The following is a 56820-nucleotide window of genomic DNA, read 5'->3' as shown; positions in this document are numbered from 1 at the left end:
CTGACGGACGAGGAGTTCACGGCCGCGAAGCAGAAGCTGCTGAGCTGAGCGTCGCGACGATCGGGACGAGGCGGCGATGAGCGAGATCGAGGACCTGCGGGCACGGCTGCGTGCGCTGGAGCAGGAGAACGAGGCGCTCCGACGCCCTCGACGCCGGATCTCCGCCCGCAGCATCATCGCCGGGATCGTGCTCGTGGTCGCTGTGCTCCTCGCGCCGATCGCGGCGATGGGGACATGGGCGCGGCTGCAGCTCGTCGACGCGGACCGGTTCGTCGCGACCTTCGCCCCGCTGGCCGAGGATCCGGACGTGCAGGACTTCGTCGCCGATCAGGTGACGGCCGCCATCGACGAGCAGGTCGACCTGGATGCGGTGGTCGGCGAGCTCTTCGACGGCCTGCGTGCCCTCGACCTCCCGCCGCGCGCCACCGCCGCCCTCGGCCTGTTGGAAGCGCCGGCCGCCTCCGGCCTGTCGTCCCTGATCGACGGCTTCGTGCAAGAGGTGGTGTCGTCGCAGCAGTTCGCCGACATCTGGGCGGAGACGCTGCGCTTCACTCATGAGCGCGCCGTCGCCATCCTGCAGGACGAGCCCGGCACCGCGCTGGACCTCAGCGACGACGGGGTCCTCTCGGTGGACGTGGGGGCCGTCGTCGAACGCGTCAAGGAGGCTCTGGCCGAGCGTGGGGCCGGGGTCGCCGACCTCATCCCGGTGATCGATCGCACCATCCCGGTGGTGCAGGCCGACGCCCTGGTGCTGGTCCGCACGGTCTACCAGATCGCGGTGACGGCGGGCTTCTGGCTGCCGTGGGTCGTGCTCGGTCTCGTCGTCCTCGGTGTGCTGCTCGCGGTGAACCGGCCGCGGGCGCTGCTCTGGACGAGTGCCGGGTTCGCCGTCGTCTTCCTCCTCCTCGCCGCCGGAATGGGGATCGGGCGCGGGTTCTTCGTCAGCGCCGTCAGCCCGTCGATCATGACGGCGTCGGCGGCCGAATCCCTCTTCGATCAGCTCACCGCGCTCCTCGGCTCCACCATCGTCGCGCTTGCTCTGGTCGGGGTGCTCATCGCGCTCTGGGCGTGGCTCGCCGGGTCGAGCCGCAGCGCCCGCACGGTGCGCGGCGTCACCGAGAGCGGGTTCGGGGCGCTTCGCGAGGCAGCTGAGGCACGGGGGATCTCCACCGGGCGGTTCGGGCGGGCGGTCGACCGCTATCGCGGTGCGATCCTCATCGCCGGGATGGCGATCGGGGTGCTCATCCTCCTGGCGACGCGTCCTGTGACCTTCGGCGCCGTCCTCGGCGTGGCGATCGGCGTGCTCGTGCTGACGATCCTCGTGGAGCTGCTGCGACGGCCGGTCCCCGCCACGGCGCCGGAGGAGCAGGACGCCGCCGTCGGCGCGGACGCGAGCGACGCGGAGATCACCCGGCGCGGGTGAGGACCCCTGTCGGCACGCGCGCGGGGTCGGAAGACTCAGGCCGAAGAGAGCGCGGACGCGCCAGGAACGAAGGAGAGACGATGTCGGAATTCAACGCAGACTTCTCGGGCGAGATCACGCTGGACGTCCGCGACTCCCGTCCCGACTGGTCGCCGTATGAGCTGCGGAAGGCACCGGACGGAGCGCCGAACGTCCTCGTGGTGCTGTACGACGATACCGGCCTCGCCTCCTGGTCGCCGTATGGCGGCCGCATCGCGATGCCGACGATGGACCGTCTGGCCGCCGGGGGTCTCACCTACACGCAGTGGCACACCACGGCGCTGTGCTCTCCCACGCGGTCCACCATGCTCACGGGCCGTAACCACCACGTCAATCGCGCGGGCGTCATCATGGAGGGCACGAACGGCTTCCCCGGCTTCGCGGGGCGGCTCCCCGCCGAGTGCGCGACCATCGGACAGGTTCTGCAGGAGAACGGGTACAGCACGTTCTGGCTCGGCAAGAACCACAACGTCCCGGAAGAGGACATCGCGCCGGGGGGCAGCCGCTCGATGTGGCCGCTGCAGCTCGGCTTCGACCGCTTCTACGGCTTCCTCGGCGGGGAGACCAACAACTGGTACCCCGACCTGGTCGAGGACAACCACTTCATCGAGCAGCCGTACCGCCCGGAGGACGGCTACCACCTGTCGAAGGACCTCGCCGACCAGGCGCTCGCGATGATCCGGAACCAGCAGGCCTCGAATCCCTCGAAGCCCTGGTACATGTGGTTCTGCCCGGGCGCGAACCACGCGCCGCACCACGCGCCGCAGGAGTACATCGACAAGTACAAGGGGGCGTTCGACGACGGCTACGACGCCTACCGCGAGTGGGTGCTCGCCCGCATGATCGAGAAGGGCGTGCTGCCGGAGGGCACGCAGATGACGCCGTTCAACCCGCTGCCGGAGGAGGCGGCGAACCCGGCCGATCACGTGCGCCCGTGGGCGGAGCTGAACGACGACGAGCGGAGGCTGTTCGCGCGGATGGCGGAGGTCTTCGCGGGCTTCTCCGAGTACACGGATGCCCAGGTCGGCCGGATCGTGGACTACCTGGAGGAGACGGGGCAGCTGGACAACACGATCATCTTCTACTGCGCCGACAACGGCGCCTCGGGGGAGGGATCGCCGGACGGCTCCGTGAACGAGAACAAGTTCTTCAACGGCTACCCGGACGACCTCGCCGAGAACCTCGCGATGATCGACACGCTCGGGTCCGCCGACACCTACAACCACTACCCGACAGGATGGGCGGCGGCGTTCTCCACGCCCTTCCAGATGTTCAAGCGGTACTCCCAGTACTCCGGCGGCACCTGCGACCCGATGGTCGTGCACTGGCCGAAGGGGATCGCGGCGAAGGGGGAGCTGCGCCACCAGTACCACCACTCGGTGGACGTCGTGGCGACGGTGCTCGACGTGATCGGCATCGCGATGCCGGAGTCCTACCGCGGAGTGCCGCAGCGACCGCTCGACGGCGTCTCGATGAAGTACTCCTTCGACGCCGCGCCGGACGGGCCGACGCGGAAGAGCGTGCAGTACTACTCGATGCTCGGCACCCGGGGCATCTGGAAGGACGGCTGGAAGGCGGCGGCCGTGCACGCGCCGCTGAGCGGCAAGGGCCACTTCGACGACGACGTGTGGGAGCTGTACCACGTGGCGGAGGACCGCTCCGAGTCGAACGACCTCGCCGCGACGCACCCGGAGAAGCTGCAGGAGCTCATCGCCGCGTGGTTCGCAGAGGCGGAGGCGAACTTCGCCCTTCCGCTCGACGACCGCTCGGCCCGTGACCTGCTGAACGTGGAGCGTCCGCAGGCGGAGCCGCCGCGGGGACGGTATGTGTACTTCCCCGGCACCGCGGCGGTGCCGGAGAGCGTTGCGGTGAACGTCCGAGGGCGCTCCTACAAGATCATCGCCGATGCCGTCCTCGACGAGGGCGCCGAGGGTGTGATCTTCGCGCACGGTTCCCGCTTCGGCGGGCATTCGCTGTTCCTCAAGGACAACAGACTGGTCTACGTGTACAACTTCCTCGGCATCCCACCGGAGCAGTCGTTCACCTCGGAGGAGCTCACCCCCGGCCCGCACACTCTTGGTGTGGAGTTCGTGCGCGAAGGAGCGGGGGAGCACGGCGAGTCCGTCGGCACGACCACGCTGTACGTCGATGATCGTGCCGTGGCGTCCGGTCCGATGCGGGCGCAGGTCGGGAAGTTCACGCTCTGCGGCGACGGTCTCTGCGTCGGGTGGGACAGCGCCGACCCGGTGAGTGCGCAGTACCGCAACCCGTTCCCGTTCACCGGCGGAAAGCTCCTGGGCGTGGCGGTGGACGTGAGCACAGAGCAGTATCTCGATATGGAACTCGAGGCGGCGGCGATGCTGTCGCGTGAGTGATCGAACGGAGGGGGCCGCGGCCTAGCATGAGGTCATGACGGTGATGATCGAGATCCCCGGCGGAACGCTTCTCATGGGCTCGGACGAGTTCTACCCGGAGGAAGGGCCTGTCCACGAGCGGCGCGTGGAGGCGTTCACGCTGGATCAGCATCCCGTGACGAACCGCCAGTACGCCGCGTTCGTCGAGGACACCGGGTACGTCACGATCGCCGAGCGGCCGATGGACCCCTCCGACTATCCCGGCGTGCATCCGGACGACCTCGTCCCCGGCGCCATGGTGTTCACACCGACCACCGGCCCCGTGGACCTGCGCGACTGGCGGCAGTGGTGGCGGTGGGAGCCGGGGGCGTCCTGGCGCCACCCGTTCGGACCGGGGTCGTCGATCCACGACCGCCTCGACCATCCGGTCGTGCAGGTCGCGTATCCCGATGCCGTCGCCTACGCCGCGTGGGCAGGCAAGCGCCTTGCCACGGAGGCGGAGTGGGAATGGGCGGCGCGCGGCGGCCTCGTCGGCGCCCGCTTCGCCTGGGGTCAGGAGACGAAGCCGGACGGCACCCTCATGGCCGACACCTGGCAGGGCGCCTTCCCGTACCGGAACGACGGTGCCGACGGGTGGATCGGCACCGCTCCGGTCGCCTCGTTCCCCGCGAACGGGTACGGCCTGCACGACATGATCGGCAACGTGTGGGAGTGGACGGTGGACTACTGGACGCACCGGCACGTGCCGCCAGGTGCGGTCGGTGTCGACGCCGGTCAACGCGCGAGCCTGCTGTCCTCCGAGCCCGGGTCGCCCATCCCTCGCCGCGTGCTCAAGGGGGGATCGCATCTGTGCGCTCCGGAGTACTGCCTCCGCTACCGCCCCGCGGCGCGATCGGCGCAGGCGGAGGACACCGCCATGACCCACATCGGGTTCCGCTGCGCCCTCTGACCGGTGATCCCCGACTCAGACGGGGTCGGGGAACAGGGACGCCCAGTCGTCGCGGACGCTCACCACGGTGTACCCGCGGTCGGCGGCTGCGTGGAGGGCCTGCTCCGCTCCCGTGTCGTAGGGCGTGTCGTCGCGGTCGGCGTCGTCGTGATGGATCAGCAGCGCGAGTCCGGGCCGAGGGCCGCCGTGCGCGAAGTCGAGCATCGGCATGTCGCCGTTCGAGTTGCCGGCCGCCAGCAGCGGGCGCCGCCCGATCCGACTCCAGATCCGCACCGGTTTCTCCGGTCCGTCGTCGAAGAACGCCAGGGCCGAGGAGTAGCGGACGCTGGCGTCCTTCTCGTCGTAGGCGAGTCCGAGCGCCGAGCCGATCACGCGCTCGGGAGGGATGCCGTAGTTCGCCTGGGTCATCGGCCGCATGAAGTCGCGCTCGCCGCCCGACACGATGTAGCACGTGAAGCCGTGGCCCTCGAGGTACCGCAGCAGCTCGACCATCGGGCGGTACACCGATTCGGCGTAGGGGCGGCCGAGGAGCGGGTGCTGGGCCGTGCGGTAGAACTCCGCCACGGAGCGGGCGTAGTCCTCCACGCTCACGCCATCGGTCAGTCCCAGGAGCGCCTGGATGATGACGCCGAGGTCGGAGTCGTCGCCGGCGTAGTGCTTGTCGATCGCGGTGCCGAGCCAGCCCAGGTCACCGGTGACCGCGGCGCGGTAGGGCTGCCGGTCGGCCAGGGAGGGGTCGCGGGTCGCCTCCTCGCGCCAGCGCTCGACGACGTAGTGCAGCTGGGTGGGCATGGGCTTCTCCGACCAGAGAGTGCCGTCGTTGTCGAACACCGCGATGCGTTCGTCGACGGGGACGGCGTCAGGACCCTCCGTCACGGCGGCGACGAACGCCTCGATGGTGCGCCGTGTGCCGGTGTCCCGCCAGGAAGACAGAGGTGAGGAGTCCATGACCGCGATCCTCCCAGGCGCGGCGTCGGATGCCGAGCGTCCCTCACCCGGAGCGGACGAGTCCCGCTGCGGCCGGGCGTGCGGGAATACCCTCGGAGGGTATAAGGTTGTGCCGAAGGAGTACCCCAGGGGGGTATCCCGAGGAAAGGAAGCATGATGAGCACGAGCGAGTACCAGGTCACCGGAATGACGTGCGGCCACTGCGAGATGGCGATCCGCGACGAGGTGTCGCGCATCCCCGGTGTCGAGGGTATCGATGTCAGCGCGCAGAGCGGGAGACTCGTGGTGCGCAGCTCCGCCCCCGTCGACGACACGGCCGTGCTGGCCGCCGTGGACGAGGCGGGCTACCAGGCGGTCCGGTCCTGATGGACACCCCGTCCGCGACCAGCGTGGAGCTGGAGATCGGCGGCATGACCTGCGCGTCGTGCGCGATGCGGATCGAGAAGAAGCTCAATCGTCTCGACGGCGTCACCGCCACCGTGAACTACGCGACCGAGAAGGCGAGCGTCACGGTGCCGGCGGGCGTCGACACCGCCGTGCTCATCGCCGAGGTCGAGAAGACCGGATACACCGCCGTCGTCCCCGCGCCTCCCGCGCCGGAGGGAGCGCAGCCCGACGGAGAGCAGCCGGATCCGGAGCTGACGGCGCTGCGGCAGCGGCTGATCGCCTCCGTCGTGCTCACCGTCCCGGTCATCGCGATGGCGATGATCCCGGCGCTCCAGTTCACGTACTGGCAGTGGCTGTCGCTCGCGCTCGCGGGTCCCGTGATCGTGTGGGCGGCCTGGCCGTTCCACAAGGCGGCGTGGATCAACCTCCGGCACGGTGCGGCCACGATGGACACGCTCATCTCGATGGGCACGATCGCCGCGCTGCTGTGGTCGCTGTACGCGCTCTTCTTCGGCACCGCCGGGATGCCCGGCATGACGCACCCGTTCGAGTTCACCGTCGCGCCCAGCGACGGTGCCGGGAACATCTACCTCGAGGTCGGAGCCGGGGTGACCACGTTCATCCTCGCCGGACGCTACTTCGAGAAGCGCTCCAAGCGTCAGGCCGGTGCGGCGCTCCGCGCGCTGCTGGAGCTCGGCGCGAAGGAGGTCGCCGTGCTCCGCGACGGCGTCGAGACGCGCATCCCGACGAGCGCGCTGCGGGTCGGGGACGAGTTCGTCGTGCGCCCGGGGGAGAAGATCGCCACCGACGGGGTGGTGGTCGGCGGCACGTCCGCCGTCGATGCCTCGATGCTGACCGGCGAGTCGGTGCCCGTCGAGGTCGGGGAGGGCGACGTCGTCACCGGCGCCACCGTGAATGCCGGGGGACGCCTCGTCGTCCGCGCGACCCGCATCGGCGCCGACACCCAGCTCGCGCAGATGGCGCGGCTCGTGGAGGAGGCGCAGACCGGGAAGGCCGAGGTGCAGCGCCTCGCGGACCGTGTCTCCGGGATCTTCGTGCCGATCGTGATCGTGATCGCCCTCGGCACGCTCGTGGCCTGGCTCGCGGCCGGGTTCCCGGCTGCCGCCGCCTTCACCGCCGCGGTCGCGGTGCTCATCATCGCCTGCCCCTGCGCTCTGGGTCTGGCCACGCCGACCGCTCTCCTCGTCGGCACGGGTCGCGGCGCCCAGATGGGCATCCTCATCAAGGGCCCCGAGGTGCTCGAGTCGACCCGGAAGGTCGATACGGTCGTGCTCGACAAGACGGGCACCGTCACCTCCGGTCGCATGACGCTGACGGCGGTGCACACCGACGACGGCGTGCAGCGCGAGGAGCTGCTGCGGCTCGCCGGGGCCCTCGAGGACGCCTCCGAGCACCCCATCGCGCAGGCCGTGGCGGCCGCGGCCACCCGGGAGCTCGGCACCCTGCCGAGCGTCGAGGAGTTCGCGAGCGTCGAGGGCAGGGGCGTCCAGGGCATCGTGGACGGCCACGCCGTCGTCGTGGGACGCGCCTCGTTGCTCGCCGACTGGTCGCAGCACCTGTCCGCGGGGCTGGCTGCGGTCAAGGCCGAGGCGGAGGCCCAGGGCAAGACCGCGATCGCGGTGGGCTGGGACGGTCGTGCCCGCGGGGTGCTCGTCGTCGCCGACACGGTCAAGGCCACGAGCGCGGAGGCGGTGGCGCAGCTCCGGGCGCTGGGACTGACGCCCGTCCTGCTCACGGGAGACAACCGTGCGGTGGCCGAGCAGATCGCCCGCGAGGTGGGGATCACCGAGGTGATCGCCGAGGTGCTGCCCCAGGACAAGGTCGAGGTGGTGCGCCGGCTCCAGGGCGAAGGAAAGGTCGTCGCGATGGTGGGAGACGGTGTGAACGACGCCGCGGCCCTCGCCCAGGCGGAGCTCGGGCTGGCGATGGGGACCGGGACCGACGCGGCCATCGAGGCGAGCGACATCACGCTCGTCCGCGGCGACCTCCGCAGCGCGGCCGACGCGATCCGCCTGTCCCGCCGCACGCTCGTCACGATCAAGGGCAACCTGTTCTGGGCGTTCGCCTACAACGTCGCAGCCATCCCGCTGGCGGCGCTCGGCCTGCTCAACCCCATGCTCGCCGGTGCGGCGATGGCGTTCTCCAGCGTCTTCGTCGTCGGCAACAGCCTCCGCCTGCGGTCCTTCCGCAGCAGGGCGGTGGACACCCCGTGAACGAGAGACAGAGGAGTACCGACATGTCCGATTCCCCCGCAGGATCCTGCTGCAGCGTCCCGCGCCAGAGCGGCGTGTCCGCCGAAGGGCGCACCGACCTGCTCGCCGTGCCGGCCGAGGGCATGGCCGAATGCCCGGTGATGGCCGGAACGCCCGTCGTGATCGCGACCGCCGAGGCCGCGGGGTTGTACCGCGACCACGAGGGCACCCGCTACTACTTCTGCTGCGCGGGCTGCGGGCCGGCATTCGACGCCGATCCCGCGAAGTACACCAGGGCGGCCTGAGCCCCCACCCGTGCGGGGCCGCGACAGATCCGGCCCCGCACGGCATCATCGACGTTGGAGGGAAGACATGAGCACCTCGCATCACGACCATTCCGCGCACGGTCACCCCGCGGGAGCGGGGACCGGGACGCCCGCGGACCACACCGGGCACGCGGAGCACGCCGCGCCCGGAGACCACACGGACCACGCGGGACACAGTGCGCCCGCCGGGCACGGCGGACACGCGGGACACGGCGGTCACGGCGACCACGTCGCCCAGTTCCGGCGGCTGTTCTGGATCATGCTCGTCCTCGCCGTGCCGACCGTGCTGCTCTCGGGCATGTTCGCGATGATCGTGGGCTACCCGCTTCCCGACATCCCGGGTCTGGTCTGGGTGTCGCCGGTCCTCGGGACGGTCATGTACGTATGGGGAGGGAAGCCGTTCCTCACCGGCGCCGTCAGCGAGATCCGTGCCCGGCGGCCCGGCATGATGCTGCTCATCGGGCTCGCGATCACGGTGGCGTTCGTCGCGTCCTGGGGAGCGAGCCTCGGCCTGCTGCATCATGAGCTCGACTTCTGGTGGGAGCTCGCTCTCCTCATCGTGATCATGCTGCTCGGGCACTGGATCGAGATGCGCTCGCTGGCGCAGACCACCTCCGCCCTCGACTCGCTGGCCGCGCTGCTGCCGGACGAGGCGGAGCGTGTGGAGGGCGATCAGGTCGTGCGGGTCTCCCCGTCGGACCTCCGCGTGGGCGATGTCGTGGTGGTGCGCCCCGGCGGGAGCATCCCCGCCGACGGGCGGATCGTCGACGGCCGCGCCTCGATGGACGAATCCATGGTGACGGGGGAGTCCCGCACCGTCACCCGGGCGACCGGCGACCCTGTGACCGCGGGGACCGTCGCCACCGACTCGGGGCTGCGCGTGGAGATCACGGCGACCGGAGACGACACGACGCTCGCGGGGATCCAGCGGCTCGTGACGGAGGCGCAGAACTCCACGTCCCGCGCACAGCGTCTCGCCGACACGGCAGCCGGCTGGCTGTTCTGGTTCGCGCTCGGTGCTGCCGCGATCACCGCGGTGGTGTGGAGCGCAGTCGGCCTGCCGGACGACGCCGTCATCCGCACGATCACCGTCCTCGTGATCGCCTGCCCGCACGCGTTGGGCCTGGCCATCCCGCTCGTCGTCTCGATCGCGACCGAGCGCGCGGCCCGTGGCGGGGTGCTCGTGAAGGATCGGCTGGCCCTGGAGAGCATGCGCACCGTCGACACCGTGCTGTTCGACAAGACCGGCACGCTGACCAAGGGTGAGCCCGTCGTCTCCGCGGTGTCGGTGGCCGGTGCGGAGACCGCGGAGGAGGTGCTGGCGCTCGCCGCGGCCGCCGAGGCCGACAGCGAGCATCCGCTGGCGAAGGCCATCGTCCGCGCCGCGCGCGACAAGGAACTCCGCGTGCCGGCGAGCCGCGACTTCTCGTCCTCGCCGGCGGTGGGGGTGACCGCGACGGTGGACGGTGCGGTGATCCGCGTCGGCGGCCCGCACCTGCTCACGGAGGAGGATGCCCACGAGCTCCCCGCTGCGGAGGGCTGGCGTGCGGACGGCGCGATCATCCTGCATGTGCTGCGGGATGGACACGTCATCGGGGCGCTCAAGCTCGCGGACGAGGTGCGCCCGGAGTCGCGGGACGCGGTCGACGCCCTGCACGCGCTCGGTGTCCAGGTCGTGATGATCACCGGCGACGCGGAGGCCGTCGCGCACACCGTCGCGGCCGACCTCGGCATCGACCGCGTGTTCGCGGGCGTCCGGCCGGAGGACAAGGCCGCGAAGGTGCAGGAGCTGCAGCACGAGGGCCGCAGGGTCGCGATGGTGGGCGACGGCGTGAACGACGCGCCCGCGCTCGCTCAGGCCGACGTCGGCCTGGCGATCGGCGCCGGCACCGACGTGGCGATCGCCTCCGCCGGGGTCATCCTCGCCGGAGACGACCCGCGTGCGGTGCTGTCGGTGATCGAGCTCTCCCGCGCCTCGTACCGGAAGATGAGGCAGAACCTCTGGTGGGCGGCCGGGTACAACCTGCTCTCCGTCCCGCTCGCGGCGGGTGTGCTCGCTCCGATCGGCTTCGTGCTGCCGATGTCGGTCGGCGCGGTGCTCATGTCGCTGTCGACGATCGTGGTGGCGCTCAATGCGCAGTTGCTGCGGCGGCTCGATCTCCGTCCGGAGGTCGTCACCGCGGGCATCCTGCAGCGCTGAGCGCCACCACGCCGCCGTCTCGGTCCCGGCTCAGCGCCGACGGCCGAGGCGGCGGAGAGCGCGGACGCCCAGGACCGCCGTCAGCACCCAGGGCCCCACGACGATGATCGGGTCGAGCCAGGTGTGCCGGAGATCGATGCGGCCGCGTCCGAACCGCGACGCGAGCGGACGATGCTGCGGTTCCGCGAGGACGCCGGTCTGCGTGATGGGGTCGTCCGGCCGCCGGATGATAAGGGAGCGGGCGTGCGCGGTCACGGCATCGACGCGGTCGCCCAGCACGAGCAGCAGCCAGCGGCTGTTCTTCGTCTCGCTGAACCGGTCGTAGGCGACGCGCCTGATGGCACCCGACACGCCGTGCAGCGGTTGCGCGGTGCCCCAGACGGGAGGCAGCATGCCGTGCTCGATCGAGCGCTCGCGGCCGCGGTCGGGGCCCTGACGCTCGGGGAGGTCCCAGTGCGCGCCGGTGTCGCCGACATCCTCCAGCTGCTGCCAGGTGCGGCGGTGCTCGGGGGCGAGGTCGGCGCCCCAGCCCGGGATCCGTGCACGCAGCTCATCGGGGGTCGGTGCGGGGATGGGTCGAGATCCTTCGTACGGCATGGTCATTCCTCTCCGACGACGATGAGCGGCTTGATGCAGTCGTCGAGCTTGGACGAGAACACGTGGTAGGCCTCCGCGATGTGCTCCAGCGGGAAGCGATGCGTCAGCAGCTCGGAGGGACGGATGTGCCCTGCCTGGATGTGTTCGAGCAGCCGCGGCCACTGCCTCTTCACGGGAGCCTGGTTGCCGCGCACCGTGAGCCCCTTGTTCATGATGTCGCCGAGGCGCACCGAGGTCACCAGAGGACCGTACGCGCCGAGGATGGACACGGTGCCGCCCTTGCGCGCGCTGTCGATGGCCCAGTTCACCGCGACGGGGGAGCCGCCCTGCAGCTTGAGCTTCGCGGCGGTCACGTGCTGGACGACGCTGCCGTCCGCCTCCGCGCCGACCGCGTCGATCACCACGTCCGCGCCGAGGTAGCCGGTCGCCTTCTTCAGGGCGAGCACGATGTCACCGGCTTCGTGGAGGTGCATCGTCTCGGCGAAAGCGAAGTCCCGTGCCTTCTCGAGCCGGTAGTCGAGGTGGTCGACGACGATGACCCGTCCGGCGCCGAGGAACCAGGCCGAGCGGGCGGCGGCCAGGCCGACGGGCCCGGCGCCGAACACGACCACCGTGTCCCCTTCGGCGATGTCCGCCTGCTGCGCGCCGAAGTAGCCGGTGGAGAACGCGTCCGTGAGCAGCAGCGCGTCTTCGGAGGTGAGCCACTCCGGGATCACCGACGGGCCGACATCGGCGAACGGCACGCGCACGCGCTCCGCCTGCCCGCCGTCGTACCCGCCCGTCGTGTGCGAGTAGCCGTAGATCCCCCCGACCGCTGTCGCGTTGGGGTTCACGTTGTGGCAGTTCGAGAAGAGGCCTCGGCGGCAGAAGTAGCACGAGCCGCAGTAGATGTTGAACGGCACCATCACCCGGTCGCCCGGGCGCAGGCTCTCCACCGAGGGGCCGACCTCCTCCACCACCCCGACGATCTCGTGACCGAAGGTGTGCCCGATGCGGGTGTCGGGCATCATGCCGTGGAAGAGGTGGAGATCCGACCCGCACACGGCCGCTCTCGTGACCCGGACGATCGCGTCGTTGGGATGGTGGATCGTCGGGTCGGGTTTCTCCTCGACGCGGATCTTGTACGGTCCGCGGTAGGTCATCGCCTTCATCGGATGCTCCTTCGCTACGTGGAGTGACCGACGCTAGGCGCCGCCTCGAGGATGACTCAGGGCATTGACGGATGAGACGGGGAGGCGTACGAACGATGCGAACTCGAGGACCGCGCGCTCCTGCACATCCAGCTCGTCATCACCGCGAAGCTGCGTCGAGGGGAGCCGTTCGCGTTCAGCTGGCGGGAGGATGCCAGCGTCGGCGGCGGGAAGAACACCGTCTGGATCCACGCCTACAGCAGCATCGTCTTCCAGTACTTCGGCAGCAGGAGACCCGAGGTGAATCGCGCGTGGGTCGACGCGCTCGCCTACACGGCCAACAGCCCCACCGGGCTCTACCTGGTACCGGAACCGCCGGGCAGCGCGACGGCCGGAAACCTCGAGATCGCCTGAGGCCGGCCGTCGCGCCGGGGCATCAGCCGGCCGAGGCGGCCCCGCGCGCGCGCCGGCTTCGTGCTGCGAGCACGAGTCCGCCGAGGACCGCGGCGAGGAGGGAGCCGACGAGCACGCCGATCTTCACGTGATCGTCCGCGACGCTGCTGCTGCCGTACGCGAGCTCGCCCACCAGCAGCGAGACCGTGAACCCGATGCCCGCGAGCAGGGACATGCCCGCGAGGTCCGGCCAGCGCAGCGACTCATCGAGGCGCAGAGCCGGTACGCGACTCAACAGGAAGGTCGTGAGCAGGATGCCGACGGGCTTACCGAGCACGAGCCCCACGATGATACCGATCGTGATGGGGTCGGTCAGCGCCGAGACGAGGCCGTCCACGCCGCCGATCTCGACGCCGGCCGCGAAGAAGGCGAACACCGGCACGGCGACGAGGGTCGCCACGATGCCCCAGCGATCCGCGAAGTGCGCGGCGAGACCGTCGTAGACCGGAGCGCCGTCGGCGTCCGTCCCGGTCCGCACCCGCGCGCGCTCCGTCGGACGCACCGGCACCATGAAGCCGAGCAGCACCCCCGCGACCGTCGCGTGCACCCCGGACGCATGCACGAACGCCCAGACGGCCAGGGCGAGGGGAAGCAGGATCCACCAGGATCGGATGCCGTTCTGCACAGCGAGTGCGAAGCCCGCGAGGGGGAGGAGCGCCAGGATCAGCCAGGGGAAGCTGATGGTCTCGGTGTAGAAGGTGGCGATGATCGTGATGGCGATGAGGTCGTCGATGATCGCGAGGGTCAGCAGGAACACCCGCAGGGCGGGCGGCAGGAAGCGGCCGACGACGGCGAGCACCGCGATCGCGAACGCGATGTCCGTGGCCGTGGGGATCGCCCAGCCGCGGAGGACCTCGGCGCCCGACGAGGCGTTGATCGCGACGAAGAAGAGGGCGGGGACGATGACGCCGCCCACCGCGGCGGCGATCGGAAGCGCGGCACGGCGCGGGTCGCGGAGGCGTCCGGCGACGAACTCCTCCTTCAGCTCCAGTCCGACGACGAAGAAGAACACCGCGAGCAACCCGTCGGCGGCCCAGGCGCCGACACTGAGTTCGAGGTGCCACTCCGGGATCCCGAAGCGGAAGTCCCTGATGGCCTCGTACCAGGGGGCGGCGGGGGAATTGGCGAGGATCAGGGCGGCGAGCGTGGCGGTCAGGAGCAGACCGCCGCCCAGCACGTCGCTGCGGGCGGTGGAGCGGATGCCGCGCCAGAGCTCATGTGGCGCGAGACGGAAACGGGCAGGGGACGACGAAGAAGACACAGGGATACCTCACGGCAGATGGATGGGTGACGCGATGTCGCCGCACCCGTCCGGGCGCGGCCTATCTCTGTGGCGGCGGGCAGCCGGCGATCTCGCCGTGCGAGAGGGTGCCCCAGACGCTCGTCCAACCGTTGGTGCCGGGGTGCAGGACCACGCGCATCCACTCCGTCATCGGCGTCGCGGACGACAGACGGCGCGGAGCGCGCGTCGAACCGGCGATGAGGAGGGAGGGCACGGATCCAGGCTACCCGGCTCGGCTGCGGGACGTGGACGGACTCCCGGCGGCACGAGAAGAGGGACCGTCCGTGTGGACGATCCCTCTTGCTGTACGTGCCCCCGACAGGAGTCGAACCTGCGACCTACGGTACCGGAAACCGGCGCTCTATCCACTGAGCTACGGAGGCGTACCGATCGACAATATCACTCGTCGGGGGTGGTCTCCGACCCACCGGCCTCCGTGACCGGTGCGGCGCGCAGTTCGTCGAGCGCCGCCGCGAGCTTCTCGGCGAGATAGCGGTGGCCGTCGGTGGACGGATGCTTGCGTCCGACCTCCACGTCGATGACGGAGAGATAGTTGTCCTCGGTGATCCAGTCGAGCGCGACGGGGGAGATGTACCACCAGCCGCGGGCCGAGGCGAGAGCCGCGAGATCCCGGTCGATCCGTGCCGTCTGCGCGCCGACCGGAAGCTCGTGCGGCGCGGGGCCGAGCACGACGATCGCCGCCTCCGGGTACAGCGCCGTTAGCGCGTCCCACGCGGCGGTCACCGCCTCGCGGTAGCCGGCAGCGCCCTGTGCCCGGTCGTTGATGGAGCCCTGGATGATGACGAGGTCCGGGTCGAGAGTCGGGTCCAGCGCCGCGATGCGCTCGCCGAAGGTGGGGCCGTCGATGCCGGGCTTGAGGTAGCCGCTGCCGCGCACGCCGTCCACGATGGTCGTGCCGTGCAGCAGGTCGGCGAGCACGTACGCGTAGCCGAGGGTGGGGTCGGACGCGGCAGAGCCGTAGGTCCACGAATCGCCGAAGACGAGGACGGTCGGCTCGTCGGGGAGCGCGAGCGGTGCAGGAGCGATCACCGCGGCGGACTCGTCTCCGGCCGCAGTGCCGACCGGGAGGGACGACGGCGCCGGAACCCACGGTCGCCAGACCCCGATCACGCCCGCGGCGACGGCGACGAGGAGGGCGGCGGCGACGCCCGCGATGCGCAGTCGACGAGGGGCGGCGGGGGCGTTCATGGTGTGAGAGTAGATCACGGAGGACGGATCGCAAACTCGGCGGGACACGGGGCGACGGAACGGGCCTGCGCACCCCCGTAAACTGGGGGGTCTATGAATCCTGAAACGCTCGCCCACGCCCTCCTCGCCGTCCTCGCCCCCATCGCCGAGGAACGACGTCCGGGCGAGCCGTTCGACCTCTCCGCCGCCGACATCGTGCTGGAGCGCCCGCGCAACCGCGATCACGGCGACTGGGCCTCGAACATCGCCATGCGCCTGGCCAAGTCCTTCGGCACGAACCCGCGGGAACTCGCCCAGCAGATCGCCGACGGACTGGCCGATGTGGACGGCATCGCGAGTGTGGAGGTCGCGGGCCCCGGCTTCCTCAACATCCGCCTCGACGCGGCGGCCGCCGGCGCGCTCGCGAAGGTCATCGTCGACGCCGGCCCCGCCTACGGGACGAACTCCTCGCAGGAGGGCGTGAGCGTCAACGTCGAGTTCGTCTCGGCCAACCCCACCGGGCCGCTGCACATCGCGCACACGCGCTGGGCGGCCCTCGGCGACGCGATCGTCCGCCTGCTCCTCGCGAGCGGCGCCCGTGCGGTGCGCGAGTACTACATCAACGACGCGGGCGTGCAGATGGACCGCTTCGCCGCGTCCGTGCTGGCTGCGGCGAAGGGGGAGCCCACGCCGGAGGGCGGCTACCCGGGCGAGTACATCGCGACGCTGGCCGGCCGCGTCCTCGAGGCCCGCCCCGACTTGCTCGACATCCCGGAGGAGGAGCAGCTCGCCGTCGCCCGCGAGCTCGGCTACGAGTACCAGCTCGCCGAGATCAAGCATTCCCTCGAGCGCTTCAACGTGCCGTTCGACGTGTGGTTCTCCGAGCGCACCCTCCACGCGAAGGACGCCTCGGGTTCCAGCCTGATCGACCACGCCGTCGACCGTCTGCGCGAGCAGGGCCACGTGTTCGACGAGGACGGCGCCGTCTGGGTGCGCACCACCGACTTCGGCGACGACAAGGACCGCGTCATCCGCCGCTCGAACGGCGAGTACACGTACTTCGCCGCCGATGCCGCCTACTACCTGAACAAGGGCGACCGCGGCTTCCGCGACAAGATCTACCTGCTCGGCGCCGACCACCATGGCTACGTGCACCGTCTCAAGGCGGTCGCGGGAGCGGCGGGCGACGACCCCGCGAAGAACATCCAGGTGCTCATCGGCCAGATGGTCTCGATCAACGGTGCCCGCCTCAGCAAGCGCGCCGGCAACATCATCGAGATGGACGACCTGCTCGACTGGCTCGGCACGGACGCGCTGCGGTACTCGCTGGAGCGCTCGCCCGCCGACTCGCCGCTCGACCTCGACCCGGAGCTGCTGCAGAAGCGCACGAACGACAACCCGGTGTTCTACGTGCAGTACGCACACGCCCGCACCCACAACGTCGCGCGCAACGCCGCCGACTCCGGCATCGACCGCTCGGTCTTCGCCCCGGAGACGCTCACGCACGAGACCGAGGCGGCGCTGCTGGGCGCGCTGCAGGAGTTCCCGCGCATCGTCGCGTTCGCCGCCGAGGTGCGTGAGCCGCACCGCGTCGCGCGCTACCTGGAGGAGCTCGCCGGGCTGTACCACCGCTGGTACGACAACTGCCGGGTGATCCCCCTGAGCGACGCCCCGGTCGAGGACGTGCACCGCACGCGCCTGTGGCTGAACGACGCCGCCGGCCAGGTCTTCCGCAACGGGCTCGACCTGCTCGGCGTCTCCGCGCCCGAGCGCATGTAGGGAGCGCCATGAGCGACGACAACCCGACCCTCCCGTACCCGAAGCCCTCGGACGAGCACCCGACGCTCGTGGTCCCCGACCCGGCGGACGGTCGGCGGAAGAGCGCAGCGCCGCGGCGGCGCCGGTGGCCCTGGGTCGTCCTCATCGTCGTGGTCGTGCTCGCCGCCCTCGTGGTCGCGGCGGAGCTCGTCGCCCGTGCCGTGCTCCCCGGCGTCGTGCGGTCGATGGTGATCGAGCAGCTCGACCTGCCCGCCGACCAGCAGCTCGATGTCGAGACCGAGGGGATCCTGTTGCCGCAGCTGCTCGCCGGCCGCCTCGACACCCTGCGCCTGTCGACCGACGCCGTGACGCTGCAGGGCATCACGGGGGCGGCCGACGTCACCGCGACGGGCGTCCCGCTGCGCGGCGGCGACCTCGATGGCGCCGACGGCACCATCCGCATCGACCAGGAGCAGTTCACCGCTCTGCTCTCGGACACCGACCTGCCCGTCGACACGGTCGAGTTCGCCGCGCCGAACGCGACGCTCGGCGGCTCCTTCGCGGTGCTCGGGACGGCGGTCCCGGTGTCCGTCACGTTCACCCCCGGCGCCGTCGAGGGCGACCTCGAACTCACGCCGGTGGCGGCCAGCGTCGGCGGCGTGGAGGTCGACCTCGACCGCGTCGGGTCGTCGCTCGGCTCCCTCGGCGAGGGGATCACCCAGCCACGACGGGTGTGCATCGCCGACCAGCTCCCGGCCGGTCTCACGCTGACGGGGGTCGCGATCGTCGGCGACGACGCCGTGATCGACGTCGATGCGGACGGCGCGATCGTCACCGACGAGGCGCTCCAGGCGAAGGGCACCTGCGACCGCTGAGCGCACCCCGGTTCACCCGGGCAGGCGCTCCTGCAGGCGCGCGGCGAGTTCCGCCGGCCGTTGCAGGGGGATGCCGTGACCGCACCCCTCGACGACCTCGAGCGTGCTGCGCGGGTGCATGCGGTTCAGCAGCGCGGCGGAGCGGCGCATGAGCGGCTTCTCCTCCGCGCCGACGAGCACCAGCGCCGAACCGGGATGCGCACGCCACGCGGGCGGCGGTGTGAAACGCAGGTTCTCCTCGACCGCGCGCAGCAGCGTCGTGCGTGAGAGGGCGGCGGAGGTCTCCAGGTAGCGGGGAAGCAGTTCTTCCGGGATGAACAGCTCTCGTGCCTGCAGACGGGCGAAGCGCTCGTTCCTGGCGAGTCCGGCGGTGAGGCGGAGCAGCGCCAGAGTGGGCCCGACGGCCCGGATCGGCTCCGCCTGAGCGCTGATGACGACGGCGTCGGTGACGAGGTCCGGGCGTCGTGCCGCCAGCAGGACGGCGAGCTGCGCGCCGAGGGAGAAGCCGACGACGGTGGCCGGTCCGGTCTCCCGCTCCAGCAGGGGGATGAGCCCCGCCACCGTCTCCCCGTGCGATGCGTAGTCGACGCTCGCGCTGCGGCCGTGACCGGGGAGGTCCGGGACGACGACCCGGCGCGCGGGATCGAGGTGTCCGCGCAGCGGCTCCCACATCCACCCGGCGACCCCGCCGCCGTGCAGGAGCAGAAGCGGTGGTGTCCCCGGGGGACCCGATGTCTCGTGATGCATGTCACTCCGTCTCGAAGCTCGCGGCCATCCGGCCGACGGTGTCGATCGCGCTCTCCAAGGTCGCGCGATCCAGGGGACCCAGCGTGCGTGCGGCCGAGAGCAGTCCGAGGGTGGCGCTGGAGAGAGCGAGGGCCAGGGCTTCGGGCTCCACATCCGGCACGATCCGGCCCTGGCGCTGGAGGTCACGGATCCCGGCGACGACCCGTTCGTGACGCGTCCGGTACCGGGAGGTCGGCTGCGCGGCGACGTGGGCGCCGAGCACTCCCGCGTCGTCGAGGAACGCGGCCGTCATGAGCTCGTCGCCGAGCAGCGCCGCCGCCGTGGCGCGGTAGAGGGCGCTGAGCGACGGCTGCGGTCCCGCGGTGCGGGCGACGGCGTCGGCGATCCGCGCGGTGCCGCGCTGGAGCAGGGCATCGAGGATGTCGCGTTTCGCCGCGAACTCCAGGTAGACGGCGCCCTTGCCGATACCGGCCGCGCGCGCGATCGCGGCGACGTTCATCGCGTCGAAGCCCTCGGCCAGGACCATGCGCTCCGCCGCGTCGAGGATGCGTCCCCGACGGTCGGGCACGAGCGGCCTAGGCATCGGAGCCTCGGGCGAACCAGTCGCGCAGGGCGGGGATCACGAGGTCGGGACGGTCCCGTTGCACCCAGTGCCCGGCGCCGGGCGCCACGAGGAGCTGCCCGTCGGGCAGGATCTCCGCGGCCTCCTCGACCCGCCGGAGAGGGACACCGGAGTCGCGGTCGCCGTGCACGAGGAGGACCGGGACGCGGATCTCGGCGAGTCGATCACGGTAGTCGGTGCGGAGTCGCAACGGCCGCACCTGATCCCGCTGCCAGTCGCCGAACGTCGTGAGACCGGAGCCTGTCGCGGCCTCGGCGAGCACCGCGTCGACGAGACCAGGGGTGCGGGCGTCGGGGGAGCGCACGAGATCCTGGAGGCCTCGCGTCATCGCCTTCCGGTCGCGTGCGTAGACGCGTGTCATCGCACCGAGCAGGCCCGAACGCAGGAGCAGGAACGTCGACAGGTGCGAGAGGGGCCCGAAGGTGCCGTCCGTCAGGCGCGGCATCAGGCCGTAACTGCCGAGGAGGGCGGCGGCGTGTGCTCCGTCCGGGCGGTCGAGCAGATGGCCCAGCGCCATCCCCGCGCCCATCGAAAGACCCCCGATGGCATACGCGTGCAGCTCGAGGGCGTCGACGAGGTCGCCGACGTACTGCACCAGGCGCTCCTGGGTCAGCGACGCATCGAGGCGTGGGCTGCGTCCGAAGCCGGGGTGGTCCGGCGCGAGGACGCGGTGTCCGGCCGCCGCCAGCGCCGGCCCGACCTCGCCCCAGGAGAGCTCCGCACTGTCGGCCCCGCCGCCGTGCAGCAGCAGCACGGGTGTCTGCGTCTCGCCGGAGGGGCGCCATTCCAGGACCGACACCGCGGCGCCGGGAACGGTCACGGTGTGCCGTCGTGGTGCGGACATGCGTCCCCTCTCGTTGTGACCATCCTATCGATTCCGGTCACAACGAGGACCTCACTCCGGGGCGGCGGTGCCGTTCTCCTCGGCCGCCGCGCGCTGGGCGTCGCGCAGCTCGGCCGTCGCGATCTTCACGTCGACCTCGGCGCGCTGCAGCCGTCGCTGCACGAACGTCCGCGCACCGAACCGTTCGTGCAGGCGGTCGCCGCGCTCCTCTTCGGCGGTCACGATGTAGGCGCACGCGACGAGGATGACCTGCGTGGACAGCTGGAGCCAGATCAGGAGCGCGAGGAGCGAGGCGAACGACGCGAGGAGGGGGTTGCTCGTCGCTCCGCCCACGAACAGTCCGGAGAGCTGCTGCAGCACGATGAGGCCGAAGGCGCCGAGGAAGGCGCCGCTCCACAGGGAGCGCGCGGCGGGCCGGACGCCGGACAGCAGGAGGAAGGCGCCGACGATCAGGGCCGCATCGAGGATGAAGACCACGAGCAGCGACAGGAGACGGACCGTCCAGGCGAGCAGCGGCGAATCCGACGGCACCCCGAGCAGATCGCCGATCCAGGTCACCCCGAGCTGTCCGATGAAGGTGATCCCGGCGGCGAGCACGAACGCGAGCCCGATGCCGACGGCGAGCAGGAGGTTGCGGACGATGACCCAGATCCACAGGATGTCCGCCTGGATCGTGCCGGCGATGGTCCGGATGGCCGTGCGGAGCGAGCCGATGGCGCCGAGAGCGGCACCGACCAGCGCGACGAGGGAGATGATGCCGGCGATCGAGAACGAGGCCGGAGTCCGGAGGTCGTTCGTGTTGATGACACCGCCCTCGCCGATGAGCCCGGGGACCGCGGACTGCACGGCGTCGATGATCGCGCGCCAGGCCTCCGGGTTGCCGGACAGCCAGAGGGCCGCGAGGGAGAAGCCGAGGAGCACGCCCGCGAAGACGCTGAACAGGGCCCGGTAGGTCACGCTGTCGGCGAGCATCGGGCCACGGCGCTCGGAGTACAGCAGGACGGCCCTGACCGGGCGCCGGGCGAGGGCCCAGGCGATCACCGGACCCGTGATGCGGGCGACCAGCCCAGGGCGGGCCGGGGCTGCGGAGTGGTTCTCGGAGTCTCGGTTGTCGGTGTCTGCCACGTGCCCACCCTACGAGCCGGGCGGTACCGCTCCCCAGGGGGTTGACGCGGCGTGTCACCGTGACCAGGCAGCGACAGAGGGTGCCCTAGAATCGGGGCAACTCGATGTGCGCCTCCGCCCGAGATCCGTCCCACGATTGGTGTTCCGTGCTCGACTCTGCCGCCACGCTCGCTCCGGACTGGCTCGTCGTCCCCGAAGATCCGAACGATCTCGCGCCGGGTGTCTGGCCGTCTTCGGCCACGCGCGACGACGACGGCAGCCTCGTGCTCGCCGGAGTGCCGGCGCCCGAGCTCGCCCGCACCTACGGCACGCCGCTCCTCGTGCTCGATGAGGACGAGGTGCGGCGCCGCGCCCGGGCCTTCCGCGACGCGTTCGACCGCGCCGCCTCGGCGCACGGCACGACCGCGCAGGTGTACTACGCCGGCAAGGCCTTCCTGTGCACGACGGTCGCCCGCTGGGTCGTCGACGAGGGGCTGCGCATCGACGTGTGCACCGGCGGCGAGCTCGAGGTCGCCCTCGCCGCGGGGGTCGCACCGGCCTCGCTGGGCTTCCACGGCAACAACAAGTCGGTCGCCGAGCTGGAGCGCGCTGTCGCTCTCGGCATCGGCACGATCGTCGTCGACAGTGCGATCGAGATCGAGCGCCTCGCCGCCATCACGGCCCGGACGGACACCGTGCAGCGCGTCATGGTCCGGGTCATCAGCGGCGTCCACGCCGAGACCCACGACTTCCTCGCCACGGCCCACGAGGACCAGAAGTTCGGCTTCCCGCTCGCCGAGGCCGAGGTCGCCGTGGCCCGCATCCGTGAGATCCCGGGGCTGGAGTTCGCCGGCCTGCACTGCCACATCGGCTCCCAGATCTTCGGCGTGGCCGGCTTCCGCGAATCCGCGTCGCGCGTGCTCGAACTGCACGCCGCCCTCCTCGAGGACGGCCCGGTGCCGCAGCTGAACCTCGGCGGCGGCTTCGGCATCGCCTACACCCGCGTCGACGACCCCACGCCGATCGACGAGCTGGCCGACGGCATCGTGGCGGCGGTCGCCGAGGGCTGCGCGGCGCGGGGCATCGCGGTGCCCGCGCTCTCGTTCGAGCCCGGGCGCGCGATCGTCGGCACGGCGGGCGTGACCCTCTACGAGGTCGGCACGACGAAGGACGTCACGGTCGCCTCCGGGGCCACGCGGCGGTATGTCAGCGTCGACGGCGGGATGAGCGACAACGCCCGTACGGCTCTCTACGGCGCCAGCTACTCCGCCCGCCTCGCCTCGCGGACGGGGACGGACGAGCCCCAGCTGAGCCGAGTGGTCGGCAAGCACTGCGAGTCCGGCGACATCGTCGTCGACCACGAGTACCTCCCCGGAGACGTGACACCGGGCGATCTGCTGGCCGTCCCGGCGACCGGCGCCTACTGCGCCTCGCTCGCGAGCAACTACAACCACGTCCCGCGGCCGCCGATCGTGGCGGTGCGGGAGGGGCGCTCGCGGGTGATCGTCCGCGGCGAGACCGTCCACGACCTGCTGGCCCGCGACGCGGGCATCGACGGGGCGCACGCCCCCGAGGGAGCACGATGACCCACCCCGAAGGAGCACCCATTGACTGACTACAGACGACTTCGCGTGGCGCTGCTGGGCGCCGGGGCCGTCGGCTCCCAGGTGGCGGCCCTCCTGCTCCGCCACGGCGACGAGCTGGCCGACCGCGCGGGTGCCGCGCTGGACCTGGCCGGAATCGCGGTCCGTGACCTCGACGCGCCCCGCGACGTCGAGCTCCCGAAGGAGCTCTTCACGACCGACGCCGAGTCGCTCATCCTCGGCGCCGACATCGTGATCGAGCTCATCGGCGGCATCGAGCCCGCCCGCACCAGCATCCTCCAGGCGATCGGCTCGGGAGCCGACGTGGTCACGGCCAACAAGGCGCTGCTGGCCACCCACGGACCGGAGCTGTTCGAGGCGGCGGATCGCGTCGGCGCCTCGGTGTACTACGAGGCGGCGGCCGCGGGTGCCATCCCGATCATCCGTCCGCTGCGCGACTCGCTCGCGGGCGACCGCGTCGTGCGGATCATGGGCATCGTCAACGGCACCACGAACTACATCCTCGACCGGATGGACACCGAGGGCGCCGACTTCGCCGACGTGCTGGCGGACGCGCAGCGCCTCGGATACGCGGAGGCCGACCCCACCGCGGACGTCGAAGGCTACGACGCCGCGCAGAAGGCCGCGATCCTCGCCAGCCTCGCCTTCCACACCGCGGTGCCGCTGGAGGCGGTGCACCGCGAGGGGATCACCACCATCACGGCGTCGATGATCGAGGAGGCCCGCGCGGCGGGCTTCGTGATCAAGCTGCTCGCCGTCTGCGAGCGCATCGAGGCCGACGGTGCCGAGTCCATCTCGGTGCGGGTCTACCCGGCCCTCGTGCCGGTCGCCCACCCTCTCGCCTCCGTGCACGGTGCCAACAACGCCGTCTTCGTCGAGGCCGAGGCGGCGGGCTCCCTCATGTTCTACGGCGCCGGCGCGGGCGGCATCCAGACGGCCTCGGCCGTGCTCGGCGACGTGGTCTCCGCCGCTCGTCGGCACATCGCCGGCGGCGTCGGCGTGGGCGAGTCCACCCGGGCGAACCTCCCCGTCGTGCCCATCGGCCACGTGACCACGCGCTACCAGATCACCCTCGAGGTCTCCGACGCCCCCGGCGTGCTGGCGACCGTCGCCGGGATCCTCAGCGACGGCGGGGTGTCCGTGGCGACCGTCGTCCAGACCGTCGAGGGGGAGGACGAGCCGACCGCACGCCTCATCATCGGCACGCATCGCGCGACGGAGCAGGCCCTCAGCGACACGGTGGACGTGCTCGCGGGCAGCGACGTCGTCGCCCGCGTGGTGTCCGTCCTCCGGGTGGAAGGCGAGTGACCACCGTGACGGCCACGGCTCCCGCGCCCGAGGAGCACGGCGCGCGCGTGGGGCGCACGGTCGAGGTGACGGTGCCGGCGACGAGCGCCAACCTCGGCCCCGGCTTCGACACGCTCGGCCTGGCGCTCAGCATCTACGACCGGCTCGAGGTGACGGCGCTCCCCGAGGGGCAGCTCGAGATCGAGGTCTCCGGTTCCGGTGCCGAGGACATCCCGCGGGATGCCTCCAACCTCATCGTCCGGACGATCGCCCACGTGTTCGCCGACGCAGGCCGGCCGATGCCCGGTCTGCGCATCGTGGCCGAGAACGCCGTCCCGCACGGCCGAGGCCTCGGGTCCTCCGGCGCGGCCGTCGCTGCCGGCGTGCTCGCGGCGAAGGGGCTGCTGGCGGGAGACGTCGACATCTCCGACACCGATCTGCTGCGCCTGGCGACCGAGCTGGAGGGCCACCCGGACAACGTGGCCCCTGCGCTGTTCGGCGGGCTCACGATCGCGTGGATGGGGGAGCGCGGCCCGCAGCACAAGAAGCTCCTCGTGCACCGCGGCGTCTCCCCGCTCGTCCTCGTCCCGGCGTACACGATGTCCACCTCGCAGGCCCGGTCGCTGCAGCCGCCGCACGTCTCCACGGCCGACGCGGTGTTCAACGTGTCCCGGTCCGCACTGCTCATCGCCGCGCTGATGCAGAGCCCGGAGCTGCTGCTCGACGCGACCGCCGACCGCCTGCACCAGGACTACCGCGCTGGTGCCATGCCGGAGACGCAGCGCCTCGTGCAGGCTCTGCGTGCCGCCGGATTCGCGGCGGTCGTCTCCGGCGCCGGACCCAGCGTGCTCGTGCTCGCCGACGGTCCCGGCAGCCGTCTGGACGCCGTCGAGGTGGCCAATCAGGTGACCGACACCCCGTGGGAGGCGCTCCTGCTCGCCGTCGACGTCCGTGGTGGTACAGTGGGGGATCGAGCGGAGGGCTCCACGTAGCATTCGTGAATCTGGCCCCATTGCATCTCTTGCAAGACCCGCACGCGAACCCCTGAGGCCCAAGTGCCGAGGCTGGCTGACGCCGAGCGTCAGCCCGTGCGATCGTGCGCAGCACCCGTTGTGCGCGTTCACGCTCATTTCCCATGACCTATAAGGGAGTACTCGTGGAGAACCTCTCCGAGACCCAGAACGATCAGGCGGCTCCGACCGCCGATGCCCCCGTCGCCGAGCAGGCGACCGAATCCGCTCCGGCCAAGAAGCGCGCACCGCGTCGGGCGAACACCGCTACGGCTGCGGCCAAGGCGGCCAAGGCCGCGGAGGAGTCCGGCTCGGCGGAGGCCCCTGCGGCTGCCGGCGACTCCGCCGAGGCGGCGGAGGCGGCCCCGAAGGCGAAGGCTCCGCGCCGCACGCGGGCGAAGAAGGCGGACGCCGAGGCTCCGGCCGAGGCCGCACCGGCCGAAGCGGCACCGGCTGCCGAGACCACCGAGGCGCCCGCCGAGGCCCCCAAGTCCGCCCGCGGCCGTCGCACGAAGAAGGCGGATGCCGAGGCCTCGGAGGCGAAGACCGAGAAGGCCGAGGCCGCACCGGCCGACAGCGCGGCGGAGACCGCCGACGCGGGCACCGCCCAGGGCGCCGCGCCAAGAACGACGCGGCGAAGAGCGAGTCGAAGAACGACGGCGCTGCCGCGAAGAACGAGGCCGAGGCGGACGCTCCCTCGAAGGACTCGTCCGGCGAGGCCGACAACGGCGAGGAGCAGGGCGGTCGGGGCCGCAGCCGCAACCGCAACCGCAACCGTGGCCGTGGCCAGGGCGGCGGTCAGGAGCAGGCGCAGAACGCGCCGGCCGACGACGACCAGTCGGGTAACGGCAACGGCCGCAACCGTCAGCGCAACAAGCGTCGCAGCGGCGGCCAGGTCGACGAGTTCGAGACGGAGATCACCGAGGACGACGTCCTCATCCCGATCGCCGGCATCCTCGACGTGCTCGACAACTACGCCTTCGTGCGCACCACCGGTTACCTGGCCGGCCCGAGCGACGTCTACGTCTCGCTCGGCCAGGTCAAGAAGTACAACCTCCGCAAGGGCGACGCCGTCGTCGGCTCCATCAAGCAGCCGCGCGAGGGCGAGCAGCAGGGTCGGCAGAAGTACAACGCCCTGGTCAAGGTCGACTCGATCAACGGCCTCTCGGTCGACGATGCGGCCACCCGCGTGGAGTTCGGCAAGCTCACCCCGCTCTACCCGCAGGAGCGTCTGCGGCTGGAGACGGCTCCGGAGAAGCTCACGCAGCGGATCATCGACCTCGTCGCGCCGATCGGCAAGGGCCAGCGCGGCCTCATCGTCGCACCGCCCAAGGCCGGCAAGACGATCGTCCTGCAGCAGATCGCCAACGCGATCGCGCAGAACAACCCCGAGGTCCACCTCATGGTCGTGCTCGTCGACGAGCGCCCCGAAGAGGTCACCGACATGGAGCGCACCGTGAAGGGCGAGGTCATCGCCTCCACCTTCGACCGCCCCGCGGAGGACCACACGACGGTCGCCGAGCTCGCGATCGAGCGGGCCAAGCGCCTCGTCGAGCTGGGCCGCGACGTGGTCGTGCTGCTCGACTCGATCACCCGCCTCGGGCGCGCGTACAACCTGGCCGCTCCGGCGTCCGGCCGCGTGCTCACCGGCGGCGTCGACGCGTCCGCGCTTTACCCGCCGAAGCGCTTCTTCGGTGCCGCGCGCAACATCGAGAACGGCGGATCCCTCACGATCCTCGCCACCGCGCTCGTCGAGACCGGTTCCAAGATGGACGAGGTCATCTTCGAGGAGTTCAAGGGCACCGGCAACAGCGAGCTGCGGCTGTCGCGTCAGCTGGCCGACAAGCGGATCTTCCCGGCGGTCGACGTCAACGCGTCCAGCACCCGCCGCGAGGAGATGCTGCTCTCGGCCGACGAGGTCAAGATCACCTGGAAGCTGCGCCGTGCTCTCGCCGGCCTCGACCCGCAGCAGGCCCTGGAGGTCGTGCTCGGCAAGCTGAAGGAGACCCACTCCAACGTGGAGTTCCTCGTGCAGATGCAGAAGTCCATCCCGACGCTGCCCTCGGGCGCTCACGGGCACGACAACAACATCCGCTGAGGACCGACGTGTTCGAGTCCGTCCAGACTCTGATCGACGAGCATCGCCGGGTCCAGGAGGAGCTCTCCGACCCGGCGGTGCACGCCGACGCGGCTCGCGCCAAGCGCGTGAACCGTCGGTATGCCGAGCTGTCGCGCATCGTGGCGGCGCATGAGGCGTGGACGGCTGCCGTCGACGATCTCGAGGCGGCGCGGGAACTGGCCCGTGAGGACGAGGCCTTCGCCGCGGAGGTCCCCGCCCTCGAAGAGGGCGTGCAGGCGGCGCAGGAGCGCCTGCGGCGCCTCCTCATCCCGCGCGACCCGGACGACGCCCGCGACGTGATCATGGAGATCAAGGCGGGGGAGGGCGGCGCGGAGTCGGCCCTGTTCGCCGCGGATCTGCTGCGCATGTACGTGCAGTACGCCGCGTCGAAGGGGTGGAAGACCGAGCTGCTCGAGCGCAACGAGTCCGACCTCGGCGGCTACAAGGACGTCCAGGTCGCCATCAAGGGTTCCTCGTCCGACCCCGCACAGGGTGTCTGGGCGCATCTGAAGTATGAGGGCGGCGTGCACCGCGTGCAGCGGGTTCCCGCCACGGAGTCGCAGGGCCGCATCCACACCTCCACGACCGGCGTGCTCGTGTTCCCCGAGGTGGACGAGCCCGAGGAGATCCAGATCGATCAGAACGATCTGAAGATCGACGTGTTCCGCTCGTCGGGCCCCGGCGGACAGTCGGTGAACACCACCGACTCCGCTGTCCGCATCACGCACGTGCCCACCGGGATCGTCGTGTCGATGCAGAACGAGAAGTCGCAGCTGCAGAACCGCGAGGCGGCGATGCGGGTGCTGCGTGCCCGGCTGCTGGCCAAGCAGCAGGAGGAGCTCGATGCGGCCGCCTCGGACGCGCGCAAGTCGCAGATCCGCGGCATGGACCGCTCGGAGCGCATCCGCACCTACAACTTCCCCGAGAACCGGATCGCGGATCACCGCACCGGGTTCAAGGCGTACAACCTCGATCAGGTCATGGACGGCGCGCTCGACCCCATCATCGAGAGCGCCATCGCCGCCGACGAAGAGGCCCGTCTGGCCGCCGTCGGCTCCGAGGGCTGAGCGGCCGCCGCGACGGCGTCAGGTGCGCGCGGCGTACCGGTGCTCGGGACGCCCGGTCGACCCGTAGCGCAAGCGCACCTCGACGATGGTCCGTGCGGCGAGAGCCGCGAGGTGCCGTTGCGCCGTGGCCCGGGAGATGCCGACCCGCTCGGCGACCTCCGCCGCTGAAGCCTCGCCGTCGCCGAGCGCCGCGAGCACGCGCTGCTCGGTGGCCGAGCGCGACAGGGAGACCGGCTCGCCGCCGCCGTGCAGGATCGCCAGCGCGCGGTCCACGTCCTCCTGCGTGACGGGCCGATCACCCGCGAGCAGGTTGCGGTAGCGGGTGTACCGGTCGAGGAGTCCCGTGAGAGCACGTCGGTCGAAAGGCTTCACGAGGTAGCCCACGGCGCCGGCTCGCAGTGCGCGGCGCACGGTGGGCGCGTCGTCCGCGGCGGAGATGAGGATCGCGTCGACCCCGAGCTCGCGGACGAGTCCGATGCCGTCCCCGTCGGGGAGGTAGACGTCGGCGAGCAGGAGGTCGGGGCGTGTCGAGCGCACGAGGTCGCGCGCCTCGGCGCAGGACCGCGCGGTCCCGGTCACGGTGTATCCGGGCTGATCGTCCACGATCGTCCGGTGCAGGTCAGCCACCCGGAAGTCGTCGTCGAGGATGAGCGCGCGCAGCGGTTCGGTCATCGGTCCTCCTTCGGGACACGCGGAGCGGGGTCGACGGCATCCCCGAGCCGGGCGGCGAAGACCGCGCCGTGATCGGGACCGCCGGAGTCGATGATCCAGAGGTCGCCGCCGCTGCGGCGGGCGATCTCCGTCGCGAGCGGCAGTCCGATGCCGTGTCCGTGCACGGAGTCCGCGCTCCCGTCGTCGGCGTGCGGCCGGGGGTCGGACGGGCGGAGCCCCTCGCCGGAGTCGGCCACCGTGACGACGAGCGCGTCACCGTCGCTCAGCACCGAGACCTCCACCCACCGCGGCTCCCGCGCGCCCGCGACGGCGGCCACGACCGCGTTGTCCACGAGGTTGCCGAGCACGCTGGCCACGTCCTCCGCTCGACGGACGGTGCCGATCACCTGGGTGTCCGCCGCGATCCGCAGGGCGACGCCCCGTTCGGCGGCCTCGACGCCCTTGGCTCCGAGGAAGGCGTGCAGGAACGGGTCGCCCACGAGGTCGAGTCCGGTGACGGGGAACGCCACCGGACCGCGGCTCACCAGCTCGTCGAGGAACGCCCTGGCGTCGTCGACGCGACCGGCGTCGATGAGGCCCGCGGCCACATGGAGGCGGTTCGCGAACTCGTGGCGTTGGACACGCAGCGCGGTGGTCATCGTCCGGACGGCCTCCAGCCGCTCGGTCAGGGCGATGAGGTCGGTGCGGTCGCGCACGATCAGCACATCGCCGAGCGCGCGCCCGTCGCGTCGCACCGCGCGCGACTCGAGGTACAGCATCCGGTCGCCCACGACGGCCTCCGCGCGGTCGCGAGCCCCGGTGGCGGTGTCGTGCACGACAGGGGGGAGGGGAAGCGCGTCCACGGTGCGGCCGACCGGATCGTGGAGCCCGAGAAGCCGATCCGCCGCGGCATTGCTCACGCGCACGACGCCGTCCTGATCGACCGCGAGCACGCCGTCGCCGACGCCGTCGAGCACCGCCGTCTGATTCTGCACGAGGGCGACCAGCTCCTCGGGCTGCACGCCGATGGTCAACCGTTCCCAGCGCCGGCGCAGGAGGAGGAAGGTCAGGAGGGCGAGGGCGAGCGCGCCGGCGGCGGTCAGACCGAGAGCGGCGAGCAGCGGCGGCAGGTCGTCGAAGACGCCGTTGCGCTCGAACCCGACGCTGATCTCGCCGACCGGCGTGCCGGAGTCGTCGCGCACCGGCACCTTCGCGCGGGCGGACTCGCCGAGCGTGCCGGTCTGCCAGTCGACCACCTCGCGTCCCGCCAGCACCGCGGCGAACGGGGTGCTCACGACCTCGCCGATCCGCGAGGGCAGCGGATGGGCGAGTCGGATGCCTTCATCGTCCGTGATGACGACGAACAGGGCCCCGGTGCGGGCCATGACGTCGGTGGCGATCTGCTGCAGGTCTCCGTCGTGCAGCGCCTCCGCGTCCGGCTCGTCGTCCGACGCGGAGATGGCGGCGACCGCCGCCCGCACCTGCGCGTCCTCGGCCAGGGTCCTCGCGATGCCGAGCGCGGTCGACTCCGCCTCGGCGCGCAGCTGCTGGACCGCGAGGGCGAGGTACACGCCCGTGCACAGCGTCACGACGAGGGCGACGGCGGCGAGGTGCAGCAGCAGCGCGCGGGTCGCGAACCGGACCCGTCTCCGCGGGGACATCGACACCTCCTCGACGCGCAATATGCGCAGAAGTCACGGTACGCGCACAAGACGCGGTTATGCGGCATACCGCGCTCGGCGTCTCCGGATTCCCTAGCCTCGTCAGGATCCGTCAGCGATGACGGAGCGACGACGAAGGAGTCACGCATGTTCCACGCATCGACCGCGCTGATCGCTGCCGCCGAGGAGGAGGCAGCGACCTACGACGTGGCCTTCGTGCCGCCGGAGGGTGTGCTCGTCATCCTCGGCTTCACGATGGTCCTCGTGTTCATGACGCTGATCATGACCAAGCGCCTCACCCCGATGGTGGCCCTGATCCTCGTGCCGACCGCCTTCGGGCTCTTCGCGGGAGCAGGGCTCGGGCTCGGCGACATGATCCTCGACTCGATCGGCACCATGGCGCCAACGGCCGCGCTGCTGATGTTCGCGATCATGTTCTTCGGCATCATGATCGACGTCGGCCTCTTCGATCCCCTCATCCGGCTGATCACGCGGGTGCTCGGCGACGACCCCGCGAAGGTGGTGCTCGGGACGGCGATCCTCGCGGGCGCGGTGTCCCTCGACGGCGACGGCTCGACGACCTTCATCATCACGACCTCCGCGATGCTGCCCATCTACCTCCGCCTCGGCATGAGCCCCGTCGTCCTCACCTGTGTCGCCGGCCTCATGAACGGCACGCTCAACATCGTTCCGTGGGGCGGCCCGACCGTGCGCGCCGCGACCGCGCTCGGTGTCCAGCCGACGGAGATCTTCGTGCCGATGCTCCCCGCCCTCGGCGCAGGCATCGTCGTGACGCTCGGCTTCGCCTGGCTCCTCGGGCTGGGGGAGCGGCGGCGTCTGGGGCGGATCGACGCGGACGGCCGGCTCACCGGAGCCGACGGCGGCGTCCTCTCCTCGGTGCCCCGGATCTTCCGCGGCGCCGAGCTCAAGCCGGGCGCTCGTGCCTCGCTGCGCACCGGCAACCTCGTCGTCGTCGCCGGCGGACACGCTCCGGTCGCCGCCGGGAGCGTCGACCCCGCGGACACGGCGATGGCCGACACCATGCTGGATCCCGCCCGCCCGACCCTGCGTCCGCGGCTGATCTGGTTCAACCTCCTCCTGACCGTCGCGGTCATGGTGCTCCTGGTGATCGACATCCTTCCGCTGCCCTACGTGTTCATGGTCGGCGCGGGCATCGCGCTCGTCGTCAACTTCCGCGGCATCAAGGACCAGGCGGCGGAGATCGTCGCGCACGCCCCGAGCATCGTCGGCGTCGTGTCGATGGTCATCGCCGCCGGCGTCCTCGTGGGGGTCCTCTCCGGCACCGGCATGGTCGACGCGATGGCGACGTGGATCACGAACGTACTGCCGCCCGCACTCGGCCCGTTCCTCGCCCCGATCACTGGCGTGCTGTCCATCCCGTTCACGTTCTTCATGTCGAACGACGCCTTCTACTTCGGGATCCTCCCCGTGCTCGCCCAGAGCGCGGCGAACTTCGGCATCGATCCGGTCGAGATGGCCAGGGCCTCGATCACCGGGCAGCCGGTGCATCTGCAGAGCCCGCTCGTGCCCGCGATCCTGCTGCTCGTCTCCCTCGCCGGGGTGAACCTCGGAGACCACCATCGCAAGGTGCTGTGGCGCGCGGTCATCGTGTCGCTCGTGATGCTGGGGATCGGCATCCTGGTCGGTGCCGTCCCGTTCTTCGTCGCGCAGTGACCGCGCCCCGGTGCCGCGCTAGGCTCGCCCCGTGATCACACTCCTGTATCGCGGCCTGATGTACCTCGTGTCGGCCGGCCTCGGTCTGCTGGCGGCGGACCTCCTCCTCGACGGTTTCCAGATCCAGTGGGACCAGTGGTGGGGGTTCGTCGTGTGCATCGTCGTGTTCGCCGTGCTGCAGAGCGTTCTGTCGCCGTGGGTCAGCAGGCTCGCCGACCGCTATGCGCCCGTGCTCATGGGCGGCATCGGGATCTTCTCCACGCTCATCGCCCTCATGGTCGTCGTGCTGCTTCCCATCGGGGGCCTGCGCATCGTCGACCTGACCGGGTGGCTGCTGGGCGCCGTCATCGTCTGGCTCGTGACGGCGCTCGGCAGCGTGCTGCTGCCGCTCATCTTCCTGCGGCGCCGGATGGAGGGCCGCACCGGCCGTCGCTCGGGTCGAAGGGCTGCGCGTCAGATGGAGTAGTCCGGGGCGGTCAGCAGAGCCCTGGTGTCCTCACCGGCGGTCCGCTGACGCGGCTTCGCCGGCACACCCACGAGCACGCTGTCGGCGGGGGCGTCCTTGGTGACCACGGCGTTGGCGCCCACCACCGAACGGGCTCCGACCGTGACGGGGCCGAGGATCTTCGCCCCCGCGCCCACGGCCACGCCGTCCTGCAGGGTGGGGTGCCGCTTGCCGACGTCCCTGGTCCGGCCGCCGAGGGTCACACCGTGGTACATCAGCACGTCATCACCGATCTCCGCCGTCTCGCCGATGACGACGCCCATGCCGTGATCGATGAAGAAGCGTCGGCCGATCCGGGCGCCGGGATGGATCTCGACGCCCGTCAGCCACCGGGCGACCTGCGACCCGGTGCGGGCGAGGAGCCGGAGGCGCCGCCGCCACAGCGCGTGCGAGATGCGGTGCGCCCAGATGGCGTGCAGCCCCGGGTAGAGCAGCGCGACCTCGACCGCGGTGCGCGCGGCCGGGTCGCGAAGGCGCGCGGCGGCGATGTCCTCGCGCATTCGCCCGATCATGCCCATCGACGACCTCAGTCCTCGCGCAGATCCTCGAACAGGGCGGTGGAGAGGTACCGCTCGCCGGTGTCCGGGATTATCACGACGATGGTCTTGCCGGCGTTCTCCGGGCGCGCGGCGACGGTCAGCGCGGCCGAGACGGCGGCACCGGAGGACATGCCGACCAGCAGACCCTCCTTCGCCGCGAGCGCGCGGGCCACGCGCAGCGAGTCCTCGAACTCCGCCGTGATGATCTCGTCGAGCACCTCGCGGTCGAGCACGTCGGGCACGAAGTTCGGGCCGATGCCCTGGATCTTGTGCGGTCCGGGGTGCCCTTCGGTCAGGACGGGGGAGTCCTTGGGTTCGACGGCGATGACCTGGACCTCGGGCTTCGCCGCCTTCAGGGCCTGGCCGGTGCCGGTGACCGTGCCGCCCGTGCCCACGCCGGCGATGAAGATGTCGACCGCGCCGTCGGTGTCGCGCAGGATCTCCTGCGCCGTGGTCTCGCGGTGGATCTGCGGGTTCGCCGCGTTCTCGAACTGGCGGATCCAGATGGCGCCCGGGGTCTCGTCGACGATGCGCTTGACCTCCTCGATCGCCCCCTTCATGCCCTTCGTGGGGTCGGTGAGGACGATCTCCGCGCCGAACGCCTTGAGCAGCACGCGGCGCTCCTTCGACATCGAGGCGGGCATCGTGAGGATGACGCGGTAGCCGCGCGCGGCGCCCACCATGGCGAGGGCGATGCCGGTGTTGCCGCTCGTCGACTCCACGATCGTCCCGCCGGGGGCGAGCTCGCCGGCGGCCTCGGCGGCGTTGATCATGGCGATGCCGATGCGGTCCTTCACGCTGGACGCCGGGTTGTAGTACTCGAGCTTCGCGAGCACGGTGGCGCCGAGGCCCTCGGTCACGCGGTTGAGGCGGACGAGCGGGGTGTTCCCGAAAGCGGTGGTGATGTCGGGGTGGATGCCGGACATGGGGGAGCCTTCCTGTGCGGGTGCGCTGCCGATCCAGCCTAGGCGAGCGCGATGGGGGACGGGGCATTGTGACGGTCGCGCACTCTACGCTGGAGCCATGCCCGACCTCTCCCTCGCCGCCGCCGTGCGCGCCGCGGCGCAGCGTCTCGCCGACGCCGGCGTGCCCGACCCCCTCGTCGATGCGGAGCTGCTCGCCGGACACGTCCGCGGACAGCGCAGGGGAGAGGTGCAGGCGGCGGTGATCCGCGGCGACCGGCTCACCGATGACGACGCGGCGGCGCTGGACGCCCTCGTCGACCGCCGCGCGCGCAGGGAGCCGTTGCAGCACCTCACCGGAACTGCGCCGTTCCGGCACCTGGAGCTCGCGGTCGGCCCTGGCGTCTTCGTCCCGCGTCCCGAGACGGAGACGGTGGTGCAGTACGCGATCGACGCTCTCCTGGGTTCGGGGGAGCCGTCACCGATCGGGGTCGACCTCGGCACCGGCAGCGGCGCGATCGCGCTCGCGATGGCCACCGAGGTGCCGCACGCCCGGGTGTACGCCGCTGAGCTCTCTCCGGAGGCGCACGCCTGGGCCCGACGCAACGTCGCGGGCGTCGAGAACCTCACCCTCGTGCTCTCGGACCTGGCAGACGCGTTCCCCGAGCTCGATGGCACCGCGAGCGTCGTCATCTCCAACCCGCCGTACGTGCCGGCGCAGGCGATCCCCCGCGATCCGGAGGTCCGGCTGTTCGATCCGGCGCTGGCCCTCTACGGCGGAGAGGACGGTCTCGACGTCGTCCGCGTCCTCAGCACGCGCGCACTGCGACTGCTCCGGCCCGGGGGGACGCTGGTGATCGAGCACGGTGAGCTGCAGGGCGCTCCGATCCGGGAGCTGCTCGCGGCGGACGGCTGGCGGGCCGCGGCCACCCATCGCGATCTGACGCTGCGCGATCGCGCCACCACCGCCGTGCGTCCCTGATCAGCAGACGTCGAGGTCGTCCCGAACCCGCCCCGCGTAGAATCGAACCGTCATGTCCCCCATCTTCGACTGCAGCGACGAGGCGCAGCTGCTCGCCGGGATGCGCAACGCGCGTCAGGCGATCGGCCGCGGCGACCTCATCGTCATCCCCACCGACACCGTCTACGGCGTCGCCGCCGACGCCTTCTCGCCGCCCGCGGTGCAGCGCCTCCTGGATGCCAAGGGGCGCGGCCGCAATCAGCCGCCGCCCGTTCTCGTCGGCACGAAGGAGACGCTGACGGCCCTCGCGGAGGAGGTCCCGGAGCCGGTCCAGCGCCTCGTCGACGCCTTCTGGCCCGGCGGCCTCACGATCGTCCTTCCCGCGCAGCCCTCGCTGGTGTGGGACCTGGGGGAGACCAGGGGGACCGTGGCCGTGCGCATGCCCGAGGGGCGCGTGGTTCTCGAACTGCTGGCCGAGACCGGGCCGCTCGCGGTGTCCAGCGCCAACCTCACCGGCAAGGCGGCGGCGATCTCCGCGCTCGACGCCGAGAAGATGCTGGGCGACAGCGTCGCGGTGTATCTGGACGACGGCATGAGCAGGAACGGCGTCGCGTCCACGATCATCGACGCCACCTCGCTCGTCCGCCGCGCCTCCGACGCCGAGCCGGGCGTGGTCCGGGTCCTGCGGGACGGCGTGGTGACGAGAGAGCAGCTGCGCGAGGTCCTGGGCGATCTGCTCGAGCCGGAGCCGCAGGACGGGGATTCGTGAAGCAGTACCTCTTCACGATCATCGTCACCGCCGCGATCACCTTCGTGCTGACGTGGGCGGTGTGGCGGTTGAGCCTGCGCTTCAAGCTGTATCCCGGCATCCGCGAGCGCGACGTGCACACCACGCCGACGCCCCGCCTCGGCGGCGTCGCGATCTTCTTCGGCATCGTGGCCGCCTTCGCGATCTCGGCGGCCAACCCCTTCTTCCAGAGCATCTGGACGCCCCCGCAGACCATGTGGTCCATCCTCGCGGCCGCCCTCCTCATCGCCGTGATCGGGGTCATGGACGACCTCTGGGACATCGACTGGATGATCAAGCTCGGCGCGCAGTTCCTCGCCGCGGGCATCATCACCGTGGGAGGCGGCCTGCAGATCCTCTCCCTGCCGTTCGGCGACCTCATCGTGGTGTCGAGCTGGCTGAGCATCACGATCACGATGTTCGCGATCGTGATCGTCATGAACGCCGTGAACTTCATCGACGGCCTCGACGGTCTCGTCGCCGGCGTCTGCCTGATCTCCAACGGGGTGTTCTTCGCCTACTCGTACATCTTCACGCGCGACTCCGGTGCCTCGAGCTACTTCAACCTCTCCACGTTCCTCGCCGCGGTCCTCATCGGGGCGTGCCTCGGGTTCCTGCCGTTGAACTGGAGCCCGGCGAAGCTGTTCATGGGCGACTCCGGTGCGCTCGTCATCGGCCTGCTCATGGCGACGTCGGCCATCGCGATCACCGGACAGATGGACCCCTCGGCGCTGGACCCGGAGCGCCTCGGACGCTCGCAGCTGATCGGCGCCTTCCTGCCCATCCTGCTTCCGCTGCTCGTCGTGCTCCTGCCGCTCCTGGACTTCGGGCTCGCCGTGCTGCGCCGGATGAGCGCCGGCCGCTCGCCGTTCTCCCCGGACCGCAAGCACCTGCACCACCGGATGCTGGACCTCGGTCACCGCGACCGCGACGCCGTCCTCATCTTCTACGCCTGGACGGCCGTCATCTCGCTCGCCGTCCTCCTGATGTACGTCGGCGCCAGGGAGGACTGGCCGGGCCAGTACATCCCCGGCGTCGTGTTCGGCGTCGTCGGCATCGCCGCGTGCCTCGTCATCACCCTGAGTCCCACCCGCCGACGCAAGACCGCCGCGGGCGCCGCGCCCGACCCGATCCCTCTGGAGCCCCGATGAGCCCGAGCCCCGTTTCCAGCACCCCGATCCTGCGTCGCACGCTCATCTGGTCGGCCGTGGCCACCGTCGTGCTCGCCCTCGTCGCCGGCGGCATCGGATTCGCCGTCGCGCAGGGGGAGGGGCTGATCAGCGGACTGCTCGGCGTGCTCCTCGCTGCGCTCTTCCTCGGCATCACCGGGCTGAGCATCCTCATCGCGAACCGGTGGTACGGCGACCCGCTCTATGTGCAGCTCTTCTTCGCGATCGTGCTCGGCGGCTGGCTGCTGAAGCTCGGCGTCTTCGTCGTCGTGATGATCCTGCTCGCGGGACAGCCGTGGATCGAGCCGATGGTGTTCTTCCTGTCGATCGTGGCGGGCGTGCTCATGTCGCTGATCATCGACGTGGTCGTCCTGACCCAGATGCGCCTGCCGAACGTCAGCGACACCACGCTGCCCACCGAGGTGCCGGAGGACCGCGCCCCGGGAGCAGCGAACGATGCCCCGGACGGCCCGGCGGACACGGCCCCGCGGTCTTAGGGCACCCTTGGATTCTGATAGTGTTGAGGAGTGCCCGCCGCTCGCCCGCGAGCGCTTGCGCTGTGTAGCACACCGACCATCGTCGCCCCGGTTCTGACCGGTGCCCCGAAGCTGGAGCCCGCGCTGTTTAATCTTGCTGCGACCCTGACCCCCCGACTCGCGTCCTCTGATGGCGAGTTCCACGGCCCTTCGATCGATGAGTTCTTCCCGGAGATCCTCTTCCACGTCGGACCCATCCCGGTCAACCGGATCCACCTGATCCAGTTGCTCTCGGTGATCGCCGTCGTCCTGATCCTCTGGCTCGGCACCCGCCGCATGAAGGTCGTGCCCGGCCGGTTCCAGAGCCTCGTCGAGATGGGCCTCGGCTTCGTCCGCGGCGGCATCGCCCACGACCTGTTGGGCCGCAAGGACGGCGACCGGTTCCTGCCGATCCTCACCACGATCTTCTTCATGGTGCTGTTCATGAACATCACGGGCATCATCCCGTTCCTGAACATGCCGGGAACGGCGATCATCGCGGTGCCGCTCACGCTCGCCGTGGTCAGCTACGTCACGTTCATCTACGCCGGCATCAAGAAGAGCCCGAAGAACTTCTTCAAGAACGCCCTCTTCCCGTCGGGCGTGCCGTGGCCGGTCTACTTCATCGTCACGCCGATCGAGCTCATCTCGACGTTCATCATCCGCCCGGTGACCCTCACCCTGCGACTGCTGATGAACCTCGTCGTCGGCCACATGATCCTGGTCCTCTGCTTCGCAGCGACCCAGTTCTTCTTCTTCACCGCGGGTGGCGGCTGGGCCGCCCTCGGTATCGGAACCCTCGCCTTCGGTGGCGCCTTCACTCTCTTCGAGATCCTGGTGGCCGTCCTGCAGGCATACGTCTTCACCGTCCTCACCGCGGTCTACATCCAGCTCGCGGTCGCAGAAGAGCACTGAGCGGGCGGGCAACAGCCCTCCCACCCAACGAAAGGAAAAACCCGTGGACGCAACTACGGTTCTCGCTGAAATCAACGGCCACCTCGCGGCGGTCGGCTACGGCCTCGCGGCCATCGGCCCGGCCATCGGTGTGGGCATCGTGGTCGGCAAGACCATCGAGGGCGTCGCCCGTCAGCCCGAGCTGGCCGGTCGCCTGCAGGTCCTCATGTGGATCGGTATCGCCTTCACCGAGGCGCTTGCGTTCGTCGGCATCGCCGTCGGATTCATCCCCTTCCCGTAATCCCCACCGACTTCTGAAGGAGACAGGATGCTGAACGCTCTTGTCACGAACCTCGCGGCTGAGGGTGAGGCGGCGAACAACCCGCTGATCCCCGCGTGGTACGACATCATCTGGTCGGGCTTCTGGTTCCTCATCATCCTCGCCGTCGTGTGGAAGGTCGCCCTTCCCCGTCTGACGAAGATGCTCGACGAGCGGTCCGCCGCCATCGAGGGCAACATCGCCAAGGCCGATGAGGCGCAGAAGCAGGCGGAAGCGGCTCTCGAGGAGTACACCCGGCAGCTCGCCGAGGCGCGTACCGAGGCCGGTGAGATCCGTGAGGCCGCCCGTGAGGACGGCAAGAAGATCATCGCCGAGGCGAAGGAGACCGCAGCCAGCGAGGCCGCGCGTCTGACCGCCACCGCGCACACGCAGATCGAGGCCGAGCGCCAGACGGCTCTCGTCTCCCTGCGCAGCGAGGTCGGCTCGCTCGCTCTCGACCTCGCCGGCGGCGTGGTCGGCGAGACGCTCTCCGACGACGCTCGCGCGGCCGCCGTGGTCGACCGCTTCCTCGCCGATCTCGAAGCATCCGACCTTCGACAGGCTCAGGTACCGGGCGGGCAGTCGTAATGGGCAGCGCGACCGCTCAGGCACTCGCGGCATCCACTCAGACGCTTGCCGCAGCGAAGGACGTCACCCTCGAGACCGCGCGCGAGCTGTTCGCGGCCGCGCGGGCCGTGGGCGAATCGTCTCAGCTGAGCGGCGCGCTGGCTGACCCCTCGGCTCCGACCACGGCCCGGCAGAACGTCGTGTCCGCGGTGTTCGGCCAGTACGGCTCCGCAGCGCAGGACGTCCTGCGCACCGCGGTCGCCGAGCGCTGGTCGAACGCGTCCGAGCTGATCGACGGCCTCGAAGAGCTCGCGATCCGGGCGGCGACCATCGCCGAGCCCGGCGCGGACATCGAGGGAGAGCTCTTCGGCTTCACGCGCGTGATCGCGGCGAACCCGGAGCTCGAACTCGCTCTCGGCAGCCGGCTCGGGGGAGAGGACGCGAAGGCCGCCCTGGTCGAGCGTCTCCTCGCCGACGCCTCCGCCAGCGCTCCGACGGCCCTCATCGTCACGTCCCTCGTGCGTCAGCCGCGCGAGCGCCGGGTGCGGCAGCTGCTGAGCCGGGCGATGCGCATCGTCTCGAGCCAGCGCGGCCGCCTCGTGGCCACGGTGCACACGGCGACCGAGCTCAGCGACGCCCAGCGCACGCGACTCGGCCAGACGCTCTCGCAGCGATACGGCGGCCAGGTGTCCCTCAACGTCGTCATCGACCCCAGCGTCGTCGGAGGCCTGCGCGTGCAGATCGCCGATGACGTCATCGACGGCAGCATCTCCGCACGACTCGCCGATCTTCGCCAGAAGCTCGCGGGCTAACACGACTTCGCGCGGGGAACCGCGCACCCAGATACAAAGGGAAGACAATGGCAGAACTATCGATCAGCCCCGACGTCATCCGTGACGCGCTGAAGGATTTCGCCGCCGCGTACGAGCCCACCGGGGCCGCGGCGACCGAGGTCGGCACCGTCATCGACGCCGCCGACGGCATCGCTCACGTCGAGGGACTTCCCGGCGTCATGGCGAACGAGCTCGTGACCTTCGCCGACGGCACCAAGGGTCTCGCGCTGAACCTCGACGAGCACGAGATCGGCGTCGTCGTCCTCGGCGACTTCACCGGCATCGAGGCCGGTCAGGAAGTCACCCGCACGGGTGAGGTCCTCTCCGTCCCGGTCGGTGACGGCTACCTCGGCCGCGTGGTCGACCCGCTCGGCAACCCGATCGACGGCCTCGGCGCGATCGCGACCGAGGGTGTCCGCGAGCTCGAGCTCCAGGCCCCCGGCGTCATGCAGCGCAAGTCGGTCCACGAGCCGATGCAGACCGGCATCAAGGCCATCGACGCGATGATCCCGGTCGGCCGCGGCCAGCGCCAGCTCATCATCGGCGACCGTCAGACCGGCAAGACGGCCATCGCGATCGACACGATCATCAACCAGAAGGCCAACTGGGAGTCCGGCGACGTCAACAAGCAGGTCCGCTGCATCTACGTCGCCATCGGTCAGAAGGGCTCGACCATCGCTTCGGTGAAGGGCGCGCTCGAAGAGGCCGGCGCTCTGGAGTACACCACCATCGTGGCGGCGCCGGCGTCCGACCCCGCCGGCTTCAAGTACCTCGCTCCGTACACCGGTTCGGCCATCGGCCAGCACTGGATGTACGGCGGCAAGCACGTCCTGATCATCTTCGACGACCTGTCGAAGCAGGCCGAGGCCTACCGTGCCGTCTCCCTGCTGCTCCGCCGCCCGCCGGGCCGCGAGGCCTACCCGGGCGACGTCTTCTACCTGCACTCGCGTCTGCTCGAGCGGTGCGCGAAGCTGTCCGACGAGCTCGGTGCCGGTTCGATGACGGGTCTCCCGATCATCGAGACCAAGGCGAACGACGTCTCGGCGTACATCCCGACCAACGTGATCTCGATCACCGACGGCCAGATCTTCCTGCAGTCCGACCTCTTCAACGCCAACCAGCGTCCCGCGGTCGACGTGGGTATCTCGGTGTCGCGTGTCGGTGGTGACGCCCAGGTGAAGTCGATCAAGAAGGTCTCCGGAACGTTGAAGCTGGAGCTGGCGCAGTACCGCTCGCTCGAGGCGTTCGCGATGTTCGCGTCGGACCTCGACGCCGCGTCGCGCCGTCAGCTCTCGCGCGGTGCCCGTCTGACCGAGCTGCTCAAGCAGCCGCAGTACTCGCCGTACCCGGTGGAGGAGCAGGTCGTCTCGATCTGGGCCGGCACCAACGGCAAGCTCGACTCGATCGAGGTCGAGGACGTGCTGCGCTTCGAGCGCGAGCTGCTCGACTACCTGCGTCGCAACACCAAGGTGCTCGACACGCTGCGGGAGACGAACGTGCTGGACGACGCGACCGTCGCCGAGCTCGACAAGCAGACCGACAACTTCCTCCTGGAGTTCCAGGGCGGCAAGGGCCACGCCATCGGCGCCCCTGGTCACGAGGAGCACGCTGCGGCCGAGGCCGAGGACGTCAACCAGGAGAAGATCGTCAAGGGTCGTCGCGCGTAATCGCGTGAGGTACTGATTCATGGGCGCTCAACTCAGGGTCTACAAGCAGAAGATCTCTTCTGCTCAGACGACCAAGAAGATCACGAAGGCGATGGAACTCATCGCGGCTTCGCGCATCCAGAAGGCGATGGCACGCGTCAAGGCGTCCACTCCCTTCGCGCGGGCCGTGACGAGGGCCGTGTCCGCCGTCGCGACGCACTCGAACGTCGACCACCCGCTCACCCGCGAGCCCGAGACGATCCGCCGCTCCGCGGTCGTGATCTTCTCGTCGGACCGCGGCCTCGCCGGAGCCTTCAACTCGCAGATCCTCCGTGAGGGTCTCGAGGTCGCGGAGCTCCTGCGTGAGCAGGGCAAGGAGCCGGTGTTCTACCTCGTGGGCCGCAAGGCCGTCGGGTACTTCCAGTTCCGTCGTATCGAGGCCGCTGCAGAGTGGACCGGCGACACCGACACCCCCTCGTTCCACACGGCGGAGGAGATCTCGCAGACGCTTCTCGAGGCCTTCAACCGTGGGGGAGAGGACGGCGGCGTCGACGAGATCCACCTCGTGTACAACCGCTTCGTCAGCATGATGACGCAGTCGCCGGAGTCCGTGCGCCTGCTGCCGCTGGAGATCGCGGAGGCCGACGACTCGGAGGCGGGCAGCACCGTCTACCCGCTGTACGAGTTCGAGCCCGACGCCGAGACGGTGCTCGACGCGATCCTGCCGGTGTACATCCAGAGCCGCGTCTTCAACGCCCTCCTGCAGTCGTCCGCCGCCAAGCAGGCCGCGACGCAGAAGGCGATGAAGTCGGCCAGCGACAACGCCGACAAGCTCATCACCGACTACACCCGCCTGCGCAACAACGCGCGTCAGGCCGAGATCACCCAGCAGATCGCCGAGATCGTCGGTGGCGCCGACGCTCTCGCATCGAGCTGACAGACCCTCAGGAAAGAGACGAAGAAATGACCACCACCGCCACGGCTGAGCAGCCGGCGACCGCGGTCGTCGGGCGCGTCGCCCGCGTCAACGGTCCGGTTGTCGACATCGAGTTCCCGCACGACTCGATCCCCGACATCTACAACGCGCTGAAGACGACGATCACGATCGGCGAGGAGTCCACCGAGATCACGCTCGAGGTCGCGCAGCACCTCGGCGACGACCTGGTCCGCGCCATCGCCCTGAAGCCGACCGACGGCATCGTCCGCGGTCAGGAGGTGCGTGACACCGGTGAGGCCATCTCGGTCCCCGTCGGTGACATCACCAAGGGCAAGGTCTTCAACGTGATCGGCGAGGTCCTCAACGGCGAGCCCGGTGAGACCATCGAGGTCACGGAGCGCTGGCCCATCCACCGCAAGGCCCCGAACTTCGACCAGCTCGAGTCGAAGACCACGATGTTCGAGACGGGCATCAAGTCGATCGACCTCCTCACCCCGTACGTGCAGGGTGGGAAGATCGGTCTCTTCGGTGGTGCCGGCGTCGGCAAGACCGTCCTCATCCAGGAGATGATCCAGCGCGTCGCGCAGGACCACGGTGGCGTGTCGGTGTTCGCCGGTGTCGGTGAGCGCACCCGTGAGGGCAATGACCTCATCCACGAGATGGAGGAGGCGGGCGTCTTCGACAAGACCGCCCTCGTCTTCGGCCAGATGGACGAGCCGCCGGGGACGCGTCTGCGCGTCGCGCTGTCGGCTCTGACGATGGCGGAGTACTTCCGTGACGTGCAGAAGCAGGACGTGCTGCTCTTCATCGACAACATCTTCCGCTTCACGCAGGCCGGTTCCGAGGTCTCCACGCTGCTGGGCCGCATGCCCTCCGCCGTGGGGTACCAGCCGAACCTCGCCGACGAGATGGGCCTCCTCCAGGAGCGCATCACCTCGACGCGCGGTCACTCGATCACCTCGCTGCAGGCGATCTACGTGCCGGCCGACGACTACACCGACCCGGCTCCGGCCACGACCTTCGCGCACCTCGACGCGACGACCGAGCTCTCGCGTGAGATCGCGTCGAAGGGTCTGTACCCGGCCATCGACCCGCTGACCTCGACGTCGCGCATCATGGACCCCCGCTACTTGGGCGAGGACCACTACCGCGTGGCCACCACGGTCAAGCAGATCCTCCAGAAGAACAAGGAGCTGCAGGAGATCATCGCCATCCTCGGTGTCGACGAGCTCTCCGAGGAAGACAAGATCGTCGTGTCGCGTGCACGTCGCATCCAGCAGTTCCTCTCGCAGAACACCTACATGGCGAAGAAGTTCACGGGCGTCGAGGGCTCGACCGTGCCGCTGAAGGAGACCATCGAGTCGTTCGATGCGATCACCCGCGGTGACTTCGACCACGTCGCCGAGCAGGCCTTCTTCAACGTCGGTGGCATCTCCGACGTGGAGGAGCGCTGGGCGCAGATCCAGAAGGAGAACGCCTGACCATGGCGCTGCATGTCAGCCTCGTCTCCGCCGACGCGGAGGTCTGGACGGGAGAGGCGAGCCTCGTGGTCGCCAAGACCGTCGAGGGCGAGATCGGCTTCATGTCCGGTCACGAGCCGGTGCTGGCCATCCTCGCCGAGGGCCAGGTCCGGATCACCCAGACGGATGGCGCCAAGGTGCTGGCGAACGCGCAGGATGGATTCCTCTCGATGGAGGGCGACGTCCTGACGATCGTGGCCGGCAACGCGGCACTCATCTCCTGACAGTCCTGTACATCGCGTCCGCCTCGACACCCGCCCGGGTGCCGAGGCGGACGCGTCTCTTTTCCCCGAGGTTTCATGAAGATCCTGCTCCCGCCGTCCGAGACCAAGCGCGAGGGCGGTGACGGCAGCCCGCTGGACGTGTCGGCGCTCGCGCTTCCCGATCTCGCGCCGCAACGGAACGCCGTGATCGACGCGCTCATCGCTCTCGCGGACGACGAGGATTCAGCGCGCCGCGTGCTCAAGCTCAGCGAGCGCCAGCGAGGAGACGTCGCACACAACAGGGCTCTGCGAAGCGCACCCACGATGCCCGCGGTGGACCGCTACACCGGGGTGCTGTTCGACGCCCTCGACGCGGCATCGCTGTCCACCGCGTCCCGCCGCTGGCTGGATGCCCATGTGTGGATCCACAGCGCCCCGTTCGGCCCCGTCGCCGCCCTGGACGCGATTCCGACGTATCGGCTCGCTGCCGGCACGGCGCTGCCCGGAGTGGCGCCGCTCCGCCGCCACTGGGCCGATCCGACGGCGGCGGCGATCGCGGCCGACGCCCCCGCCTTCGTCCTCGATCTGCGCAGCGAAGCCTACGCGGCGCTCGGTCCGGTCCCGGGCGCGGTGTCGTCGGCGTACGTGCGGGTCGTCACGGAGCAGGGGAGAGCCCTGAACCACTTCAACAAGAAGAGCAAGGGGCTGCTCGTGCGCGCGCTGGCGGAGGATCGTCCGAGGCTCGGCTCGCTCCGTGCGCTGCAGCGGTGGGCCCAGGCGCATGACGTCGTGCTCCGGGACGGGAAGGTGCCCGGCGAGGTCGAGCTGGTCGTCGCCGACTGACGTCCGCCCCGAGCCCGGCGAATCGCCTCCGGCGGTCGTTGCCGCCCCCTGGGCGCACCGCTACCATGTCCAATGCGAGGCGGGGAGTCTCGTGGTGGGGGACGAAAGCCGTCTCCCCTGACCAGAGAATGTGAGCCTCATGGGTTACGACGACTACGGAGCGGGCTATCTCGGCCTGCTCTTCGCCTACTTCTTCGTCATTCTGCTGATCGCGGTCGCCGGATACGTCCTGGTGTCGCTCTTCTACATGAAGATCTTCCAGAAGGCCGGAGTCCAGGGGAACTGGCGCGCCTGGGTGCCGGTCTACAACTCCATGATCTTCTTCAAGCTCGGCGACCTGAGCCCGTGGCTCGTCCTCTACGGGATCGCGGGTGCCGCGCTGCTGAGCTGGATCGGCATCGGCTTCCTGTTCTCGCTCGCCCTCGGGGTGCTCTCGGCCATCGCCGCGTGGCGCGTGGGTCTCAAGCTCCAGAAGGACGCCGTCTGGGTCGTCCTCTACGTCTTCCTCGCCGTCGTCTGGCTCGGCATCAACGCCTTCGACAAGTCGCGCTGGAACCCGAACATCCAGCAGGCACCGTGGGCGGGCAACGGATTCCTCGGCGACCGCACGGTCTGGGACGGCATCCCCGTCCAGCCCGCCGCGGCCGCGCCGCAGCAGGGCTACGGCGCGCCCCAGGGGTACGGTGCCCCGCAGGGCTACGGCACCCCTCCGCAGGGGTACGCTCCTCCGACGCAGCCGTACACCCCGCCCGCCGCTCCGGGCTACGCACCGCCGGCCGCGCCGACCGCTCCGGCGACGGGAGCGCCGATCCCTCCGGTGCCGCCCACCACTCCGCCGGCTCCGCCCACCACGCCTCCCGCGCCTCCGGCGGCTCCGCCTGCGGCGCCTCCGGCTCCGCCGACCACGCCGAACGATCCCACGCAGCCTCCTGCGTGACGACGGTGGAAGAACCCCCGGTCTCCGGACCGGGGGTTCTTCGCGTCCGTGGTGCCGGCACGCCCCGACATGCCGCTAACGTGGAGGCATGGACTCGTCGCACCGGAGGGCCGTGCACTCTCCTCCTTTCGTCCCGCGCCCCGTTCACAGAGACCCCGGTGCGGAGCAGGAGAGCGAGTTCCACTACGATGTGTGAGTATCCTGCGCCCGTCCCCTTCGCCGCAGGTCCATCGGAGGCAGTTCGTGGCTGAGACCAAGACGCACACCGTCACGGTTGCGCATCGTCCGTTGCTGCTGTCCTGGGCCGGGGTCACCGACCAGGGGCGACGCCGGGAGACGAATCAGGACGCGCTGCTCGCCGAGTACCCGTTGTTCATCGTCGCAGACGGCATGGGCGGCCACGCCGGCGGGGAGATCGCCAGCCAGAGCACCGTCACCCGGCTGCGCGCGGTGGTGGACGCGGACGAGGTCTCTCCGTCCGCGATCGAGAAGGCGCTCGCTCTCGCGGTGGACGACATCGCCGGGCATCCGGACACCACCGATGAAGGCACCGGCACCACGCTCACGGGTGTGTATCTCGATGAGCGCGAGGGGGAACCGCACTGGGTGGCGCTGAACATCGGCGATTCCCGCGTGTATCTCCTCCGCGACGACCGGCTGCTGCAGGTCACGACGGATCACTCCGTCGTGCAGGAGCTCATCACGGCGGGCAAGCTCAGCCCGGAAGAGGCCGAGGGACACCCGTACAGCAACGTGATCACCCGCGCCGTCGGCGCCAGTGAGCTCACCGCGCCGGACTACGTGACCATCGACGTGCGGCCGGGAGATCGCTTCGTGATCTGCTCCGACGGACTCACGAAGGAGCTCACGGACTACGGCATCCAGCACTTCCTCCGCGCGCACGCCGATCCGGGGGAGAGCGTCGACGCGATGCTCGCCGCGGCTCTCGACAACGGCGGTCGCGACAACGTCACCGTGATCGTCCTGCAGGTCAGCGACCCCGAGGACTCCTCCTCCCCATCCGACGACTCCGCGGAGTAGCGCCCCGCAGCCTGTGGAGAGGCCGCATCGGCACCGGGGGTGGGATGCACTGGGGGCATGGACCCTTCGCCGCTGCTCCTGCCGTCCGCATCGACACCGCTCCGCCGCCGCCCGCTTCCCCTCGTCGCCGCCGTCGTCCCCGTGGCGGCCGGCCTCGCGCTCTGGATGACGACGGGGGCCGTGCACGCGCTGTGGTTCGCGGCTCTCGGTCCCCTGATGCTGGGCGCTTCTCTCCTCGACACGGCCCGGTGGCGCCGCCGGGAACGGAAGGCCGACGCGCTCAGGGTGAGCACCGCCTGGGCCGACATCGAGGCCGAGCTGCATCGTCGCCACGCGCAGGAGCGGGCGCAGGGGGACCGCCGTCATCCGGATGCGGCATCCTGCATCCGCGACCGACCGTTGCGGGATGCCCGACCGCCGGGCGACGACACCCCGCTGGTGGTGGGACGCGGATCCCGGGCGAGCGGGGTGCGCTGCGAAGGCGGTGACGACGCCCGTGCTCACGCCTTCCGCCGCCGCTGCGCGGTGTTGGAGGACGCGCCGTGGGTCGTCGCCCTCGGCCGTGGGGTGTGCCTCCGCGGCCGGGAGCCGCTCGTGCAGGCCGCAGCTCGCGCTCTCGTGATCCAGCTCTGCCTGCGCTTCTCGCCGAGCGTGCTGTCCCTCGTCGGCGACGAGGGGTGCGACCCGGCGCTCCGAGCGCTTCCGCATGCGCAGCGAGCGCGACGCGGCGGATTCCGTCTCGCCCTCGCCACCGGTTCGGCCGGCGGGTCGGGGCCACGTGCGGATGCCGTGATCTGGACCGTTCCGTCCGGCGCCGAGGTCCCGGAGGGCATCACGACGGTGATCGACATCGAGGAACCGGGCGCGGCCACGCTGCGGACCCCCGACGGCGAGGCCGACCTCGCCGTGGAGTTCCTCTCGTCCGCCCAGGCAGCGGCCGCGGCAGAGCTGTGCGGCGCGCGGGACGGGGCGGGGCCCGCCGTCACCGAGACAGCCCTGCGAGACCTTCCGCAGCCGCCGGCGGGGCCGGGCCTCCGCGTCGCGCTGGGCACCGGGAGGGATGGCGCGCCCGTGGGAGCCGACATCGTCGAGGACGGTCCGCACGCCATCGTGACGGGGATGACGGGCACGGGCAAGAGCGAGCTCCTCGTCAGCTGGGTCGTCGCGGTCTGCGCGGGACACGGCCCTGACCGGGTGAGCTTCCTCCTCGCGGACTTCAAGGGAGGAACGGCCTTCGACCGGTTGCGCGGTCTGCCGCAGGTGGTCGGCGTCATCACCGACCTCGATGAGACGGAGGCGCGACGCGGGGTCGCCAGCCTCGCCGCCGAGATGCGGCGTCGCGAGGCAGCCCTCGCCGCGATGGGCGCCCGGGACGTGCGCGAGACCGACCTGCCCCGTCTGGTCATCGTCGTCGACGAGTTCGCCGCCTTGCTGCAGGAGCACGCGGAGCTCGCGGCGGTGTTCACCGATGTCGCGGCGCGGGGGCGTGCGCTGGGCATGCACCTGATCCTGGGCACCCAGCGCGCCGCCGGTGTCATCCGTGACGCTCTCGCGACGAACTGCCCGCTGCGGATCAGCCTCCGCGTCGCGGAGGCCGCCGACAGTCGAGCGGTGATCGGGACCGGGGAAGCGGCGGATCTGCCCGGGGGCGCGGACGGGCGCGGTCGGGCGCTGCTCCGACGCCCCCAGGACGAGGAGCCCCACCCCGTGCGCACAGCGCTCGCGGATGACGAGCACATCCGTCGCATCGGGGAGCGGTGGTCCGGTACGACTCCGTCCGCACCGCCGTGGCACCCGGCCCTCCCCACGCACCTGCCGCTCGAGACGCTGCGGGCCGGGTCGAGGACGGGCGACCGGAGAACCGGGGAGGGGCCGCTGATCGTGCTCGGACGCGCCGACGACCCCGACCACCAGGCGCAGCCGCTGGAGGTCCTGCGTCCGGGGCACGAGCGCGGCCTCGCTGTGCTCGGCGCTCCGGGGACCGGCAGGACGACAGCGCTGCGCGTGATCGCCGCGCAGTATCCGGAATGCACGTGGTTCCCTGATGACCCCGAGAGCGCCGTCGATCAGCTCCTCGCATGGACGGAGGAGGACGGCGCTCCGTCCGATGTCGTGCTCGCCGACGACCTCGACGCTCTCCATGCGGCGCTGCCTCTCGAAGACGGTCAGGACTTCGTCCAGCGCTGGGAGCACCTCGTACGGTCGAAGGCGGCCGTCACCTGGGTGCTGGCGGCGAGCCGGGCCGTGGGCCCTCTGGCGCGCGTGTTCGATGCGCTTCCGCGACGGGCGGTGCTCCGGATGCCCACCCGGGTCGAGCACCTCGCCGCCGGTGGCGAGCTGGCGGCCTTCCGACGAGACCGGCCGCCGGGGCGGGCGGTCCTCGAGGAGCGGGAGATGCAGTTCGCGTGGATCGACACCGAGGGCGTGCCCGTATGGCCGGTGCAGCCCCTCCGAAAGGTGGCGCCGGCCTGGGCACCGGCGGGGGAGCTGACGGCGCTGGTCACCCCGGGCGCGGCCTCGGTCGTCGAGACGCTGGCCTCGGCGCACCCGGAGTGGGACGTGCAGGCCGCGGGTGCCGAGACGAGCCGGAACGGCAAGCCGCTCGTGCTCGTCGCCGATGCCGAGAGCTGGCAACGTCACTGGGCGCTGTGGCAGCGGGTGCGGTCGCACGGGGAGGTGCTGATCCGGGCGGAGCGGCCCAGCGAGCTGCGTCAGCTCGTCGGCATCCGCGCTCGCCCGCCGTACGCCCGACCCGACGCCGGACGCGCGTGGTCCGTGATCGGCGACCGCGCACCCCGGCGTGTGGTCATCGATGCTCTGGGGCGTCGATGACCACCCGCCGGCGGCACACGGATCCCGTGCCGCGGATATGCGGTCAGATACCCGCGCCGGGCCGGACGACGCCGACGCGGGAGCCGCCACCGAGCACCGCGAGCGGCAGGGCCTCGGCCAGCGCGGTCACGTCGGCCTCGCTGAGGCCGCCGGCGCGCGCCAGCAGCGTGGCGGCCACGATCGTCGATGCCCGGGCACCGCCGTCCAGCATCTTGAGGGCGACCGTGGTCCCGTTCGGAGCCACCATCACCATGACGCCCTCCGCGCCGCCCTTCGCGAAGACGCCGAGCCGCTCGATCGCGATCGTGTCAGGCGCCCCGGACCATCGATGGTCCAGGGGTTCTCGCGGACGGCCTTCACCAGGGCGCCGGCCACCCGATGCAGCGCGAACGGGGAGCGCTCGGAGGCGGTGCCGACGCGGTGGATCGCACGGGCCAGGCCCGTGAGGGTGAGGGCGTACACCGGGGCGCCGCAGCCGTCGATCGCGGTGTGCGCCATCTTCTCGCCGGTCAGGCGTTCGATGACGTCACGGATGTGGGCCTGGAGCGGGTGGGTCGGATCGAGGTAGCCCTCGACGGGCCAGCCGGTCGCGATGCAGGCGCGGAGCATCGCGGCGTGCTTGCCCGAGCAGTTCATCCGGACCCGCGCCTCCTGGCCGTGCTCGCGCACCATCTCGTCGCGGGTCGCGGAGTCGCTCGGCCACGCCGGGGGACAGGCGAGGTCGTCCTCGTTGAGGCCGCCGGCGGTGAGCATCTCGCGAACGACCTCGGCGTGCCGGTCGGTTCCGGAATGGCTGGCGGTGGACAGAGCCAACTGCTCTCCCTCGAGCACGGCGCCCGCCGTGAGGCAGGCGACTGCCTGCAGGGGCTTGAGGCTGGAGCGGGGGAGGATCAGTGCCTCCGCGTTCCCATGCCGCGCGACCACCTCGCCCTCGGGCGACAGCACGACGGCCGCACCGGCATGACGCGACTCGATGAAGCCGCTCCGCTCCACGACGGCGAGTTCGACGGAATCCTGAACGGTGAGAGTCTCCAGCACCCGACAACTCTACCGGCGGGTGCGGCGCGGCTCCGTCGAGGGCGGAGCCCGGGTGTCGGCGCCGCCTGGCAGACTGGGCGCATGCCAGAGCAGACGACTCCCCGGGCCCTCGGCGAGCACCGCTACGCCCTCACCTCCACCTGGACCGGCAACGCCGGGTCCGGCACGAGCGGTTATCGCGACTACCGCCGTGACGTCACGATCGAGGTCGAGGGGAAGCCCGAGCTGCTCGCGTCGTCCGACAAGCCCTTCCGCGGCGATCCGTCGCGCTGGAATCCGGAGGACCTCCTGCTGGCCTCCCTCTCGGAGTGCCACCTGCTGTCCTATCTGCACGCGTGCGTGACGGCCGGCGTGGTGGTCGTGTCCTATCGCGACACCGCGAGCGGCCTGATGCGCGAGAACGGCGCCGGCGGCGGGTCCTTCGTCGAGGTGCTGCTGCGACCGGAGGTCGTCGTCGCCGAGGCGTCGATGATCGAGGCGGCCGAGCGGGCGCACGCCCAGGCGAACGAGTGGTGCTTCATCGCCAACTCGGTCAACTTCCCCGTCCGGCACGAGGCGACGGTGCGGGCCGCCGGCTGAACGGGCCGCTCAGCGGCGCTCGTGCGGGAGCGCCTGCTTGATCTTCTCGATCGTGTTCTGCGCCGGCGCCTCGTTGTAGGTGCCCGCGAGCTCCTGACCGGAGAGGGCGTGGATCGCGGCCATGATCTCGTCGGTCGCGAGTCGGCGCGCGCGGCCGCTCGTCGCCGGTCCGTGCGGAGACAGATCCAGGGGCTCCCCGAAGCGCACGGTGATCCGCTCGGACAGCGTGGGCATCTTGGCGCCGACCGGCATCACCTTGTCAGTTCCGATGAGTCCCACGGGGACGACGGGGGCGCCGGTCTGCAGGGCGAGGAACGCCACGCCCGTGCGGCCCTTGTACAGCCGGCCGTCGGTGGAACGGGTGCCCTCGGGGTACAGCGCGACGGCGAGGCCCTCGTCGAGGAGCTGACGCTGCAGGTCGAGGGCGTCGAGCGCCGCCTGGCCGGCGCCGCGGCGGACCGGGATCGCGCCGATCGCCTCGAAGAACGTCTTGGACGCCCAGCCCTTCACGCCGGTGCCCTCGAAGTAGCTCGACTTCGCAAGGAAGTGCACGGGCCGCGGAGCCGCCACCGGGATGGCGATGGAGTCGATGAACGACAGGTGGTTGCTGGCGAAGATCACCGGGCCGGTGGTGGGGACGTGCTCGCGTCCTTCGATGTGCGGCCGGTAGACGATCCGGGCGAGCGGGGCGATGAGGCTGCGGCCCAGGGCGTAGGTGAACCCGGCGTGCCGGGGCTTCGGGGAGTCCTCTGAGGGGGTTTCGGGGTCCACGGACTGCTCAGAGCTCATCAGAGCAGGCTACTCCCGGATCCATGCCGACGTGGGAATGAAGACTCGCGCCGCCGCTTCCCAGCGCGAGCAAAGGGCGATGAGGCAGGATGGAAGCTCCCGCCCGCGATCGTGAGGTCTTCCTGTGCGCACCCGTCCGCTGCTCGTCCTGTCCACCGTCGCTGCGGCGACCCTGCTGCTGGCGGGCTGCTCCGGGAATGGCGATCCGCAGAGCACCTCCTCCCCGGACGCCTCCGGGTCGAGCCAGTGCCTCGTGAACGCGAAGGCCGGCGACACCTCGGACGCCATCGAGGTGGACGGCGAAGGCCTCGACGCCAAGATCACGGTTCCCGACGATGCGGAGTTCGCGAACGTCGAGCGGACCGTCGTGTCCGAGGGCGAGGGAGACGACCTCGCGGCGAACGACCTCGTCTCCGTCCAGTACCAGATCGTCGATGCCGCCAGCGGCGACGTGGTCGACTCGTCGGCGCGCGGCGAGGACGGCACTCTCCCCGTGCTCCTCGACCCGAATCAGTCGTCGCTGTTCGTCGCCGCGCTGGAGTGCGAGCCGGTCGGATCCCGCGTCGTCCTCGCCATCCCCGGCAGCGCGCTCGGTGAGGGGCAGAGCAACATCGTCGTCTACGCGGAGGCCGTCGACCGACTCCCCGAGGTCGCGACCGGTGAGCCCGTCGAGCCGACCGCCGGCATGCCCGAGGTCGAGCTCGACGACGACGGCAAGCCGTCCGTCACGATCCCGGACGGCGACGCGCCGACCGAGACGAAGGTCTCCGTCCTCAAGCAGGGCGACGGTGCGACGGTCGCGTCCGGCGACCTCGTGGTCGTGCAGTACCTCGGCGTGAAATGGTCCGACGGCGAGGAGTTCGACTCCAGTTGGAGCCGCGACGCCGCCCCCGCGCAGTTCCAGACCACGGGGGTCGTCGCCGGCTTCCAGAAGGCGCTCGAGGGGCAGAAGGTCGGTTCGCAGGTCCTCGTCGTCATGCCGCCGTCCGACGGCTACGGCGCGAGCGAGGGCCACGAGCTGCAGGACGAGAGCCTCGTGTTCGTCGTCGACATCCTCGCGACGACCCCGGTCCAGCCGCAGCAGTAGGGCCGCCGTCGCGGCGTGTCCTAGGCTGGCGTCATGCGTCGCGTCATCATCCTCGGCTCCACCGGTTCCATCGGCACCCAGGCGCTGGATGTGATCCGTGCCAATCCTCGACGCTTCGAGGTCGTCGGTCTCGCCGCAGGATCGAACGCGGCGATGATGGCCGAGCAGGCGGCGCAGTTCCAGGTGGAGCACACCGCTCTGGGCGCCGCGGAGGCGGAGCAGCTGGTCCGTGACGTCGAAGCCGATGTGGTGCTGAACGGGATCACCGGCTCGATCGGTCTGGGCTCGACGCTGGCTGCGCTGGAGGAGGGGCGGACGCTCGCCCTGGCGAACAAGGAGTCGCTGATCGTCGGCGGTGATCTGGTGCTCGCCGCGGCGGCGCCCGGTCAGATCGTCCCCGTGGACTCCGAGCACTCCGCCCTCGCGCAGGCTCTGCGCTCCGGTACGCACGACGAGATCCGTCGGCTGGTGGTCACGGCCTCGGGCGGGCCCTTCCGCGGGAAGTCGCGCGACGAGCTCACCGCTGTCACGCCGCAGGATGCGCTCGCGCACCCCACGTGGAACATGGGACGCACCGTCACCACGAACTCCGCCACGCTGGTCAACAAGGGCCTCGAGGTCATCGAGGCGCACCTGCTGTTCGACGTGCCCTACGACGACATCGACGTCGTCGTGCACCCGCAGTCGATCGTGCACTCCATGGTGGAGTTCATCGACGGATCCACCATCGCCCAGGCCTCTCCGCCGGACATGCGGCTGCCGATCTCGCTGGGCCTCGACTGGCCGCACCGGGTGGGCGGTGTGGGCCGCCCGCTGGACTGGACCACCGCCACGTCGTGGACGTTCGAGCCGCTCGATGACGACGCCTTCCCCGCGGTGGCACTCGCGAAGGCGGTCGGGCGTGCCGGAGGCACCTTCCCCGCGGTCTACAACGCCGCCAACGAGCAGGCCGTGGACGCGTTCCACGAGGGACGCCTGCCGTTCCTCGGCATCGTCGACACCGTGCAGCGGGTCGTCGACGCGCACGACGCTCCGGACACGCTGACCGTGGAATCGCTCGCGGCGGCGGAGGACTGGGCGCGGCGGAAGGCCGACCAGCTCATCGCCGCCGCCTGACGCGGCGCGGGGTCAGTCCTCGTCCGGGTACGGCACGGGCCAGCGCGGCTCCGGGACGGGCCATCCGGCGGCCTTCAGCGCACGCCGGGAGAGCTCGCGGGCGGAGTACGGCGTCCGCACTCCGCGGATGTCGCGGTAGTCCTGGTGGCCGGGTCCCGCCCAGAGGATCGCGTCGCCGTCGCCGACGAGTCCGACGGCGGCCACGATCGCGGCCTCCGGCGGGGAGTACTCGTGGATCTCGGCGTCGGGACGGGCGCGACGCGCGCCCTCGACGAGCGTCGCGCGGATCGACGCCGGGTCCTCGAACCGGGGGTGGTGATCGGTCACGACGAGGATGTCGCTGCCCTCCACCGCGGTGCGGGCCATGTCGAAGCGCTTGCTGGCGTCGCGGTCCCCGTCGGCCCCGAAGAGCATGAGCACCTTGCCGGGGGTCACCCGCCGCACGGCGGCCAGGGTCTTCTCGAAGGCGTCGGGCGAGTGGCCGAAGTCGACGAAGACGGCCGGCCCTTGCGCGCCCGAGACGAGCTGCGTGCGACCGGGCAGGTAGGCCCGGATGCCGCCGTCGCGCTGCACGGCCCCGACGATCCGCTCCCAGGCATAGCCGCCCTCGAGCAGCATGACGATCGCCAGCGCCGCGTTCGCGGCCATGTGCGGACCGATCACGGGGACGGTCGTGGTGAGCGTGCCGGCCGGTCCCGTCATCGTGAACGTGGTGCCGGTCGCCCGCTCGTCTCGATGACGACCACCCAGTCCGCTCGCGATGCCTGATCGGCGTCGGCGGCGATGGAGGGCGTCCCGACGGTGACGACGGGGATCTCGGAGCGTTCGACGACGAGGGCGCCGGAGGACGAGTCGAGGCAGACGACGCCGCGCACGGCGCGGTCGGGGCGGAAGAGCGGCAGCTTCGCCTCGAAGTACTCCTCCATGTCGGCGTAGTCGTCGAGGTGGTCGTGGCTGAGGTTGGTAAACCCCGCGACGTCGAACCGGATACCGTCGACGCGGTGCCGGGACAGGGCCTGGGCGCTGACCTCGACCGCGACGGCTTCGACCTCGCGCTCCCGCATCAGCGCGAGGAGGGCGTGCATCTCGGAGGCCTCGGGGGTGGTGAGCCGCGAGACGATGACCTCGCCCGCGATGTGCCGCTCAGCCGTGGAGGAGAGCCCGGTGACGACGCCCATCTGCTCGAGGATGCCCTCGAGGAGGTGGGAGACGCTCGTCTTGCCGTTCGTCCCGGTGGTCGCGAACAGGAGGGGGAGCGGATCCTCCGCGCCCGTGCCGTACACCCAGGCGCTCAGCGCGCCGAGCACGCCGCGGGGGTCGTCGACGATGAGGATCGGGAGGCCGGCGTCGGCGGCGATGTCGGCACCCGCCTGGTCCGTGATCACCGCGACCGCTCCCTTCTCGGCGGCGGTCTTCGCGAAGTCCGCGCCGTGGCGGTTCACGCCGCGGATGGCGACGAAGGCCTCACCCGGGCGCAGATCGGCCGTGGCGAGGGTGATGCCACTGAGAGCGACGCCCTCCACGTCGCCCCGCACGGAGCGGGCGAACAGGGAGGCGAGTTCGGACAGCTCGCGCCGGGGCGGGTTCGCCGGGCGGAGCACGGGGGGCAGGGTCGGCTGTTGTTCCATCGACATGTCGTCTCCATGTTCTCACGGCCGCGGTGTCAGCCCGGGCGGGTCGCGCGCGCGCCGGAGCCGGCGCGCGGACGGGGTCGAGGCGCGGCGGCGG

General features: G+C 70.9%; 51 protein-coding genes, 1 tRNA gene and 3 pseudogenes (1 of these 55 only partly in view). 37 read left to right on the top strand and 18 right to left on the bottom strand.

Going from position 1 to position 56820, the window contains the following annotated elements:
- The 4 genes from AC2W7E_RS10740 to AC2W7E_RS10725 all read left to right on the top strand — a co-directional run.
- On the top strand, positions 1-48 hold the 3' end of the coding sequence (locus tag AC2W7E_RS10740; protein ID WP_485989071.1) for an SHOCT domain-containing protein. The gene continues 303 nt to the left of window position 1, outside the view; the window shows 48 of its 351 coding nt (coding positions 304-351); its start codon lies off the left edge, out of view; its stop codon occupies positions 46-48.
- Between the two features lie 28 nt (positions 49-76).
- Positions 77-1423, top strand: a complete 1347-nt coding sequence (locus AC2W7E_RS10735) for a hypothetical protein (protein WP_485989070.1) — start codon at positions 77-79, stop codon at positions 1421-1423.
- An 80-nt stretch (positions 1424-1503) separates the two neighbouring features.
- Positions 1504-3837: an arylsulfatase gene (locus AC2W7E_RS10730; protein WP_485989069.1), complete on the top strand. Its 2334-nt coding sequence runs from the start codon at positions 1504-1506 to the stop codon at positions 3835-3837.
- A gap of 43 nt (positions 3838-3880) precedes the next feature.
- Entirely contained in the window at positions 3881-4765 is an 885-nt protein-coding gene (locus AC2W7E_RS10725) for a formylglycine-generating enzyme family protein (protein ID WP_485989128.1), read from the top strand.
- Positions 4766-4780: 15 nt separating this feature from the next.
- Here AC2W7E_RS10725 and AC2W7E_RS10720 read toward each other — a convergent pair whose 3' ends face one another.
- Positions 4781-5713: an HAD family hydrolase gene (locus tag AC2W7E_RS10720; protein ID WP_485989068.1), complete on the bottom strand. Its 933-nt coding sequence runs from the start codon at positions 5711-5713 to the stop codon at positions 4781-4783.
- Between the two features lie 156 nt (positions 5714-5869).
- On the opposite strand from AC2W7E_RS10720, the gene AC2W7E_RS10715 reads away from it, so the two are divergent.
- The 4 genes from AC2W7E_RS10715 to AC2W7E_RS10700 all read left to right on the top strand — a co-directional run bounded on the left by AC2W7E_RS10715 (position 5870) and on the right by AC2W7E_RS10700 (position 10839).
- Entirely contained in the window at positions 5870-6079 is a 210-nt protein-coding gene (locus AC2W7E_RS10715; protein ID WP_025103117.1) for a heavy-metal-associated domain-containing protein, read from the top strand.
- Positions 6079-8334 carry a heavy metal translocating P-type ATPase gene (locus AC2W7E_RS10710; protein ID WP_485989067.1) on the top strand — a complete coding sequence of 752 codons (2256 nt, stop codon included), beginning with the start codon at positions 6079-6081 and terminating at the stop codon, positions 8332-8334. Before AC2W7E_RS10715 ends, AC2W7E_RS10710 begins: the two co-directional genes overlap by 1 nt.
- Before the next feature lie 23 nt (positions 8335-8357).
- Positions 8358-8618, top strand: coding sequence for a YHS domain-containing protein (locus AC2W7E_RS10705; RefSeq protein WP_025103119.1), 261 nt, complete (start codon positions 8358-8360; stop codon positions 8616-8618).
- A gap of 67 nt (positions 8619-8685) precedes the next feature.
- Entirely contained in the window at positions 8686-10839 is a 2154-nt protein-coding gene (locus tag AC2W7E_RS10700) for a heavy metal translocating P-type ATPase (protein ID WP_485989066.1), read from the top strand.
- A 30-nt stretch (positions 10840-10869) separates the two neighbouring features.
- Here the strand turns inward: AC2W7E_RS10700 and AC2W7E_RS10695 are convergent, their stop codons facing one another.
- Entirely contained in the window at positions 10870-11436 is a 567-nt protein-coding gene (locus AC2W7E_RS10695) for a hypothetical protein (RefSeq protein ID WP_485989065.1), read from the bottom strand.
- A gap of 2 nt (positions 11437-11438) precedes the next feature.
- Positions 11439-12587 carry a zinc-dependent alcohol dehydrogenase gene (locus tag AC2W7E_RS10690; RefSeq protein WP_025103122.1) on the bottom strand — a complete coding sequence of 383 codons (1149 nt, stop codon included), beginning with the start codon at positions 12585-12587 and terminating at the stop codon, positions 11439-11441.
- A 102-nt stretch (positions 12588-12689) separates the two neighbouring features.
- Here AC2W7E_RS10690 and AC2W7E_RS10685 point away from each other — a divergent pair.
- Positions 12690-12980 (top strand): annotated as a pseudogene (locus tag AC2W7E_RS10685) (DUF7882 family protein); the annotation flags it as partial.
- Positions 12981-13002: 22 nt separating this feature from the next.
- On the opposite strand, the gene nhaA reads toward AC2W7E_RS10685, so the two are convergent.
- The 4 genes from nhaA to AC2W7E_RS10665 all read right to left on the bottom strand — a co-directional run bounded on the left by nhaA (position 13003) and on the right by AC2W7E_RS10665 (position 15510).
- A complete protein-coding gene (gene nhaA / locus AC2W7E_RS10680) occupies positions 13003-14280 on the bottom strand; it encodes a Na+/H+ antiporter NhaA (RefSeq protein WP_485989064.1) in 1278 nt (425 codons plus the stop codon).
- Between the two features lie 61 nt (positions 14281-14341).
- Complete coding sequence (locus AC2W7E_RS10675) at positions 14342-14515, bottom strand: hypothetical protein (RefSeq protein ID WP_485989063.1); 174 nt, start codon at positions 14513-14515, stop codon at positions 14342-14344.
- Between the two features lie 96 nt (positions 14516-14611).
- A tRNA-Arg gene (locus AC2W7E_RS10670) sits at positions 14612-14684 on the bottom strand.
- Between the two features lie 16 nt (positions 14685-14700).
- A complete protein-coding gene (locus AC2W7E_RS10665) occupies positions 14701-15510 on the bottom strand; it encodes an SGNH/GDSL hydrolase family protein (RefSeq protein WP_082758524.1) in 810 nt (269 codons plus the stop codon).
- 93 nt (positions 15511-15603) lie between these two features.
- Between AC2W7E_RS10665 and argS the strand changes: the two genes are divergently transcribed.
- Both argS and AC2W7E_RS10655 read left to right on the top strand, forming a co-directional pair.
- Positions 15604-17268 carry an arginine--tRNA ligase gene (gene argS, locus AC2W7E_RS10660; protein ID WP_485989062.1) on the top strand — a complete coding sequence of 555 codons (1665 nt, stop codon included), beginning with the start codon at positions 15604-15606 and terminating at the stop codon, positions 17266-17268.
- Positions 17269-17276: 8 nt separating this feature from the next.
- Positions 17277-18122, top strand: coding sequence for an LmeA family phospholipid-binding protein (locus AC2W7E_RS10655; RefSeq protein ID WP_485989061.1), 846 nt, complete (start codon positions 17277-17279; stop codon positions 18120-18122).
- Between the two features lie 12 nt (positions 18123-18134).
- On the opposite strand, the gene AC2W7E_RS10650 is transcribed toward AC2W7E_RS10655, so the two are convergent.
- From AC2W7E_RS10650 to AC2W7E_RS10635, 4 genes are read right to left on the bottom strand one after another with little or no spacing between them, the layout of a single operon-like run.
- Positions 18135-18869, bottom strand: a complete 735-nt coding sequence (locus tag AC2W7E_RS10650; protein ID WP_485989060.1) for an alpha/beta fold hydrolase — start codon at positions 18867-18869, stop codon at positions 18135-18137.
- Position 18870: 1 nt separating this feature from the next.
- Positions 18871-19437 carry a TetR/AcrR family transcriptional regulator gene (locus AC2W7E_RS10645; protein WP_485989059.1) on the bottom strand — a complete coding sequence of 189 codons (567 nt, stop codon included), beginning with the start codon at positions 19435-19437 and terminating at the stop codon, positions 18871-18873.
- Between the two features lie 7 nt (positions 19438-19444).
- Positions 19445-20335 (bottom strand): alpha/beta fold hydrolase, encoded by an 891-nt coding sequence (locus AC2W7E_RS10640; protein WP_025103129.1) that lies wholly within the window; start codon positions 20333-20335, stop codon positions 19445-19447.
- A 51-nt stretch (positions 20336-20386) separates the two neighbouring features.
- Positions 20387-21460: a YihY/virulence factor BrkB family protein gene (locus AC2W7E_RS10635; RefSeq protein WP_172400129.1), complete on the bottom strand. Its 1074-nt coding sequence runs from the start codon at positions 21458-21460 to the stop codon at positions 20387-20389.
- A gap of 146 nt (positions 21461-21606) precedes the next feature.
- On the opposite strand from AC2W7E_RS10635, the gene lysA reads away from it, so the two are divergent.
- The 5 genes from lysA (at position 21607) to prfA (ending at position 28526) form a co-directional block, all read left to right on the top strand.
- Positions 21607-23025 carry a diaminopimelate decarboxylase gene (lysA, locus tag AC2W7E_RS10630; RefSeq protein ID WP_315104554.1) on the top strand — a complete coding sequence of 473 codons (1419 nt, stop codon included), beginning with the start codon at positions 21607-21609 and terminating at the stop codon, positions 23023-23025.
- A 21-nt stretch (positions 23026-23046) separates the two neighbouring features.
- The gene (locus AC2W7E_RS10625) at positions 23047-24351 is read left to right on the top strand and encodes a homoserine dehydrogenase (RefSeq protein WP_485989058.1); all 1305 of its coding nucleotides are present in this window, start codon (positions 23047-23049) and stop codon (positions 24349-24351) included.
- A gap of 5 nt (positions 24352-24356) precedes the next feature.
- A complete protein-coding gene (thrB, locus tag AC2W7E_RS10620) occupies positions 24357-25322 on the top strand; it encodes a homoserine kinase (protein ID WP_231729613.1) in 966 nt (321 codons plus the stop codon).
- A 241-nt stretch (positions 25323-25563) separates the two neighbouring features.
- A complete protein-coding gene (gene rho / locus AC2W7E_RS10615) occupies positions 25564-27438 on the top strand; it encodes a transcription termination factor Rho (protein WP_485989127.1) in 1875 nt (624 codons plus the stop codon).
- Between the two features lie 8 nt (positions 27439-27446).
- Entirely contained in the window at positions 27447-28526 is a 1080-nt protein-coding gene (prfA, locus tag AC2W7E_RS10610) for a peptide chain release factor 1 (RefSeq protein WP_025103135.1), read from the top strand.
- 18 nt (positions 28527-28544) lie between these two features.
- Here prfA and AC2W7E_RS10605 read toward each other — a convergent pair whose 3' ends face one another.
- Together AC2W7E_RS10605 and AC2W7E_RS10600 are read right to left on the bottom strand one after the other, a co-directional pair.
- Complete coding sequence (locus AC2W7E_RS10605; protein WP_303708099.1) at positions 28545-29198, bottom strand: response regulator; 654 nt, start codon at positions 29196-29198, stop codon at positions 28545-28547.
- On the bottom strand, positions 29195-30838 hold the full coding sequence (locus AC2W7E_RS10600; protein WP_485989057.1) for a sensor histidine kinase: 1644 nt from the start codon (positions 30836-30838) through the stop codon (positions 29195-29197). The genes AC2W7E_RS10605 and AC2W7E_RS10600 overlap by 4 nt, the downstream gene beginning before the upstream one ends.
- Before the next feature lie 147 nt (positions 30839-30985).
- Between AC2W7E_RS10600 and AC2W7E_RS10595 the strand changes: the two genes are divergently transcribed.
- A complete protein-coding gene (locus AC2W7E_RS10595; protein WP_485989056.1) occupies positions 30986-32533 on the top strand; it encodes a CitMHS family transporter in 1548 nt (515 codons plus the stop codon).
- A 31-nt stretch (positions 32534-32564) separates the two neighbouring features.
- Positions 32565-32999 (top strand): phage holin family protein, encoded by a 435-nt coding sequence (locus AC2W7E_RS10590; RefSeq protein WP_249522036.1) that lies wholly within the window; start codon positions 32565-32567, stop codon positions 32997-32999.
- Here the strand turns inward: AC2W7E_RS10590 and epsC are convergent.
- A complete protein-coding gene (gene epsC / locus AC2W7E_RS10585; protein ID WP_025103140.1) occupies positions 32987-33556 on the bottom strand; it encodes a serine O-acetyltransferase EpsC in 570 nt (189 codons plus the stop codon). The genes AC2W7E_RS10590 and epsC overlap by 13 nt on opposite strands.
- An 8-nt stretch (positions 33557-33564) precedes the next feature.
- Positions 33565-34503, bottom strand: coding sequence for a cysteine synthase A (gene cysK / locus AC2W7E_RS10580; protein WP_025103141.1), 939 nt, complete (start codon positions 34501-34503; stop codon positions 33565-33567).
- A gap of 97 nt (positions 34504-34600) precedes the next feature.
- Between cysK and prmC the strand changes: the two genes are divergently transcribed.
- The 16 genes from prmC (at position 34601) to AC2W7E_RS10500 (ending at position 50483) form a co-directional block, all read left to right on the top strand.
- Positions 34601-35461: a peptide chain release factor N(5)-glutamine methyltransferase gene (gene prmC, locus AC2W7E_RS10575; RefSeq protein ID WP_025103142.1), complete on the top strand. Its 861-nt coding sequence runs from the start codon at positions 34601-34603 to the stop codon at positions 35459-35461.
- A gap of 52 nt (positions 35462-35513) precedes the next feature.
- The gene (locus AC2W7E_RS10570; RefSeq protein ID WP_025103143.1) at positions 35514-36209 is read left to right on the top strand and encodes an L-threonylcarbamoyladenylate synthase; all 696 of its coding nucleotides are present in this window, start codon (positions 35514-35516) and stop codon (positions 36207-36209) included.
- Complete coding sequence (locus AC2W7E_RS10565) at positions 36206-37378, top strand: MraY family glycosyltransferase (RefSeq protein ID WP_025103144.1); 1173 nt, start codon at positions 36206-36208, stop codon at positions 37376-37378. Before AC2W7E_RS10570 ends, AC2W7E_RS10565 begins: the two co-directional genes overlap by 4 nt.
- On the top strand, positions 37375-37893 hold the full coding sequence (locus tag AC2W7E_RS10560) for a Cg1360 family ATP-synthase-associated protein (RefSeq protein ID WP_025103145.1): 519 nt from the start codon (positions 37375-37377) through the stop codon (positions 37891-37893). Before AC2W7E_RS10565 ends, AC2W7E_RS10560 begins: the two co-directional genes overlap by 4 nt.
- A gap of 111 nt (positions 37894-38004) precedes the next feature.
- On the top strand, positions 38005-38826 hold the full coding sequence (gene atpB, locus AC2W7E_RS10555) for a F0F1 ATP synthase subunit A (RefSeq protein WP_051582206.1): 822 nt from the start codon (positions 38005-38007) through the stop codon (positions 38824-38826).
- Positions 38827-38869: 43 nt separating this feature from the next.
- Positions 38870-39106: an ATP synthase F0 subunit C gene (gene atpE / locus AC2W7E_RS10550; protein WP_025103147.1), complete on the top strand. Its 237-nt coding sequence runs from the start codon at positions 38870-38872 to the stop codon at positions 39104-39106.
- Between the two features lie 27 nt (positions 39107-39133).
- Positions 39134-39712, top strand: coding sequence for a F0F1 ATP synthase subunit B (locus tag AC2W7E_RS10545; protein WP_060922506.1), 579 nt, complete (start codon positions 39134-39136; stop codon positions 39710-39712).
- Positions 39712-40503, top strand: a complete 792-nt coding sequence (locus AC2W7E_RS10540; protein ID WP_485989055.1) for a F0F1 ATP synthase subunit delta — start codon at positions 39712-39714, stop codon at positions 40501-40503. Before AC2W7E_RS10545 ends, AC2W7E_RS10540 begins: the two co-directional genes overlap by 1 nt.
- Before the next feature lie 47 nt (positions 40504-40550).
- Positions 40551-42191: a F0F1 ATP synthase subunit alpha gene (gene atpA / locus AC2W7E_RS10535; RefSeq protein ID WP_062634989.1), complete on the top strand. Its 1641-nt coding sequence runs from the start codon at positions 40551-40553 to the stop codon at positions 42189-42191.
- Between the two features lie 19 nt (positions 42192-42210).
- Complete coding sequence (locus AC2W7E_RS10530) at positions 42211-43107, top strand: F0F1 ATP synthase subunit gamma (RefSeq protein WP_025103151.1); 897 nt, start codon at positions 42211-42213, stop codon at positions 43105-43107.
- A gap of 26 nt (positions 43108-43133) precedes the next feature.
- Complete coding sequence (gene atpD, locus AC2W7E_RS10525; RefSeq protein ID WP_025103152.1) at positions 43134-44588, top strand: F0F1 ATP synthase subunit beta; 1455 nt, start codon at positions 43134-43136, stop codon at positions 44586-44588.
- 2 nt (positions 44589-44590) lie between these two features.
- Positions 44591-44851, top strand: a complete 261-nt coding sequence (locus AC2W7E_RS10520) for a F0F1 ATP synthase subunit epsilon (protein WP_025103153.1) — start codon at positions 44591-44593, stop codon at positions 44849-44851.
- Between the two features lie 75 nt (positions 44852-44926).
- Positions 44927-45673: a YaaA family protein gene (locus AC2W7E_RS10515; protein WP_485989054.1), complete on the top strand. Its 747-nt coding sequence runs from the start codon at positions 44927-44929 to the stop codon at positions 45671-45673.
- 139 nt (positions 45674-45812) lie between these two features.
- Positions 45813-46610: a large exoprotein gene (locus AC2W7E_RS10510; RefSeq protein ID WP_485989053.1), complete on the top strand. Its 798-nt coding sequence runs from the start codon at positions 45813-45815 to the stop codon at positions 46608-46610.
- 243 nt (positions 46611-46853) lie between these two features.
- Positions 46854-47651, top strand: a complete 798-nt coding sequence (locus AC2W7E_RS10505) for a PP2C family protein-serine/threonine phosphatase (RefSeq protein ID WP_025103156.1) — start codon at positions 46854-46856, stop codon at positions 47649-47651.
- Positions 47652-47708: 57 nt separating this feature from the next.
- On the top strand, positions 47709-50483 hold the full coding sequence (locus AC2W7E_RS10500; protein WP_485989052.1) for an FtsK/SpoIIIE domain-containing protein: 2775 nt from the start codon (positions 47709-47711) through the stop codon (positions 50481-50483).
- A gap of 43 nt (positions 50484-50526) precedes the next feature.
- Here AC2W7E_RS10500 and AC2W7E_RS10495 read toward each other — a convergent pair.
- Positions 50527-51521 (bottom strand): annotated as a pseudogene (locus AC2W7E_RS10495) (asparaginase).
- A gap of 81 nt (positions 51522-51602) precedes the next feature.
- Here AC2W7E_RS10495 and AC2W7E_RS10490 point away from each other — a divergent pair.
- Positions 51603-52100: an OsmC family protein gene (locus AC2W7E_RS10490; RefSeq protein WP_249522030.1), complete on the top strand. Its 498-nt coding sequence runs from the start codon at positions 51603-51605 to the stop codon at positions 52098-52100.
- Positions 52101-52109: 9 nt separating this feature from the next.
- Here the strand turns inward: AC2W7E_RS10490 and AC2W7E_RS10485 are convergent, their stop codons facing one another.
- Positions 52110-52889, bottom strand: coding sequence for a lysophospholipid acyltransferase family protein (locus tag AC2W7E_RS10485; protein ID WP_485989051.1), 780 nt, complete (start codon positions 52887-52889; stop codon positions 52110-52112).
- A 124-nt stretch (positions 52890-53013) separates the two neighbouring features.
- On the opposite strand from AC2W7E_RS10485, the gene AC2W7E_RS10480 reads away from it, so the two are divergent.
- Positions 53014-53976 carry an FKBP-type peptidyl-prolyl cis-trans isomerase gene (locus AC2W7E_RS10480; RefSeq protein WP_085607267.1) on the top strand — a complete coding sequence of 321 codons (963 nt, stop codon included), beginning with the start codon at positions 53014-53016 and terminating at the stop codon, positions 53974-53976.
- Positions 53977-54009: 33 nt separating this feature from the next.
- The gene (gene dxr, locus AC2W7E_RS10475; protein ID WP_249522029.1) at positions 54010-55092 is read left to right on the top strand and encodes a 1-deoxy-D-xylulose-5-phosphate reductoisomerase; all 1083 of its coding nucleotides are present in this window, start codon (positions 54010-54012) and stop codon (positions 55090-55092) included.
- A gap of 12 nt (positions 55093-55104) precedes the next feature.
- Here the strand turns inward: dxr and AC2W7E_RS10470 are convergent.
- Positions 55105-56720 (bottom strand): annotated as a pseudogene (locus tag AC2W7E_RS10470) (Mur ligase family protein).
- Positions 56721-56820: the final 100 nt, after the last annotated feature.

The sequence above is a fragment of the Microbacterium sp. CFSPD4_SD4 genome (genome assembly GCF_057364585.1).
Note: the sequence above shows the minus strand (reverse complement) of the source record. Positions and strands in the feature narration are given on the sequence as shown.

What these genes read in the sequence shown, in the direction of transcription:
- AC2W7E_RS10735 (WP_485989070.1), top strand. Translation starts at nt 77, where the DNA reads ATGAGCGAGATCGAGGACCTGCGGGCACGGCTGCGTGCGCTGGAGCAG.
- AC2W7E_RS10730 (WP_485989069.1), top strand. Translation starts at nt 1,504, where the DNA reads ATGTCGGAATTCAACGCAGACTTCTCGGGCGAGATCACGCTGGACGTC.
- AC2W7E_RS10725 (WP_485989128.1), top strand. Translation starts at nt 3,881, where the DNA reads ATGATCGAGATCCCCGGCGGAACGCTTCTCATGGGCTCGGACGAGTTC.
- AC2W7E_RS10720 (WP_485989068.1), bottom strand. Translation starts at nt 5,713, where the DNA reads ATGGACTCCTCACCTCTGTCTTCCTGGCGGGACACCGGCACACGGCGC.
- AC2W7E_RS10715 (WP_025103117.1), top strand. Translation starts at nt 5,870, where the DNA reads ATGAGCACGAGCGAGTACCAGGTCACCGGAATGACGTGCGGCCACTGC.
- AC2W7E_RS10710 (WP_485989067.1), top strand. Translation starts at nt 6,079, where the DNA reads ATGGACACCCCGTCCGCGACCAGCGTGGAGCTGGAGATCGGCGGCATG.
- AC2W7E_RS10705 (WP_025103119.1), top strand. Translation starts at nt 8,358, where the DNA reads ATGTCCGATTCCCCCGCAGGATCCTGCTGCAGCGTCCCGCGCCAGAGC.
- AC2W7E_RS10700 (WP_485989066.1), top strand. Translation starts at nt 8,686, where the DNA reads ATGAGCACCTCGCATCACGACCATTCCGCGCACGGTCACCCCGCGGGA.
- AC2W7E_RS10695 (WP_485989065.1), bottom strand. Translation starts at nt 11,436, where the DNA reads ATGCCGTACGAAGGATCTCGACCCATCCCCGCACCGACCCCCGATGAG.
- AC2W7E_RS10690 (WP_025103122.1), bottom strand. Translation starts at nt 12,587, where the DNA reads ATGAAGGCGATGACCTACCGCGGACCGTACAAGATCCGCGTCGAGGAG.
- AC2W7E_RS10665 (WP_082758524.1), bottom strand. Translation starts at nt 15,510, where the DNA reads ATGAACGCCCCCGCCGCCCCTCGTCGACTGCGCATCGCGGGCGTCGCC.
- argS (WP_485989062.1), top strand. Translation starts at nt 15,604, where the DNA reads ATGAATCCTGAAACGCTCGCCCACGCCCTCCTCGCCGTCCTCGCCCCC.
- AC2W7E_RS10655 (WP_485989061.1), top strand. Translation starts at nt 17,277, where the DNA reads ATGAGCGACGACAACCCGACCCTCCCGTACCCGAAGCCCTCGGACGAG.
- AC2W7E_RS10650 (WP_485989060.1), bottom strand. Translation starts at nt 18,869, where the DNA reads ATGCATCACGAGACATCGGGTCCCCCGGGGACACCACCGCTTCTGCTC.
- AC2W7E_RS10640 (WP_025103129.1), bottom strand. Translation starts at nt 20,335, where the DNA reads ATGTCCGCACCACGACGGCACACCGTGACCGTTCCCGGCGCCGCGGTG.
- AC2W7E_RS10605 (WP_303708099.1), bottom strand. Translation starts at nt 29,198, where the DNA reads ATGACCGAACCGCTGCGCGCGCTCATCCTCGACGACGACTTCCGGGTG.
- AC2W7E_RS10600 (WP_485989057.1), bottom strand. Translation starts at nt 30,838, where the DNA reads ATGTCCCCGCGGAGACGGGTCCGGTTCGCGACCCGCGCGCTGCTGCTG.
- AC2W7E_RS10595 (WP_485989056.1), top strand. Translation starts at nt 30,986, where the DNA reads ATGTTCCACGCATCGACCGCGCTGATCGCTGCCGCCGAGGAGGAGGCA.
- epsC (WP_025103140.1), bottom strand. Translation starts at nt 33,556, where the DNA reads ATGGGCATGATCGGGCGAATGCGCGAGGACATCGCCGCCGCGCGCCTT.
- cysK (WP_025103141.1), bottom strand. Translation starts at nt 34,503, where the DNA reads ATGTCCGGCATCCACCCCGACATCACCACCGCTTTCGGGAACACCCCG.
- prmC (WP_025103142.1), top strand. Translation starts at nt 34,601, where the DNA reads ATGCCCGACCTCTCCCTCGCCGCCGCCGTGCGCGCCGCGGCGCAGCGT.
- AC2W7E_RS10570 (WP_025103143.1), top strand. Translation starts at nt 35,514, where the DNA reads ATGTCCCCCATCTTCGACTGCAGCGACGAGGCGCAGCTGCTCGCCGGG.
- AC2W7E_RS10560 (WP_025103145.1), top strand. Translation starts at nt 37,375, where the DNA reads ATGAGCCCGAGCCCCGTTTCCAGCACCCCGATCCTGCGTCGCACGCTC.
- AC2W7E_RS10545 (WP_060922506.1), top strand. Translation starts at nt 39,134, where the DNA reads ATGCTGAACGCTCTTGTCACGAACCTCGCGGCTGAGGGTGAGGCGGCG.
- AC2W7E_RS10540 (WP_485989055.1), top strand. Translation starts at nt 39,712, where the DNA reads ATGGGCAGCGCGACCGCTCAGGCACTCGCGGCATCCACTCAGACGCTT.
- atpA (WP_062634989.1), top strand. Translation starts at nt 40,551, where the DNA reads ATGGCAGAACTATCGATCAGCCCCGACGTCATCCGTGACGCGCTGAAG.
- AC2W7E_RS10530 (WP_025103151.1), top strand. Translation starts at nt 42,211, where the DNA reads ATGGGCGCTCAACTCAGGGTCTACAAGCAGAAGATCTCTTCTGCTCAG.
- atpD (WP_025103152.1), top strand. Translation starts at nt 43,134, where the DNA reads ATGACCACCACCGCCACGGCTGAGCAGCCGGCGACCGCGGTCGTCGGG.
- AC2W7E_RS10520 (WP_025103153.1), top strand. Translation starts at nt 44,591, where the DNA reads ATGGCGCTGCATGTCAGCCTCGTCTCCGCCGACGCGGAGGTCTGGACG.
- AC2W7E_RS10515 (WP_485989054.1), top strand. Translation starts at nt 44,927, where the DNA reads ATGAAGATCCTGCTCCCGCCGTCCGAGACCAAGCGCGAGGGCGGTGAC.
- AC2W7E_RS10510 (WP_485989053.1), top strand. Translation starts at nt 45,813, where the DNA reads ATGGGTTACGACGACTACGGAGCGGGCTATCTCGGCCTGCTCTTCGCC.
- AC2W7E_RS10500 (WP_485989052.1), top strand. Translation starts at nt 47,709, where the DNA reads ATGGACCCTTCGCCGCTGCTCCTGCCGTCCGCATCGACACCGCTCCGC.
- AC2W7E_RS10490 (WP_249522030.1), top strand. Translation starts at nt 51,603, where the DNA reads ATGCCAGAGCAGACGACTCCCCGGGCCCTCGGCGAGCACCGCTACGCC.
- AC2W7E_RS10485 (WP_485989051.1), bottom strand. Translation starts at nt 52,889, where the DNA reads ATGAGCTCTGAGCAGTCCGTGGACCCCGAAACCCCCTCAGAGGACTCC.
- dxr (WP_249522029.1), top strand. Translation starts at nt 54,010, where the DNA reads ATGCGTCGCGTCATCATCCTCGGCTCCACCGGTTCCATCGGCACCCAG.